Below are 57671 nucleotides of genomic sequence, written 5' to 3'. Positions count from 1 at the left end.
GCTCAAAAACGCCCGTAACGGTCAGGTCGAACTGGTTATTCAGCCGAACGGTTTTACCCACCGGGTTCTGCTGACCAAAATATTTCTCTGCCATTGGCCGGGAGAACATGATCGAAAACGGATTGACCAGAGCCTGATCGGGGTTGCCGCTGACAAGGTCAAAATCAAATACCTTGAACAGATTCGCTTCGGCAAAAAACATATCCTCCTCGTTGAACGAGTGCTCGCCGTATTTTACCAGACCGCCGTTGTCAATCGTTCGTACAACCTGCTCGGCTTCGGGAAAATCCTGCTTGATGAGCGGGCCAAAAGGTGGTGCCGCCTGCGCCAGCCGCAGCGAAGCGGTGCCTTCCGACGAGAGGAACGTGCGCGTCAGGCGATACGTCCGGTCGGCATTCGTATTGTAGCGGTCGTAGCTCAGTTCATCCTGTACATAGAGCGCAATGAGCAGGAAACACGCCAGCCCCACGGCAACGCCCGTAATGTTGATAAAACTGAATGATTTGTGTTTCCGCAAGTTGCGAAAGGCGATAAGAAAATAGTTTCGCAGCATAATCAGGCAGAGTTGAGCAGGGTACGCTGTACCCTGTGCCAAATGCCGTACCAGTTTGTTAAGTGGTTGGTAATTAGTCGAATAGTGATCGTGAGTTAGCGAGAAGTGTCCGCAAACGGACGCTGGGCGTACAGTTGCGGACAATGTCTGACCGCGCGGGCGGCCCCGCCGGGATTTATGTGATTTTTTTGATAGGCTATGATTTTTGCTTTCACAGCAAGCGATCTCATTAAATCATAGTCCGTCAGGAAAATCACATAAATCCCGGTTCAAAGACTATATAATTGAGCATTTTACAGAATTTTGCAGGCACAAATTGCTGTCAATGAAAAGACTCTCTACGCTATTAGTATTAATTCCCTTTTACTCATTTGCCCAGGATGCCACCATTTTCAAACCTGATTCGGTTAGGCGGGTAATTGAAGCGGTGCAGATTACATCGTCCCTGAAGGTTGAAGGGCTATTGAACGACGTCGAATGGAAGAAAACCAAACCGTCGCCCGGCTTTATCCAGATTGAGCCGTATCAGGGAAAAAGTCCCAATCACCAGACGGATGTACGGGTGCTGTACAACAAACAGTTTCTGTATTTCGGCATTTTCCTGCGGGATTCTTTGGGTAAGAAAGCCATCCGGGCCACCGATTTCAAGCGCGATTTTAACTACATGCAACACGATCTGGTCAACCTCTCGTTCGATGGGTTCAACGACCGGCGTAATGCGATGGCCTTTGCCACCAACCCCTATGGCGTGCAGCGCGATTTTCTGTCCTTCGACGATATCTATTATGATTTCGACTGGGACGGCCTGTGGCGGGTGCGTACTACGCGCAGTGATTCGGGCTGGGTGGCCGAAATAGCCATTCCGTGGCAAACACTGCGCTACCCGAAAACAACCGAAGCGGTGCAGAATTGGGGGTTCAATATGTACCGGAACCGGCGGCTCACGAACGAAATTTCGGCGTTTTCGCCGTATCCGCGTTCGTTTTCGTCATTCCGGATGGATTATGCAGGCATGCTGGTCAATTTACAGCCGCCACCACCTAAACCGAATATCCGCATACAACCGTATGTCCTGACGTCTTATGACCGGTATACTGGCTTCGATGCGTCCGTAAAACCCGAAGAAGCAAAAATTAAGTTTGGGGGCGAACTCAAGTGGGCCATTAATCCCAATACTGTGCTCGACCTGACTGCTAACACGGATTTTGCCCAGGCCGACGCTGACCGGCAGGTCAATAACGTAAGTCGGTTTTCGGTGTTTTTCCCCGAACGACGCCAGTTCTTTCTGGAAAATGCCTCGTTGTTTGGTGTGGGTATCAGCCGGAATCTGGATGAATCGGGCGGCAATATGCGCATTCAGCCGTTTTTCAGCCGCCGGATCGGTCTGGACGATACGGGCAATCCCATTCCAATCGACGTAGGTGGTCGGTTTGTGTACCGCTCCCTGAAGCGAAACATTGGTGCCATTCTGATGCGGCAGCGGGGTGTTGGCGATACACCCGCTACGAACTTTTTTGTGGGCCGTTTCTCGGAGAATTTCGGGAAACAGCACCATATCGGGGGCTTGCTGACGGTGAAAGATAGACCCGACGGCTCGAACATCGTTGGTACGATAGACGGCTTTTTCCGGCTCGGCGAATCACACTCGCTTAACACACTGGCGTCTTACTCCACTTCGGCCCGAACGGGAAAACAGGGCTTTTCGGCCTATGCGCAGTATTTCTATGTGAGCAACCAGTTCAAAGTCTGGTGGACCCAGTCTATTGTTACCAAAGATTATGATCCGGAACTGGGGTTTGTCTCGCGCAACGACGTTATCGCCACCACGCCCGGCGTCTTCTGGTGGTATCGGGGCAAGCGCTTGCCGTTCAAAAAGTGGCTGAGGGCCTGGGAGCCGAGCGTTTTTCCGGAGTTTTACCACCAGGCTTCCACCGGCAAACTCATCGAACGCACCTGGACGGTCTACCCGGTCTGGCTGAATCTGCAGAGCGGGGCCTATTTCGGGTATAGCATCACGCCCACCTATCAGCAGCTTACGGAGGTGTTTGAGCCGTTGGGCGTCAAAATTCAAACGGGCCAGTTCAACTACGTGCGTCACCAGATCTACGCCAGCACCGATCCTTCGCGTATCCTGAATGTTCAGACCATCTATAACTGGGGAACCTATTTCGGTGGGAAGCTGAACTCGGGCGACTGGACGGTGCAGTTTGCGCCTATCCCGCATTTCTCGCTGTCGGGGCGTTTTAACCGGAACCGCTTCGTTGAGGTGGGCGAAGAAAAAACCAACGCAACCGTCGACCTGTATTCCATCGAAGGGCGATTTGCGCTCAACCCCCGCCTTCAACTGATCGGGTTTTATCAGCGAAATTCTGAAAACCAGTCGCAGAATTACAACATCCGGCTCTCATGGGAGTACCAGCCGCTGTCGTATGTGTACGTAGTGCTCAACCACCGCGGTTTCCAGAATCTACAGCAACGAACCCAAACCGAAGATCACGCCATCGCCAAGATCAGCTATTTGAAACAGTTTTGATCCTGTAGGAACGTCCGTGTGTAGAGACAAGGCATACATACCTTGTCTCTACACACGGACGCCTGTTTATTCCGACCGTAATGATTTCACGGGGTTCATCAAGGCCGCTTTCACACTTTGAAAACTCACCGTTAGCAGGGCGATACTCACCGCCAGTCCACCCGCCAGCGCGAAGACCCACCAGGCGATATCAGTTTTGTAGGCAAAGTCCTGCAGCCATTTCGTCATGGCCCACCAGGCCAGGGGGGAAGCCAGAACAATCGCGACCAGTACGAGCTTCAGAAAGTCTTTGGAGAGCAGCCCAACAAGGCTGGCGATGGATGCACCCAATACTTTCCGGATGCCGATTTCTTTGGTGCGCTGCCCCACCGTGAACGCAACGAGCCCATACAGTCCAAGTCCGCAAATGACCATCGCCATCAGCGCGAACACGTTGACAAGTTGCGAAATGGTGGTTTCGGTCTCGTAAAACTGCGCGAGTTGATCGTTCAGAAATTCGTGTTCGAAGACATCGGTTGGGTATAGCCGTTGCCAGACGCTTCGGATATGCGCCAGCGTTTGCGTTGACGATGCCCCGGAAATTCGAATGCCGACCTGCTTATACATGTCGGGAAACGACGCGATAAAACAGGGGTCTATGGCTTCATGCAGCGACCGCTGGTGGAAATCTTTAACGACGCCCACAATGGGCAGCGGCACCGACGAGAGATAGTATTGCATCCGTTTGCCGAGAATAGCCTGTGGGTCACGGAAGCCGAGTTTATGAAGTAGGGATTCGTTGATAACGTATTCCCGAATCGAATCCCCTTCGACGATGTTTCGACCCGCCACCAACTGTAAATTGTAGGTTTTCAGGTAATCAGCGTCGGCGAGTCGCTCGCGGACCGGGAAGCTGATCCAGTCCTTTCCGGGGCCAAATTTAAAGGAGCCGCCGTTCATGACGCTGGCAGAAGGCGGCCGGTATTGTAAGGTTACTGCCTTGATGTCGGGGTATTGGCTCAGTTCGCTTTTGAAGGCCTGAAATGATTTTTGCCCGGAAAGAGGGAGGTTGACAATCAGCACGTTGTCCGGCTGGAATCCCAGGTCGGTTTGTCGGATAAACTGCATTTGACGCATCACCACCAACGCGCCAACCAGCAGCGCCTGGCAAACCACAAACTGTAGCACGACCAGCCCTTGCCGTAGTGAGTACCCATCCACCGAGGTTGTGAGTTTACCTTGCAGACTCGCCTTTGGACTAAAACCCGACAAGACAAACGCCGGGTAGCCGCCCGCCAGCAACACGACAATAGCCATCAACAGACCAACAAACAGGAGCATCGGTGCATCGGGCGCAAAGGCGAGTGGAAGGTGAACCCAGTTGCTGAAGAGCGGCAAACTCAGCGATGCCAGCAGGACGGCCAGCCCTGTAGCCATGACCACAATCAGGCTGGTTTCCAGCAGAAACTGCCACGCCAGTTGCGCGCGCGAACTCCCCAGTGTTTTGCGAACGCCCACTTCTTTGCTCCGTCGAAATGCCTGTGCCGTGGCCAGATTGACAAAATTGATACAGGCCGTCAGAATCAAAAATACGCCGATCAATCCCAGCGACCAGATCAACGACCGCCGGATAACACCCCCCACCCGATCTACATCGAAATGCACATCGGCCAGCGGTTGGATGTGAAAGCGAAAGACGTTTGCCACGTCGCCAAAGTGCTTTTTCGACAGCGCCGGGAAGCTGACTTCCAGTTGCCGGGCCGTGGCCGGTGCGTTGTCTTTCAGCGTGCAATACAGCCGGTATGTGCTGCTCAACTGCCCCCATTCATTCACGTTAAACTCGGGGTCGAGCTGGCGGATGGTAGGCATGGAAATAAACAAGCCAATGTGCGTGTCGGTTGGCTGTGCTGGATCGGCGATGAGGCCTGTTACGGTCGCGTTGACTTTATGGTTGAGTTCGATGATCTGACCTATGGGGTTGCTATTGCCAAAGTAGCGTTTGGCCCATGACGCCGTCAACACAAGGGTGTTGGGTGCCAGCAGGGCTGTTTTTGGATTACCGGCCAGCCATTGGTAATCGAAGATCTGAAACAATTCACCTTCGGCGAGGGCCGTGCCGTCGTGCTCCAGAAAGAGACGGGGTGCCGTCTGGCCGGGTTGTTGAATACGAACCGTCAGGGATCGGTTTACCGCCAGAAAAGCCGCCTGCTCCACCTGCGAATAGTCGGTACGCAGGGCTTTCGCCATGGGTAGCGGGGCTTCTGGATAGTGCTCAACAGACCCATCATCGAGGTGAAGGTCCAGCACGATCCGGTACATACGGTCGAACTTGGCGTGGTATCGGTCAACGCTCAGGTGATGCCGGATAAACAGGAAGATGAGCAGGCCACCCGCCATGCCGATGGTCAGGCCAATGACGTTCAGCAGGGTATAGCTGCGTTGCGAACGGAGGTTACGCAGAGCGATTTTGAGGTAAGAACGAAACATCACTTTTCCGTTAGAGTTGTTTACATCTTTTTGGCACTATGTATAATGCAGGCACCTTTGACTTTGCACTCGTGCATGACGACCTGAGCGTTTATGGCCCTAAAGCGCATCAAAGGGTCATTTCTAAACTAAATTCAGGGCCTGGCCCTCTATTCTACCGCGATCATGCTATTCAGCCAGAACCACTGCCCGAAACTATGCTCGATGATGGGCAGGCAAGCCCCGTTCCCGATTTGATCCTATATAATAATGAAGCTCGCTTAACCCACCTTATTATCGAGATCTGTCATTCTGACGGTCTTCGTAAAGACCTCAAGAAAGTGATTACGCTACCCGAATCGGATGATTACGGCATTCGGGAAGGATTTGTGTACGATTATGTGGCTGGCTCTCTGGTTTCGTTACACCAAAGGCGATGGCGGATTAACCCAGTCAACCTCCTTCTCCGACATCCTGCAACTGGATTTGAATCAGTTTTCGTAGCTGCCAACGGACCTACGGAACGCGGCCCGTCCCGTAGGTACGTTGGTCACTCCGTTCGTAAACTCTTCACCGGATTCATACCGGCCGCCCGCAGAGCCTGGGCACTGATCACGGCTCCCGTTAGCAAAGCCAGCACCACGGCGACCAACACAAAAGGGAACCACGACAAATCGGTGCGGTAGGCGAAATGGGTGAGCCAGTCCGATAGCAAATAATAGGCGACGGGCCAGGCGATGACATTGGCAATCAACAGAATCGGCACAAACTCCTTCAGAAACAACCCGATGATGCCCGGCGTCGACGCGCCCAGCACTTTCCGAATGCCGATCTCTTTCGTTCGGCGGGTCACATTCAGCGATACCAGTCCCAGCACGCCCAGTAAGACAATGATCAGGGCCAGTGTTGTGGCCATCCGGGAGGCTTTCTGGAGCTGCTGCTCGGTTTGGTAAAGTTTCTGAAGCGTATCGTCCATAAATGAATACTCAAACGGCGCATCGGGGAAAAGCCGTGCCCATTCCTGACCAATCGACGCCACCGTTTCGGAAAGCCGGTTGCCCGGTTTGAGCTTGAAGGAGAAATAGCGGTAAATGGGATTTGCCCGGGCGTGGAAAAGGATGAGCGGATTGATCGTCTGGTGCAGCGAACCAAAATGAAAATCCCTGAGAACACCACCCACCCGACACGTAAAACTCCCGCCCTGCAACCGGACAAGCTGGCCAATCGCGTTGGCCGGGTTCGACCAGCCCAGCGCTTTGGCCGCCGATTCGTTGATTACTACGCGCGTAGAGTCATATCCACCCCCGTTGGCGTAGAAAAACTGCCCTGCCTGCAACCGGAGCCCATACGTTTGCGCAAAGTGCTCATCGGTGGTCAGCACATCAACGGTTGTTGCCTGCGTACTGTCGCGACCGGGCCGGAACAACTGGCCACTGCCACTGCTTCGACCATCCGGAATTTCGAACGAAAAGCTAGCTTCGCTCACCCCCGGAAGTCGACTCAGCTGCTCCCGAACACCCTCCATCCGTTGTATACCCGCTTTCGACCAGTCGCGGGGAACGGAGGCCACCGTCAGAATCTGGTCTTTCTGATACCCTAAATCCTTGCTGAAAAAATAGGCAACCTGCCGACTGATCACCAGGGCTCCCACAAATACGAAAATGGCCACTGTAAACTGAAACACGATCAGCGCCCGTCGAAAGCCAACCCCCTTCTGTATCGATGCCGTCAGCTTACCCCTGAGGGATTCAATGGAGGGCATACTCGACAGTACAAACGCCGGGTAGCCGCCCGCCAAAAGCGCAACCACGAATACGCCACCCGCCAGGCCCGCAAAAGCAGCTGGCGACCACGTAATCAGGGACGGAATGGGCCGCTCGAACAGATCTGAGAACATGGGCCGAAACAGTTCGTGGCAGCCCAGCGCCAGTACCGTAGCGCCGGTAGTTAACAGCAGCGCTTCGGCCAGAAACTGACCAATCAATTGCCGTTTTAACCCGCCCAGTGCTTTCCTGACGCCAATTTCCCGCAAACGGTTTGCCGAAATACCGATGGTGATATTGACGAAATTAACCACGGCCATTAGCAGGATGAAAATAGCAATGAGGGTCAGTGTCAGCACCATTTTTTCAACCAGACCATTCTGGGCTTTTAAATAAAGCGTCTTTAGCGGACCGAGGGAGACTTGCAGATTTTCCTTGAAACCCGGTGGTGCATGCATAGCCAGCACGGTGGCAATTGGTTGGGTTAGCTGATCGGGCGTGACGCCCGGCTGTAGCTCCAGGTAGTTGGGGATGTACTGGTTCTGCCAGGAGTTTATCCCGTCGGCGGAGGCAAAGTAGCCCACGTTGCGCATGGGAATAAACACCTGATTCGGCAGGGCTAACAGATGCGTAACACTATTCTTTGCCAGGTCCTGCAATACGCCCGTCACCGTAAATACCTGGTTGCCGCCTACGGTTGTCTGCACCGTTAGCTGTTGTTGGAGAACATCGGTTTTGCCGAAAAATTTATTGGCAAGGGTGGCTGTAATCACAATGGAGTTTGGATCGCGGAGAGCTGTTTGCGGGTCGCCGTAAAGCATCGGGAAGCCAAACATGGGCAACATCGTCGAGTCGCTTACCTGGACACTTTCCCGGAAGTGTTTCTGGCCGTTCGATATAAGGCAGGTTATCCCATAGAACCGGTAATAATTGGCTACCAGGTTCGGGTAGAGCTGCCTGAGTGTTGGGCCAATGGGGGATAGCGTCGTAATATCCATACCCATGGTAGCTTCTTTCCAATGGCTCTGTACCAGGTACTGCTGACTGGCATGGCGCAGGCTTTTGTTTACCGCCAGTTCGCCCTGAATGTAGCTGCCAATCAGCAACAGAAATGTAATGCCGACCGTCAGACCGAGCAGCGTGACAAAGGCGTAGAATCGTCGGCGGGCGAGATTACGCAAGGCGATTTTCAGGTAGTTCTGTAGCATAAGACGAGCCGTTTACAGCGCTGAGATGCAGTAAGCAATGGAGAAGAGTTTGCTGCCGTGAAGGTATTCAGGAATGTAGTTTGTTCGTCCTGTGGGCTGATTAGCAGGGCGTTAAAAAATGTTAAGCCTCTCCAATGGCTCAGTGAGATTTTATGGCATAAATGGTCATTTTAGTTTATTTGTATAGTTTGCCTTTTCAGTAAATTGCTCATAATTAGCTACATTTGCTTATAGACTTACTGTGCCAAAGTATCCCGTCCGTAACTGTTGCTTCTTGATTTTTTATGACACTGGCATCAACCCTCGCTCATGCGTTGCCTGACCTTAACCAGGACGCTCTGCCTACCAGCACCGTACTCTATCAGGCAAAGCGTAATGCCGACGGAAACATCAATGATTTTTATGTGACGGCACTCAATGCACCGGCGCTGGAGACGTGGGGCTGGGTTAACAGGGAGGTTGTTGGTCAGTCTGTGCGTCAGTTAGTAACCGAGGAAGAGGCCTCATTCCTGATTTCACAGTTCGCATTGGTTATAGACTTTGGCCGTTCGGTTCAGTTTAACATGAACGCTCACGGGCAGAGTGGCTCATCGGAGCCCCGGCACATGCTCCGGGTATCGAAACAGGACCATGACGTGGTGATCGCCACGAGCGATATGCCGCATGCCCAGATTCAGAAGCAACAGGCCGATCTGATGCAGACCATTATGCAGAACTCCTCCTGCATGATCGATATGCTGGAGGCTGTCCGGGGAGCCGATGGGAAGATCGAGGATTTTGTGTATCGAATGATCAACCAGAACGGGCTGGCTGGTATCGGAAAGACGGAAGAGCAGGTAATAGGTCAGCGGCTGCGAGTGGTTTACCCGGATGTGGTGGAGAAGGGTATATTCGATCTGTTGGTGGCGGTTGTTGAAACGGGGGAAGCTTATCAGCACGAAGTGTACTTCGAGACCGGGTACTGCGAGGCCTGGATCGATGCCCGCTATATCAAACATGACGATGGTGTGGTGACCATCAGCTTTGATCTGACGGCGGCCCGGCTTGCCGAACGGAAACAAAAGCAGCAGACAGAACTGTACCGGACCATTCTGGATACCGCCCTGACCTCCATTTCGGTGCTGGAGGCCGTCCGGGAGGGTGATGAAGAAGGATGCCGATCTGGAAAAGGAAAGATCGTTGACTTTCGGTATACACTCGTTAATCAGGAGCGATTGCGGCTCGCTGGCCAGCCAGAATCATACTTTATTGGCAAAAAACTCACGGAGTTGTTTCCGGGAATGGTCGAAGCTGGGGTACTCGATCACTGGATTCAGGTTGTCGAAACCCGGCAGCCTCACCAGTTCGACCTGCATTATACCTACGACGGCTTCGACGACTGGAGCCTTTGTCTGGGGTCGCCTTTTGGCGATGGGATAGTGGTTTCCTACGCCGATATTACCGAGCAGAAGCAGGCAGAACTACAAGCCCGGCAATATGCCGATCTGCTGGCTAGTGTACAGGATACCTCGCAAATGGGCATATCGGCCTATAGGGCTATCCGTAACGACGCCGGAGCAATTATTGATTTTCAAACCGTATTCCGGAACCGGGCTTCCACCGCCATGTTTCGACAGCCTGACAAAGACATCAGCCAGGCCACGCTGCTGCAGTTATTGCCATCGCTCAGCCAAACGGAGGCATGGCAACGCTATATCCGGGTGACCGAAACGGGGCAGGCCGAGCAGTTTGAACAGTATCATAAGGTCGACACGGTGGAGGGCTGGTTCGATATTGCTGTTCGGCCCTGGGGCGATGGCATTGTCATTCATGTGCTGGAAACCACTGAATTTCGGAAGGCAGTGCGCGATAAACTGCAGCAGAGCCGACTGCTCCAGCAGGTTGTCGACCGCACGGAGGTGGGCCTGGTGCTGGCCCGGCCCGTTCGCGATGAGCAGGATCAAATTACTGACTTCGTGTATGTGCTGACAAACGAGCGTAATGCCCGCGCAATGGGGCGGTCTGTTGCCGAAATGACCGGCAAGCGGATGAGCGACCTGATTCCTGGCTGGCTATCGTCAGATGCGTTTCAGCGCTATGTGGCTGTGGTCCAGACAGGAGAGCCGCAACAGTGTACCTTCCCGTGTGATGCATCGGGAGAAAAAGGCTGGTTCGACGCGTCATTTGTTTGTGTAGACGACTGTGTCTTGTATACGTTTACCGACGTAACATCGCTCAAAGAGTCTGAATTAGTGCAGCAGCAAAATGCCGAACTCCTCGAACAGGTCATGCACATGACGCCAGCCGCGATTGTACTGAATAAAAGCATCCGAAATGAGGCTGGAGATATTGTCGACCTGCGCATGGTCAAGCTCAACCAGATGGCCGCTGATCTCATGCGTAACTCCATCGAAAACATTCAGTATCGACGCGTCTCCAAATACATTCCCGGCTCCATAGAATCGCCTTTATTCGAGCAGTGTAAACAGGTTATTAAGACGGGGCAGGCAACCCGTCTGGAGGTGCCCTGGGATGGGGTATGGTATGATTTCTCGCTGGCTCGTTTTGGCGACGGGATTGTGCTCACGGTTCAGGACATAACACCCATGCGGGAGTACCGCCAGAAACTTGAACAGGCCAACCTCGAACTTCGACGCTCGAACGAAAACCTGCAGTCGTTTGCTTTCGTCTCGTCGCATGACTTGCAGGAGCCGCTGCGAAAAATCAGCTCGTTCACCACCATCCTGCAAACGCAATACGGTAATCTGTTTGGAGAGGAGGTGACCGATATTATCAGCCGCATCAACGTATCTGCCGACCGCATGCGGTTGCTTATTCAGGACTTGCTGGCCTATTCGAAGCTGGAAACACGACAGGATTTATTCAAGCCGGTTGACGTCGCCGGGCTGATTCAGGAGTTGCAGGAACATGAACTATGGGTAGCCCTCAATCAGAGTAAGGCTCATATTCAACTTGGTAAGTTACCGACGGTCATCGCCGACCCGTCGCAGATGCGCCAGTTATTTCAGAATCTGCTCTCCAATGCCATTAAGTTCTGCCCGATTGGCGTTACGCCCCATATTTCTATAAGCAGCCAGGTCATCGACCGATCCGCTGTACACGCCGTTTTACCTTATTTTACCCCTGCTTCGGAGGGTAGATCTATTGGTCAATCGTTTTACGAAATTGCCGTGACAGACAACGGGATTGGTTTCGACGAGAAATATGTTGACCGGATTTTTCAGGTTTTCCAGCGGCTGCATGGCCGTAGCCAGCACCCCGGCTCAGGTATTGGGTTAGCCATCTGCCAAAAGATTGTTGAACGGCACGATGGTGCCATTGTGGCCAACAGTAAACCGGGGGAAGGCAGCACGTTTAAGATTTATTTGCCTGTTCGTTAGGGCACTCTTATACAAGTCCGATTTTCACCAGATCCTGAATAATACGTCCGTCGTGTTCAAAGCGGGCGAGGGTATACACAGAGCCATCGGCACCAATGGCGATGGAGTTTACGTAGGTCGGCCGACTGCCATCGGGGTAGAAAACCGGGCCATGGTCGCGATACTGCTGCGTGGGAATATGAAACGTGACCAGATGCAGATTCTCGATGCCTTTCGCGGCCCCTCGCGCAATCAGATCGTCGCCTTTCAGGCGTTTGCCCGCCACAAAAACGGGGCCGCCGGTCAGGTAATAGATCGTTTGCTGGTCGGGACCCGGTTGAAAACCCAGATAGCCATAACTGAACTGGTCGAACATGCCGCTCTTGCGGGAGGGCTCGGAGGTAAGCCGCTCCACCAGTTCCAGGTTGGATTCCTGCGGATCGAAGCGAAACAGATAGCCCGAATTGCCGTGAATACCATAGGCCACCTGCTCAGGAGCGTGCCAGAAAATCTTTCGCCAGTTGTAGCCCATGCTCCCCGGATGCTTCGGGTCGTACTGACCGAAATAGTCGAGTCGTAAGTCTACGCCGTCCACTTTTTTCAGCGTCTCCTCCGCAGGCCTGTACGCCCAGATGCTTCCCTCTGAAGTGGACAGATAAACAGCCCCATCGCGCGGATCGACGAACATGGATCGGCACAGAACGCGGTAGTCTTCGCCAATTTTCCCCGCTTCGCCATTGGCCGAAACGGCCCCCCGGTTGGTAAGCGTTTTAGTCTTGAAGTCGTAGTCGATAAAATGGCCCAGCGGCCAGGTGATGCCGTACAGATGCCCACGGTCCTTGTCGATGGTCATCGTTAAAATGCCTTCGCCCCGGGGCGCAATCGCCAGGTTTTCAAAGACACCCGTAGCAAGATCATAGGAAAGAAAATGACCGCCGGGGTAAAGGTTTTTGCCTGTTGGTGGGTGCTGCGGTAGCCGCTCCATACCGTCGATGAGTTCATAAACGCCAATGTGGGTGGCGAAATACAGCTTGCCATTGGCTTCATAAAAACGAACGTGGCTTTTTCCCTGCGGAATGGCGTTGGCATCGGCTTCTCCACAGATGTCGGTCAGATCGGCCAGCCACTGCGTCTGGTCGGTATTGGGGTCGTAGACAAACATCTGGCCTCCCTGCTCGTAAGATTCAGAACAGAGAATATAGTAAATCTTGCCATCGCTGGCGGCTGTAATGGCATTGTAAGTGTCGTGCGCCAGCGGAAAGCCCGAGTAGTAGGGCGTTGCGATGAGTGACGGGGAAGCGGGTTTATCGGCAGGTATATTCATAGCACGTTACTTACTCACTTTCGGTATACCCACCTGTTCGGCCAGCCGGTTGATCTCGTCGTAAATCAGGTTGGGTACCGAAGCGGCCCAGGGGCTGGGCAGTCCGTAGACCATTTGGGAGGTTGCGCCTTCGTAACCACCTTCCCGCAGAATGGTGGCCGAGGGAATGTAGCCCATCACATCGTTGGCATAGCCCATCACAAAAATATCCGGCCCGAAGCGTTTTTTGCAGACCAGGGCATACTCGATCACGAGCTCGCCACCGAAGCTCAGAATGGGTTGATCCCCCAGTTGCCAAACCTGCAACGGATAGGGATAACGCGTTAGGAAAGGCTTCCCCTGCTTCATTTCGGCCAGCATCCGGTTGGCCCAGCGCGTAATGTGGGGTGGACCTTCGACAACCAGTTTCGCTAAATCAGCCTCGGTCGGCGGGGCCGTTAGGGGCAGGTCAATTTCCGAATACGCCGTGCGAAGCTGCGCCGGTAAAGTACGCATGGGTTCGTCGAGCACCCGGTCAACGGCGGCCGCCAGTTCACGGCCATACTGACGCGCCAGGGAAATTGTCCGGCGGGGGAGGGGGTTCTGATCGCCCGCGGCTCCCTGGAAAAAAAGGGCCGTCACGCCGGGGTGCTCTGCCTCCAGGGCCAGTTGTGCAAAACCCGCGTAATCGCCCGACCACTGGTACAGATCCAGCACGGTAGGGTGACAGGCATAGCCAAAGACAATCGCTTTCAAGTTTCCCGTTGCGGTCAGCACCTTGATCACCGGCACGGCATAATCGTTAGGGCCTTTTAGTTCGGTCTGTTCCAGCAGGGCACCTTCTTTGTTGTTGCGCCGATTTACCTGAAAACGAGTGACGCCATTTTGAGCAAAAAGCGTCACCGGCTCCATCGTCCGCAAAGCCTCACCCACCAACGCAATGATCTGCGCTTCGAATTGCCGGGAATACTGATCAATGACAGCCAGTTGAGGGGCGTCGAGCGGGTACACATCCTGAAGGCTGCGGTCCAGCACCGGCCCCGAATGCGTGTGGGAACTGTTCAGAATGATCTGCGCTTTTGACAATCTGAACTGGCTGTTCAGCCGGTCGCGTATCCGGTCCGACATCGCTTTGGGGAACCCCAGCATGTCGGTGGTAACGAGTACGGCCTGTTTGCCGCTTTCATCTTCCAGGGCCAGTGCTTTGGCCCATAAGTCGTGAAGTTTACCGTCGGAGGCATGCGTCCGGGAAGCATATCCGGCCAGCCACTGCGAAGTTGTTGGGGTGATGACCACGCGCGCGACACCCGCCTTCCAGCCTTTGGCCCAGGCGGGTGTTAGTGAAAAGACGAGCCAGATGAACCAGAGCCGTTGTTTCATTTCTGGCTCAGGAGTTTATCGGCCTGCGTATAGATTTTCTCGATGGCACTGGCAATTTCATCCATGTCGGCCTGCGTACCCAGCAGCATGTTTTGCGTGAACCAGACGGCCTCTTCGTTGCAAAGCCGGTCGTTTTGCGGGCAGTGGTTCCGTTCGACATATCCCTTAAAATTCAGCATGGTTTTAGGGTACATCTTCTGGTAGTTCTTCGACCGAAAGGCGTCGTCCAGATACGGCATGTTGTTCAGCGTGGCGTATCCTTTCGAGCAGGGAATGCCTTCGGCCGCCAGCGCCTTCAGGAACATCTCGCGCGGGAGTCCCTTGAACGATTCTTTCTGATATCGGAAAGGGAAAAGGTGAAAAGCCGCCCGGGTTACATTGTCGTAGAGTTTGTAAGGAATGACACCCGGAATGGAACTGATCTTCGCTTTCAGGTAAGCCGCGTTGGTGTTTCGGGTGGTGGTTTCGGCATCGAGTCGTTTCAGCTGCGCCAGACCAATCGCGGCCTGGTACTCCGTCAGCCGCATTTTGGTGCCCTGAATGAGTGTGCCCGCACCAATCACCCCCGACACCATGCCGTAGGGGTTTCCGTAGTTCTGGTACGAAAAACAGCGATCCATAAAGGCATCGTCGTTGCTTACCACGGCTCCGCCTTCGCCAATGGCGAGGTTCTTCGAGTTCTGGAAACTGAAGCAGCCCGCATGGCCGAAGGTGCCCACTTTCTGGTGGTCGATCTCAGCCAGATGCGCCTGACAGGCATCTTCGATTACCACCAGGTTGTGTTTTTTGGCAATGGCCAGTATCTGCGGCATGTTGGCCGGTAGGCCCAGAATATGCACCGGAATAATGGCTTTGGTTCGCGACGTGATTTTGGCTTCGATGTTGGCGGGGTTCATCTGGAACGTTTCGGGATCGACATCGACGAACACGGGCATGGCACCCGTTGCCAACACGGGGGCTACCGTACCAATGAATGTGTAGGGTGGTACCAGCACCTCGTCGCCCCCGCGAACATCCAGTTGCGCCAGTGCGGCAATAAGGGCGTTGGTGCCATTGACAACCGCCAGCGACCGTTTAACGCCCAGCGTAGCGGCCCATTGAGCCTCAAATTCACTGACGACCGTTGCCCGCGACCAGATGCCGCTGCGAATTACCTCCAGCAATTGTTTCTCGTCCTGTTCGGGTTTCCAGATTGGCCAGGTCGGCCATTGTCTACTTCGAATGGGCTTGCCGCCCAGCAACGCCAGCGGTTCAGCCAGCGAGGAAGATGTTGGTACCGCCGAGCTTGATGAACGGCTAATCGGTGTACCCTTGAGTACAGCCGGGGCCAATACGGCACTGAGTCCGGTTAATGAATTGCGCCGGATAAACTCCCGTCTGGAAAACTTGTTAGTTGCCATTTGCGTATAGCCGTGCCCGGTAGCCCATCCGGGGAACGCTCACCCCGGCACGTGATGGAGGCAAGCCACGTCAAAAAGCGGAGGTTCTCCAAAAAATACCTGTTGGTAGGTAGTGCTGACGGTCGGTGCTACTCACTTCGTAGACTCTTCACCGGATTCATCAGCGCAGCCCGCACACTCTGGAAACTCACCGTCAGTAGCGCAATGCCTATGGCCAGCACACCCGCCACGGCAAACATCCACCACGCTACGTCAATTTTGTAGGCAAAATCGGCTAACCATTTGTTTATGGCGTACCAGGCCAGGGGCGAGGCAATGACGATCGCAATCACGACCAGTTTCAATATGTCTTTTGATAGCAGCGTCACGATGCTGAGGATACTGGCGCCCAGCACTTTTCGCACCCCGATTTCTTTGGTGCGCTGCTCGGCCGAGTAGGTTGCCAGACCGAACAGGCCCAGACAGGAAACCAGCAGGGTAAGCAGCGAGAACCCGTTGAAGAGGGTAATCATGAGTTTATCTTTTCGGTATTGGGCCTCGAAAGCCTCGTCCAGAAAGGTGTAGTCGAAAGGGTAGTTCGGGTAGTGCTGCTTCCAGGCCGCCTGTACCAGCGGCAAATGTTCGGGTTTCATCTTCAAGGTCAGGTTGGCGGGTGGAGATGTGTTGAACACCAGAACAACCGGCTCAATGGCCGTGTGCAGGGAGTGGTAATTGAAGTTACGGATCACGCCAATGACCTTGCCTTTGTGCATAAATCCTTCCATCGGCTGGCCAATGGCCTGTTTCCAGCCCGCCTGTTTCACAAACGCTTCGTTGACCAGAAAGCCCCCGTTCTTGTCGGCTTCCGAGCCCGCCGACAGGTTCCGGCCGCTGGCCAGTTTCAGGTTAAGCAGCGGCAGAAAACGGTCGTCGATGGACAGATAATTGCCCATGACTTCCCGTTTTTTGCCCGCCGATTGAAAAATAGTCGTTGCCTTGACGAGGATGGCATCGGGCTTGATCCCCGACCCCAGCGATGCGTCCTGGATTTCGGTGCGTTGCCGCAGATCATGGGCAAGGGCATAGCCCTGGGTTCGGGCCAGCGAATCATCTGGGAGGTGAACGGTAAGTACCTGCTCTTTCGTGAACCCCAGGTCGACGCGCTGCAGGAAGTTCATCTGACTATGGGCCACCAGTACCCCAATCATCATGCCCACCGCCAGCACAAACTGAAAAACCGTTATCGTTTGCCGAAGCCCGAAACCGCGCCCCAGCCCACCCGATTGTTTCCGCAACACAGCCACCGGATTGAAGCCGGATAGAACAAACGCAGGATAAAGCCCACCCAGCAAAGCGGTACTTCCCAGGGCAAGGCCCGTCATTAATAAACCATCGGGCCAGGTTATCCCGAGCTGGATTTGTAATAAGTCGTTAAAAAAGGGAATGCTGAAGGCCAACAGGACGATTGCCAGCACGACCGCCAGCCCACTCAGCAGCAGCGACTCCAATAAAAACTGACCGATCAACTGCTGGCGCAACGCCCCGCTGGCTTTTCGGATGCCCACTTCCTTCGCCCGCCCGGTGGCGCGGGCCGTCAGCAGATTGATGTAGTTCAGCAAGGCGATCACCAGCACGAAACCCGCCAGAAACAGGAAGAGATAGCCGTACTGCTTATTTCCCTTCGGCATGTCGGCCATTTTCCCCTGACTAAAGTGCACGTTTTTCAGGAACTCGGTCTGGAATACCACAGCATAGCCCGCAGCCCCCACTTTTTTCAACTCCGGCTGGATATAGGTTTTGCTGAGAAACGCCAGTTTCCTCTCAAAGGCGTTCAGATTGGGCACCTGCCGAAACAGCACGAAGGTATACACCGGAAAATCATCGACCAGCCAGTCGGTATAGGTCGAATAATCCTTGGCCAGCAACGCACTGATCTTCATATCGGCGTTGGACGGCAGATCGGCCATAACGCCTGTAATACGATACAGCTTTTTGTTGCACTGGAACGTCTGGCCCAGCACATTAGTCCGTCCGGCGTATTTACGGGCAAAACTTTCGGTCACGACGGCGGTGTTTGGCTCGGTCAATGCCTGTGCCGCGTTCCCCTCGACGAAAGGATAGGTAAACACCTGGAAAACGGCCGGCTCGGCAAAGTACACATCGGGTTCATTCCGCAAATCGGTCCCATACTTAATGGTGGCCGACACCGGCTCGAACCGGGCGGCTGTTTCCACCTCGGGGTAGTCCCGTTTCAACGCACTGGCCAGCAGGATAGAGGAGGAGGCCACGGGAATAGGGGCCTCGGGGGTGGTCAGGTTCGTCGTCACCCGAACGATGCGGTCGGCTTTGGTATGGAAACGGTCGTAGGTGAATTCGTGCTTCACATACAGCACCATGAGCAGGCAAGCCGTCAGCCCAACGGCCAGGCCCCCGGCATTCAGGCCGGTATAGAGTTTATTCGTCCACAGATGACGACGCGCAATTTTGAGGTAGTTCGCGAGCATACTTCACGTTTCTTACGGAGAGTAGCAAGATGCGTGAAGGGTTGGTTATGAAGGTGTTAAAAGATGTTAAGGGGGTTTTGGTATCAGGAATGAGCCGGATTGCCCCGTACTGCTTTAACTTCGGCTGAAATTTTGTCCATCGTCATATTGTTAAAGTCTTTATTTTTAGATAATTAAATGCTTTTGGCTAATGTTTGACGATTAAGCTCACGGCTTATAATGTCTACAAAGTCGCTAAAAGTAAGCTGTCTGTTTTGATGCCAAACTTGCTGTATTCAAGGTCTAATATTGCGATGTTTAGTGTTCGCATGATTTAAATAATTTACCAAGATGGACATGGGAAATTTTAATAAGAAATCTTTGTTCTCCATAATGACGACATTGCTTGGATTAATGCTGGGGGAGTAAGGATGAATTATCTACACGCATAGAGATTGAAGAAAAAAAATTAAATTTTACTATTAGTCATGTTTTGCAAAATATTTTTATTTAGATTCATCAAGAATTTGGGTCACGTAAGAATTTCTTAATTCTCTTTCTTTTTTGTTATTTACGCCTTCTGTTGAGGCCAACTTAAAGTCACCTGGAATGTTATGTTCAAAATTTTCTAAATTTATTTTTAACTTTTCTAAATTTAGATTATCTATATCATCTCCTAATTTTGTAATTGCAATTATTAATGAAAAGGAGTTTGATTTGTTCAGCCAGATAGACCTCTGCTTTAATTTTAATTTAAGGATAGTATCTGCTGCTTTTTCAAATTTCCTGACAATCTCATCCTTATCATAAAAGTCAATTCCATAGTCATTGAGTAACAGAGTGGTTTTTTCGTTACGATTAAAAAAGTCCGTCAATACTGTAGACATCATATTTAGAATATGCATTAGATGAACCTTTCTTGCAATGTCACGGCTTGTGAAAATCCCTTTTTCAGTCATCAATATATGGAATCTATTGACTTTTTGTTTTTTCGCCCAAATGAAAAATTCTTTTGGAATATTTGGATCTTCTCTTAAGTCATCTTGAGCTGAGTCAAAGTCTAACTCTATTTCATTAGCTAATAGTTTAGCCACTAGCATATATTCAGCTGTAGAATATTCCGAAGCCATTTTTTCTATAATAGACAATGAGTTAGAGGTTCGATTAATTCTTTGGAATATTTCTTGAACCTTTGGGTCGTCATTTTCTAAATCTAATTCGATTACAGCGACTTCATATTTTAGAAAACTGGATTTCTCTTCCTCAGTTAAATCATTATAGTATCTTCCATCAACCTCGTATTGATTGTCAATAAACCGAATTATTGCATTAGTCCTTTGCTGCCCGTCAACTATGCAAGAAATTGTTGACATAGATGCAACGTCTATTTTGCCTTTCGAAATAAAAATTTGAGGGAATGGGTAACCAAGCAAAATGGTTTTGATAAAATCTTTATTATGAAGATCTCTCCAAACTAAATTTCTTTGAAAATATGCGTCCGGAATTAATCTGCCTTTTTTTACGTCATTTACTAAATTTAGTAAAGAAACTGAACGAACTCTGTAGTCTATCATTACAATGGTTTTGTTGAAATATATTCCTTAACAATTGCTGTTTGCTTAAATTCAAAAAACGTTTGAGAAAAATATATTCCAGCGTTTATTGATTTAAACAAGTCTTTGTTTCTGCTTGACAATTGCCCAAAAAATTTTAGCCAGTTTAGGCGTTTTTTGCCTGTTGGCATTAAGTCCGGTCTGAAGATGCCTTTAGAAACACAATTTATATACTGTTGATAGGTCGATCTGCCTTCAAAATTTTGAAAGCCTGTCCTATCATTAAAGCCATTAGTGCTTTTGAATACCCATTCTGTATAGTGTTGAAATAGATTGCAGTCAATAATTGCAACATCAAGATCAGAAGTCAAGCAATTGAATTGAGTTTTTTTATGAAAGCTATAGCCCGTTTTTGACGAACCAACAACTTGAATATTCATTATAGGTACATTGAAATATTCACTTATCTCATTAAGTATGTGAATTGTCTTTCTTCATTACCTACTAAAACAGATGTTGGGTATGTTAAGTAAATTTTCCTCACTATTTCATTGTGAGGTGTGTTTGCTTTTAAGCCTTCGTCAATCGATTCTAGATGTGTCATTCAATAATTGTATTTCTGTATTTTAAATTTACTACTAACATTTAAATATACGAAGCTATAAGAATATTGCTATCTCGCTAAGAGCTTAGAATAGGGACGCTTTGCAAAAGATTCAAATTGGTTTACTACTGCCGAACAATTCCCTCTATAAACTCTCCCCTAGATTCATCAAAAGCCGCTTTCTCACTCTGAAAAATCACGGTTAGTAAAGCAATACCTACCGCCAACATACCCGCCAGCGCGAATACCCACTACTCGATGGCGATTTTGTAGGCGAAGTCAGCGAGCCATTGGTTCAAAACCCATCAGGTGAGAGACTAAAGGTAAATGGATTTTGACTGTTTTGATGCTGTCTTTGCTTTTGCTTTTTTGGGAGCTACCTTACTCTTGTAATTGCGAATAAATTAGCTGACTTCCCGATGAGCCTTATCTGTAAATGGCTCGCTTTCAATGATATAGCCCATGTCGCTTCATTCATTTCCTTTATGCGTTATTAAAGGAGCGTATTGTCACTAACGGATTAACGCCCTTGGTTAGCTTGAACCTTGTTTTGTGATCGAACCACCCGTTCTTTACGTTTGCCATTTTTGTCTTTAATGGCTTGCATGATTTTTCTAAAGTCGGTACGTTCCTGCTCTGTCCAAGGCTCCGACTTTGTTGATAAATCTATATGCTTCGGTTCTTTAATAAGTCCCATCAAAAATGCGAGGCAGTTAGACGCAGTGCCAAATTGGTTTCAATAAACATGCGTAATCTACAAAATAGCGCCGATAGCGCAAGGCTCGAGCAAACATTGCCTAGCCTTGCGCCATCGAATCAAAACCATCCGGTTGTAGAGACAGGGCATGCCCTGTCTCTACATATTCGTGATTATTCCGATCGCAACGATTTGACCGGGTTCATCAGGGCGGCTTTCACACTCTGAAAACTCACCGTCAGCAAAGCAATGCCTACGGCAAGGAAACCCGCCAGGGCGAACATCCACCATTCGATGTCAATCTTGTAGGCGAAGTCGGCGAGCCAGTTGTTCATGGCCCACCAGGCGAGGGGCGAGGCAATGACAATGGCAATCAGCACCAGTTTGAGGAAGTCTTTGGAGAGCAGGCCGATGAGGCTGGGGATACTCGCCCCCAGTACTTTGCGAACGCCGATCTCTTTGGTGCGCTGTTCGGCCATGAAAGCGGCCAGTCCGAACAGGCCCAGGCAGGCAATCAGGATGGCGAGGGCGGCAAAGGTCAGGGCGATGGTGCCGATGCGCTGCTCGGCGCGGTACATCTCGTCGAAACTATCGTCCATAAATTTGTAGGTGAACGGCTGGCCGGGAGCCAGTTGCTTCCATTTCGCTTCGATCTGCTGCATCAGTACCGGCAGGTTCGTGCTGCTCACCCGGAAGGAGGCCGCCCCCGAGTTGGCATCCAGCACCAGCGACAGCGCCCCGATGTTGCGCCGGAGCGACTCGAAGTGGAAGTTTTTGACAACGCCGATCACCGTGTATGTTTTGCGGGTTTTGCCCTCGGCGTCATCGAAGCGCCAGACATGCTTACCAATGGGGTCTTTGAACCCCAGAATTTTAACGGCGGCTTCATTCAGCAGCATGCCCAAGGAATCGGAGCCGAAGCTTTGTGAGAAATTCCGGCCCGCAACCACCTGAATACCCAGCGTCTTCACGTAATCATAATCGACGCCCCAGTTTTGCATGCTAACCCCCTTATTCATGTTTACCTGGCCCTCGGGAAAGAATGCGTTGTCGTTCCGGTCGGAGGGTGTAGGCAGGTACCCGGAGAGGCTGCCGCTTACCACGCCCGGTAGGCGCAGGACTTCCTGCTTGAAGGTTTCGGCCTGCTTGCCTATCGTATACAGGTCGTTGATGGTCAGAACGTGGTCGCGGTTGAAGCCTACGCTGGTCGTTTGAATGTAGGTGAGTTGCCGATACACGATGATGGTTCCTACAATAAGCACGACCGACATCATGAACTGGAACACCACCAGGCCGCTTCGCAGGCTGACCGCCCGGAAATTCATGTTGATGCGGCCTTTGAGCACCGAAATAGGCTGAAAGGAGGACAGGAAAAAAGCCGGGTAACTGCCCGCCAGCAAGCCCACGACAATCGGCAGGGCAATGAGGACGGGTAACAGCGCTGGCGAGATTAACTGAGACAAACTGATTTCCTTAGCCGAAATACTATTAAAGCCCGGCAGCGCAACGGCCACGATGACGATGGCCAGCGCCATTGCCAGCACCGTTGTCAAGACCGATTCGGTCATGAACTGGCCCACCAGTTGTTGCCGTTCGGAGCCCATTACTTTTCGGACGCCAACCTCTTTGGCCCGGTTCGAGGAGCGGGCCGTAGCCAGATTCATGAAGTTGATACAGGCGATAAGCAAAATGAACAGCGCTACCGCCGAGAAAATATAGACGTACTGAATGTCGCCGTTGGGTGCCAGTTCGACTTGCTGTTTAGAATGCAGATGAATGTCGGTGAGGGGGATGAGCCAGAAGTTCATTTTATTGTTGGCTTTCCGGAACTGCTCCAGCGTCGTACCCGCCATTTGCAGCAATTGCGGCCCCACGTATTTCTCGATCACCGTGTCGAAATTTTGGGTGAACACGGTTGGGTCGGTATCCCGCTTCAGCCGAATATAGGTGTGGTGATTATTGCTGAGCCATTGCCCCCAGGGGTAGTTATCGCTGAGCATCGTCACGAAGAAGTCGGTGCGGAAATGGGCGTTCCGGGGCATGTCGCGCATCACGCCCGTCACTTTGTAATTTTCCTTATTGGCGAAGATCAGCGTCTGGCCCAGGGCGTTCTGGGTGCCAAAGTGCCGCTTTGCCGCCGACTCGCTGATCACTACCGTGTTTGGCTCCGTCAGCGCCCGTTTGGGATCGCCCGTCACTAAGGGCAGGGTAAACACATCGAACAGTGTAGAATCCGCAAACGTAATGTCGCTTTCCCGAATATTGGTTGCTTCTCCGGCCCGCTTCACCAGCCAGTTTCCGCGCTGGTGAAGCCGCACAAACTGCTCTACCTGCGGGTAATCTTTTTTCAGGGTAGGCCCCAGTGGGTCGGGGGTGGTGGCGAAATGCATGTCGTTGCCCCCGAACTTAATATCGGATTGTATCCGGTAAATGCGGTCGGCGTTGGCGTTGTAGCGGTCGAAGCTCAGTTCGTCCAGCACATACAGCAGGATGAGCAAGCAGCAAGCCAGCCCGACGGCCAGCCCAAAGATGTTGATAAACGCGAATCCCTGCTGTTTGCGCAGGTTCCGCCAGGCGATTTTGAGGTAGTTGGTTAGCATGATTTTGAAGGGAGGATGGAGGAGAGGGAGGAAGGAGGAAAGGGAATAAGGGAGAGGTATTTTTCTTTGTCCCTTTCCTCCTTCCTCCCTCTCCTCCTTTTATTCCGTTTTTAATGATTTCACCGGATTCATCAAGGCCGCTTTGACACTCTGAAAACTCACCGTCAGCAGGGCAATGCCCACGGCTAGCAAACCTGCAACCACAAAGACCCACCACTCGATGGTAATCTTGTAGGCGAAGTCGTTCAACCACTGGTTCATGGCATACCAGGCAATGGGGGAGGCCACCAGCAGCGCTACCCCAACAAGCTTTAAAAAGTCTTTGGAGAGCAAACCCACAATGCTGAACACCGACGCGCCCAGCACTTTACGAACGCCAATCTCTTTGGTCCGCTGCGCGGTTGTGTAGGCCGATAAGCCAAACAGACCCAGGCAGGCCAGGAAGATGGACAGGAACGCGAATACGCTGAAAATGCTGCCGGTCCGCGTTTCGGCTGTGTAAAGCTTGTTGAACTCTTCATCCATAAACTCATAGGAAAAGGGCCGGTCGGGGATGAGCGTCCGCCATTTGCTTTCCAGAAACCGGAGCGTATTGGGCAACTGACTACCCGATAGTTTGACCAGCAGAACCTCACCGCCATTTTGGGGGAAAAGCACCAGCGGGCCAATCTTCTGCTTCATCGAGGCAAAGTGAAAATCGGCCACAACGCCCTTTATTACGCCTAGCCGACTATTCATATCCAGCCGCTGGCCAATGGCCTGTTGCGGTGTCCAGCCCAGCTCTTTTGCTGCCGACTCATTGAGGATAAACCGACTGCGGGTGAGGCTGTCATTATCCGTACGCGAAATACGGTCCATATCGGCGGCATTCAGATTGCTGCCCGCAATTAGTTGCAGACTCATGGCAGGTACATAATCTTCATCAATAGACAGCCCGGCTACCATCTTCCGCTGGTCGGCAGCCATGTTGGCACTGCGCATCCCATACCCGCCTTCGACAAACACGGGCGACTCCGACGCCAGCGACACATGCTGTACGTCTGCATTTTGCCGAAACTCACTTTTGATGGCCGCTATTTTCTCGTTGACCTGCTTATCGACGGGCAGCAGCAGGACGTGGTCTTTATTGTAACCCAGTTTCTTTTGCTGAACGAAGGCCAGTTGGTTACGAACCAGGAGTGTGCTGATGATGAGGAAGGCCGTAATAGCGAACTGAAAAACAATCAACGCCCGGCGAAACTGACCGGCTCCGGCGGTTTTCAGATGCCCTTTCAGAACGCGCACCGGCTCGAATCGAGCCAGTACCAGGGCGGGGTAGCTGCCCGCAATCAGGCTAACGACCAGCCCAATTCCCAGCAATAACAGGATGTTGCCGGGTTCGAACCAACTGCTAATGGTAAACTGCCGGTCAGACAGTTCGTTGAAAACCGGTAAGGTCAGGGCAGCCAGCACCAGGGCCAGCACCAGTGCCAGGGATGTAACAATGACGGATTCGCCAATGAACTGCCCGAACAGTTGCCCGCGCTGAGCACCCATCACCTTTCGAACGCCCACTTCCTGCGCCCGCTCCACTGCCCGCGAGGTCGCCAGGTTAACGTAGTTGACACACGCAATCAGCAGAATCAACAGGGCTATCGACCCGAAAATGTAGATGTAGGTCAGGTCGCCGTTCGGCTCGAAACTGCCCTCTACCTCGGAATGCAAATGCACCCGGCACAACGGCTCCAGGTTATACGTCAGGTAGCCCCCCGCCGACATCTCCTCCTTGCCGAACTGAGTCTTCATGAACCCCGGAATTTTGGCCTGTAGTGGACCCATGTCATCGGGCTTGCGGAGCAGCAAATAAGTGGCGTAGTTGGATGAAAACCACTCTTCGGTTTGGGCCGCGGGTAGTGTCAGGAACGAGGTCAGCAGGTCGTATTTGATCTGGGAGTTAGCCGGGCTGTCTTTCACCACCCCCGTAACGGCATAATCCCGAAACGACCCGCCCGTATTGATCCGAAGCGTTTTGCCAACCGGGTTCTCGTCATCAAAGTATTTCCGAGCCGTGCTTTCCGACAGCACGACCAAGTTGGGACCGGCCAGTGCGGTTTGCGGATTGCCTTGTACGAGTGGAAACGAAAACAGCGAAAACAAAGCAGAATCGGCGAAGACGATCCGTTTCTCGCTAAACTGACGGTCGCCGATGTTGACCACTCCATCCCGGTTGATGAGCCGGACGCCCGATTCAATTTCCGGAAACTGCCGCCCAAACTCCTTCACGACTTTGGTGCCCGTCTGGGGTATTTTGGCGACTCGGCCTTCCATGCTGTACTCCATCGTGACACGCACGATGCGGTCGGCTTTCTGCTGGAAATCGTCGTAACTTAGTTCATGCGTGATGTACATAAACAACAGCAGGCACGAGGCCAGCCCCACCGCCAGCCCAACAATGTTGATACCGGAGAACACCTTGTTTCTCCACAAGTTTCGAATTGCAATTCGGAGATAGTTGGTTAGCATAAGTAGTTAGAAGTTAGAAGCGAGGAGGTAGGAGTTGCTGACGCAAGTTGTGCGGCCGGATGGCTCCTCACGACTCGCTCCTAACTCCTGATCGTGTCATTCTGACCGCAGCGACCTCACCGGATTCATCAACGCGGCCCGCACACTTTGAAAACTCACCGTCAGCAGGGCAATGCCGACGGCCAGTAAACCCGCTACCACAAACACCCACCATTCGATGTCGATACGATAAGCGAAATCCTGCAACCAGCGGTCCATCACATACCAGGCGATGGGTGTGGCAATAACAATGGCGATCAGAACGAGCTTTAAAAAGTCTTTCGAGAGCAGGGCGACCAGTCCCGGTGTCGATGCGCCCAATACTTTCCGTATCCCGATTTCTTTGGTGCGTAACCGAATCACATACATGGCCAGGCCCAGCAGACCCATACAGGCGATGAAAATGGCCAGCATGGCAAAGACGCCGAAAATCCGCTGTGCCACCTGTTCGGACTGGTACAACGTGCTCCAGTCGGCGTCGAGGTACGAATAATGAAACGGCTGGTCGGGGAGGTACCGCTTCCAGACGCCCTCGATCTGGCTAACAACACTACCCGGCGCATCGGCCTGTATCCGAACGACGAATTCGTTATTCCGTCGGTTGAAAACCCGGTCGTTGATGATGAACAGAGGGCCAATATGCTGATGCAAAGAGCCAAAGTGGAAGTTGCGAACAATACCCACTACCGTGTAGGTAACGGGCGGACCATCACGCTGGGCAAAGTTATCCGGGCTGGTAATTTGCTTGCCGATAGGGTCCGTTAAACTTACCTGCTTCACCGCTTCCTCGTTTAGAATCACCGACAGCGAGTCGTCGAACTGCCGGGTGAATGGTCGCCCGGCCAGCATGTTCATGCGCAGCGTCTGGATATACTGATCATCGACGACACAGCCTTTGCCGGTAACGGTTTCATTCTCGCCGTTTTTCCGAAACGTAATCCCGAAGAAACCTTCTTCACCGGGGGCACTGCTGGTCGCGCCAACATTGCTTACGCCCGCCAGTTTGGCCACTTCCTGTTTGAAGGATTCGGTGTTCTTATCCAGCGCAACGCCCCCCTTGATTTTCAGAACCGACTCTTTCGAGAAACCCAGTTCTTTCTTCTGGATAAAGTCCAGCTGGCTGAACACGATGATCGTGCTGACAATGAGCAGAATGGATATGGCAAACTGAAAAACAACCAGCCCATTGCGTAAGAGATGCCCTTGCCGCGTCGACGAAAACTTGCCTTTCAGCACTTTGATTGGCTCGAAAGCCGACAGTACCCCTGCCGGATAACTACCGGCCAACAGCCCAACCGCCACCGCACCACCCAGCAGCAAGGGCAGCGTTTCCCAGCGAACGAGGGTAAGCAGGGTTAAGGATTTTCCGGCCAGCGTATTGAACGGAGTCAGCAAAATAGCCACCAGGAGGACAGCTATAAGCAAACTAAACAGGCTTAAAAGCACTGATTCTGTCAGAAACTGAGCTGCTAACTGGCCCGTCGTTGACCCCAGCGATTTGCGGATACCCACCTCCCGCGCCCGCTCCGACGAACGTGCCGTGGCCAGATTCATGAAGTTGATGCAGGCAATGAGGAGTACAAATGCGGCAATAATAGAGAAAATCGACACCAGCGACCGGCTGCCGTTGGGTTCGTGTTCGGCCTCAAGATGCGAGTCGAGGTGAATGCTTCGGAGCGGTTGCAGGAAATAGAAATACCCGTTTCCGGCTTTGAGGTAATCCCGGAACGAGACACCGAACGTGCGTTCCACTTCGCCGGCTGCATATTTTTCGACAACAGCGGGAAGCTTTCCCTCCACCGTTTCGGGGCTGGTGTTTGGCTTCAGCAGGAGGTACGTATGCGCCGAGAAACTGATATGATTGGGTTGCTCGGCTTCCTGACCGCGTGCCGATACCAGAAAGTTGAAGGCAAAATGAGCATTCTCAACGGGGTCGGCACAAACGCCCGTTATCTCCAGCTTCGGTCCCTGCACGATCTCCAGGATTTTGCCGATTGGATTGGCCGTGCCATACAGGCGGCTGGCCGTGCGCTGGGTCAGCACAACGGTATTCGGACGGGTCAGGGCCTTATCGGCCTGGCCGCGTACAAAGGGCATTTGAAACACCTGAAAGAACGTTGAATCGACGCCCAGCGCCCCCCGTTCTTCAACCGTCCGTCCATCGATTTTGAGCAGGATAGGCTCGTTATTATTCCCGAAGGTAAACACCCGCGTCGTCTGCTCGATCTCGGGAATCTCCTTCTTCACTGACTGAGCGTACGATTGGGGTATGATCGCGTATTTCGTACTACGACCCGGATACCGTCGTTCCAGCGCCATGCGGTAAATGCGCTCCCCATTGGCCCAATGCCGGTCGTAACTCAGTTCGTCCGTCACGTACAGCACAATGAGCAGGCAGCTCGCCATGCCAATGGCCAACCCCGCCAGATTGATAGCGGTGTTGGCCTTGTGTTTCGCCAGATTGCGAAGAGCGATTTTGAGGTAGTTTCGTAGCATAAGGGAGGAATGGGTAAAGGGAGGATGGAGGAGAGGGAGTAGAGGAGGATGGGGGTGGCTTGGCGTCAGCGATCCCCCTCGTCCCTTTACTCCCTCTCCTCCATCCTCCCTTTACTCCGTCTTTAAACTTTTCACCGGGTTCATCAAAGCTGCTTTTACACTCTGGTAACTGACTGTCAACAGCGCAATGACAATGGCCAGCACACCCGCCAGGGCGAAGACCCACCACTCGATGTCGATTTTGTAGGCGAAGTCGGCGAGCCAGTTGTTCATGGCCCACCACGCCAGGGGCGAGGCAATGACAATAGCCGCCAGCACCAGTTTGAGGAAGTCTTTGGAGAGCAAGGTCACGATACTGGCAACGCTGGCTCCCAACACTTTGCGAACGCCGATCTCTTTGGTGCGCTGTTCAATGGTGAGTAGGGCAATGGAGAATAAACCCATACACGACAGCAGAATGGCAATGCCCGCAGCCGATGAGAAGATGGTCGATAACCGTTGCTCTTTCCGATACCAGCGTTCGGTGTTTTCATCCAGAAACGACCCGATGAATTCCTGCTTGGGCGCAATGGTTTTCCAGGCGCTCTTGATGGTTTCCATGGCACCCGTCAGGTTCTGCGGATTGACCCGGACAAGGATGTACTGAATCGGTGCGCTGGACTCCATTTGCAGGGTAATCGGCTTGGCTTCCTGATGCAGGGAATACAGGTTAAAATCGGACACGACACCCACAATCTGGTATTCCTTTTGATCGGGTTTGATAAACTTGCCGACGGGATTGGCTTCACCCAGCGCTTTGGCCATACTCTCCGTAATCAGCACCGCCGAACTCGAATCGGTGGCGAAGGCCGGACTAAAATCGCGGCCTTTCAGGAGCTTGATTCCCATTGTTTTGAGATAGTCAGTGTCGATGCGGAGCCAGTCGCAGGTGATATCGCGTTTGCCATACAGGAACCCGAACATCATGCGCGATGAGCTGCCGTCCAGCCCCGCGCCGATGTTCACGCCCGACCCCGATACCGCCGTGATGTTGGGCTGGTTGGCCAATCGGTCGCGCATGGCTTTCAGGGCGACGGTACCGTTGAGTTCCCCACCCACCGGAATACTGATGACCTGCTCTTTGTCCATGCCCATGGGTTTCTGCTGCAGGTAACTAATCTGCTGGCGAACGATCATCGTACAGACAATGAGCAGACAGGCGATGGTAAACTGGGTTACGATCAGAGAGTTGCGTACCAATCCCGGCTTGCTCATTTTTACTTTACCCTTCAATACGTCTACCGCGTTAAAGCGTGTGACGAACCAGGATGGATAACCACCTGCCACCAACGTAATCAGTAGAAAACCCAGGGCCGTCACCACCAGAACGGTTGGCGTCAGGAAATTGTCCAGTGTCAGGTAGCTTCGGAACAGTCGGTTGAAGGTAGGCAGCACGGCATAGGCCATCCCCAGACCAATGAGCAGAGCGCCGAAGCACAGCAGCAGGGTTTCGCCCCAGATCTGACTAAACAATTGTCCTCGTTGGGCCCCCAGCGATTTACGAACGCCCACTTCCCGCGCCCGTGAGAGCGATTGCGCAATGGTCAGGTTAATGAAGTTGATGCAGGCAATAGCCAGAATAAACAGGCCGATGAGCAACAATGTGTACACATACGCCCGGCTAATGCCTCCGCCATGCGTGGTAACGGTGTCGAAATGCACATCGCGCAAGGGTTGCAACAGCAGGCTGCGCTGATAGCCCAGTTCGTTTTTCGGATAGCCCTGTTTCTGCCGGTCTCTGATGTCAGAAGCGAAGTATTTATCCATGAATGCCTGTGTCCGGCGTTGCAGCGTTTGGGCATCGGTACCGGCTTTCACCATGACATACACATCGTGGTTGCCGTGATCCCAGCGGGATTTGAACTCCTGATAATCGCCGGCATTGTCGCTGCGGATGAGGGCGTCGAAATCAAAGGATGAGTTTTTCGGCGCATTGCTGATAACGCCCGTAACGGTAAATGCCTGCCAGGCATCGTTCATGCGAAGCTGGAGGGGCTTGCCGATGGGATCTTTCTTCCCGAAAATATCGCTGGCCATGCGTTCGCTGATGACGATATCGCTCAGGCTGTTCATGGCTGTTTTTGTGTTGCCTTTTTGAAGCGGGAAGCTGAACATTTTCAGGAAATCGGCATCCGCCATACGGACATCCTTGGTGTAGGTCTGGCTATTTCGCCGGACACTGGCGCTCCGGTCGAACCAGCGCGTAACCCCTTCAATTTCGGGAAATTCAGCTTTGAGTGCGGGCGAAATTGGGTAGGGCATGGTGCTCCCTTTATCCGTCGTCCCGTCGCGGTTGGTCGACAGGAAGTTCAGCCGAAAAATGCGGCTTGCTTCGGTATGAAAGCTATCGTACGACAACTCAAACGTGGCCGTCAGGAATAAAAGCACGCAGGTCCCGAACGCCACCGACAGGCCGACGATGTTGATGAGCGTGTGCGTGCGGTGTTTCCAGAGCGTTCTAAGGGCGACTTTGAGGTAATTGCGGAACATGAATGTTTTCGTTAAGTTTGTCTAAAACGCTGTCTATTATGTACTTTCCTTCTGTGAGTGGCCCGTCCGTTGTTGGCGAAGATTTGGGTGTTTGGGCTCCTGCCGACCATCAGCGGATTATTTCCAAACTGACCGTCGGCTTTGGTGTTCTTTATTATCGGGAAAAGGCAATTCGCTTGGAACCACTGCCCGAAACGATGCTTGACGATGCCAAAGCCAGTCTTGTGCCTGATTTATCTTTAGTCGACAACAGCGCTGATGAAACGCCAATTATCATTGAAGTTTGCAAGACAAAAGGCCAAAAAGATGATATACAGAAAGTGATTCAACTAGTCGATAATAATCTGTATGGCATCCGCGAGGGCTTCGTCTACAATTACAAAACCCAGCAATGGTTTCGGTATAGGTTTGGCGATGGTGGCCTGACCACCGAATCGTCATTCTCCGAGTTACTGAGCTTGGATTTGAACGATTTTCTGTAACGTACCCACGTACCCATGGGCTTCAGCCCGTGAATATATGGAAGTAAAACACGGGCTGAAGCCCGTGGGTACGTGGGTATATCACTCCGTTCTCAACGATTTTACCGGGTTCATCAGCGCGGCTTTGATGCTTTGATAACTTACCGTCAGGAAGGCAATAAGAACGGCCAGTACACCCGCTATTCCGAAAATCCACCAGGTCAGGTCTTCCCGATAGGCAAAGGTTTCCAGCCATTTGCTCAATGCCCACCACGCCAGGGGAGTGGAAAGCACCAGCGCAATCAGCACCAGCTTCAGAAAATCTTTGGAAAGCAGGCCTACGATGTTCGTTACCGACGCGCCCAATACCTTCCGCACGCCAATTTCTTTGGTGCGCTGCTCAGCCGTGAAAGCCGCTAAGCCGAACAGACCCAGGCAGGAAATCAGAATCGCCAGCATACCGAAATAATTGACAAGGGTATGTACCTGCTGCTCGGCCCGGTATAGACTCTCGAACTCTTCGTCCAGAAAATGATAGGTAAACGGATAGTTCGGGTTGAACTGTTTGGACAGCTTTTCGAGGTCGGCGATGGCGTTGGGCGCTTGCCCGGCGCGGGTTTTCACGAGCAGATAACTCGTGTTCCGGCTGTCGAAGCAAAGAATAAGCGGGGCAATGGCCTGATGAAGTGAGTTGAGGTGAAAGTCTTTCATCAACCCGATGATCTTACCCTTGCCCGGCCAGAACTGCACATTTTTTCCAACCGGATCTTTCATTGCCATCAAACGAGCGGCTGCTTCGTTGATGAGGTAATTGGTCGAATCGGCGGGGCTGTCGGTGCGGAAATCACGCCCGTCGACCAGTTTGATGTTCATGGTTTTGGTAAAGTCGCCCCCCACAAACATGCAGGATACATTGGTTTGGAGGTTGGGGTCTTTGCCGTCCCATTTCAGATCGCCGGACGTGCTTTGTACATTCACCGGGAGCGCCATGGCCGTTGTGGCCGAGGCAATGGCGGGTTGCCGCATCACTTCCTGCCGGAACGCTTCTACTTTTTTGGGTTGCGCAATCTCACCTTCCAGGGGCAGATAAACGACGTTTTCGCGGTCGAGGCCCAGGTTCTTGGTACGGAGGTAGTTCATCTGCCGACCGATGGCCAGTATGCCGACGATCAGAAAAATCGACAGCGAAAACTGAAAGACAACCAACACCCGCCGGAACAGAGCCGGGCTACTCAACGCCGATCCCGAACTCAGTTGAAGTTTCCCTTTCAGGATTTTTATCGGCTGTAAAGATGACAGGAACAGCGCCGGATAACTGCCGGATAAAAAGCCGGTAATCAGCACCAAAACGAGAATAGTCAGCCACAGCGTCGGTTCGGTCAGGTCGAGGGTAAGTTGTTTCTCAAACGTGGTGTTGAATGTTGGTAACACATACCAGACCAAGCCCAGTGCCAGCACAACAGCCAGTAGGCTCATAAGCATCGACTCGCTCAGGAACTGTCCGATCAGCGACGACCGCAGGGCACCCACTACTTTCCGAACGCCCACTTCCTTGGCCCGCATCGCCGACTGGGCCGTGGCCAGGTTCATGAAGTTGATGCAGGCAATGAGCAGCATAAACAGTGCGATGATGGAAAAGATCCGCACATACTCGATGCGCCCACCCACCGATACGCCGTTTTTATAGTCTGAATACAGGTGCAGATCGGTGATGGGTTGCAGAACGGGTCGCCCTGTCTCGAAATTTTTACCGGCAAAACGGGGGTAGATACCCGCCAACGCTTTCTCGGCCTGTGCCATCGTTGTCTTTGGCTTCAACCGGACGAAGGTTTGAAACGAGTTGTTGCCCCAGGTCTTCATCCAGTCCTGCTCGTGTGCTTTCCAGTTCACCAGCCAGTCGAACTGAAGCGTCGAGTTGGTGGGTACGTTTTCCAGTACCGCACCGACAACGTAAAACTTGTTATTGTCGAGTTGCAGCGTTTTGCCAAGGGCTAATCCATTCGGGAAGAATTTCTCCGCCAGTTTTCGGGTAACAACGATCTGGTTGGGTTGTGCCAGGGCGGCTTTCGGATTCCCGTAGACAGCAGGCAGGTCGAAGACACCAAAAAAATCGGCGGTAGCATAGTGCCCTTTTTCCTTGGCGGTTGTTTCGCCCACTTTCACCAGCACTTCGTTACTGAAGTTGATCTTGGTCGTAGCCGCTACTTCCGGAACATCTTTGGCGATGGCTTCCTGTAAGGGACCCGGTGTGACATAATTCGTTACCGTTTCACCATTGTAGGGAAAATTGACCCGCACGTAATAGATGCTCTCCGCATCGTTCAGAAAGCGATCGTAGCTGAGTTCATCTTTCACCCAAAGGCCAATCAGCAAGCTGCACGCCATGCCCAACGCCAATCCAAAAACGTTGATGGATGAGTAGAGTTTGTTCTTCATCAAACTCCGAAACGCGATTTTGACGTAGTTGCGGAACATGGGTTGAGGAGGAGAAAAGGGAAGAGAGGGAGGATGGAGGAAAGGGACGAAGAGGAAAGTTTAAGATGAGGGAAATCCTTTCCTCCATCCTCTCTCTCTTCCCTTTTCTCCTTTACTATTTAGACGTGGAAGTTCTCTGTGACCACTTTTCCATCGAACAAATTCACGATGCGATGCGCGAAACCGGCGTCGTAGGGTGAGTGGGTTACCATGATGATCGTAGTGCCTTCGTCGTTCAATTCACCCAGAAGCTTCATGACTTCCTCGCCGTTTTTGGAGTCGAGGTTACCCGTCGGTTCATCGGCCAGAATCAGCTTGGGTTTGGCAACAACCGCCCGAGCTATGGCCGTCCGTTGTTGCTGACCACCCGATAGTTGCTGCGGGAAGTGATTGCGCCGGTGCATGATGCTCATCCGCTCCAGGGCTTCTTCCACGCGCTTCTTCCGCTCGTCGGGGGGCGTTTTCAGGTACAGCAGGGGCAGCTCGACGTTTTCATACACAGTTAGTTCGTCGATCAGGTTAAAGCTCTGGAACACGAAGCCGATAGAGCCTTTGCGGAGCTGTGCCCGTTGCCGTTCGGTCATTTTGGCGACCTCTGTGCCGTAGAAGTTGTACTCGCCCTCGCTGGGGTTATCCAGCAGTCCCAGAATGTTGAGGAGCGTGGACTTGCCGCAGCCCGACGGCCCCATGATGGCAACGAACTCGCCGTCTTTGACATCCATATTGATGCCATTGAGGGCGGTGGTTTCTACTTCCTCGGTCGAGAAGAGTTTCTGAAGGTTAATTGTCTGGATCATAGTGAAAAGGTTGTCTGAACCGGGATTTAGGTGATTTTTATGATTAACATGATTTGCCTTCAGCGAAAGCCAACTTTTGAAATCAGAGTAATCATAAAAATCACCTAAATCCCGGTTCAGATATTTTAAAATTCCAATACTTCATTATCACCGAAATTCTCGTAGCTGCTCGTGATCACCTGCTCGCCGGGCTGGAGGCCGTCCAGCACTTCGTAGAACTCGGGGTTTTTGCGGCCCAGGGTAATCTGCCGTTTTACCGCCCGCTTACCCGACTTGTCGACTACGTACACCCAGTTGCCGCCCGTGTCGGAGAAGAAGCCGCCGACGGGAATGAGCGTGGCTTTGGCCGCTTTGCCCAACTCCAGCTGAATCGGCGACGACTGCCCGCGCTTGATGCCTTCCGGTGCCCCTTTCGGGAAGATCATGTCGACTTCGAACCGGCCGCTTTTTACTTCGGGATATACCCGGTTTATGGATAGTTCGTGCATTTTTCCGTTGAACTCAAACGATCCTTTCAGTCCGGCGAATACCCGACTGATGTAATGTTCATCGACCCCAACCCGCATTTTGAACCCGTTCAGGTCGTCAATCTGCCCGATGTTCTGTCCCCGGTTGATGTTCGAGCCCACTTCCACGTCGATGCTGGACAGCTGCCCCGACACAGGCGCTTTTACTACCAGGTTATCGAGCGTCTGCTGCCAAAGAGCCACATTTTTCTGCGTCCGTTGTAAGGTGCCTTCCAATTGTTTGATCTGGAACTTCGCATTATCTTCCTGGTATTTCTGCGTTTCGATCTCAATGGTACGCTGGGCGGCCAGTCGTTCGTAGGCCCGTTTGGCTTTCAGATAATCCTCTTCTGACACCACTTTATCTTTATACAGTTTGGCCTGCCGGTCGAAAGAATCTTTCGCCTGATCGATTTGCGCATCCAGATCAGCCAGTGTTTTTCGGAGGGTGAACCGTTCAACCTGTAAGCGTTGACGGGTATTTTGTAAGTCGTTGACCAGTCGGTTGGCTTCGGTTTCAGATTGCAGAAAGCTCAGTTTCAGGCTTTGGTTTTCCAGTTTCAGCAGCACATCGCCCTGCTTTACGGTGCTGCCGCCTTCGACTAGCTTCTGGGTAACGTATCCGCCTTCAATGGCATCGAGCCGAATGGTTTTTAGCGGTTGCACCACGCCCGTTACGGCGATGAAATCTTCAAAGGGGCCTGTAGAAACAGGTGAAATGGTTATTTTGTCTTTCTCGACATTTAGTTTCGACCGGCGATCGGCAAAGAAAAGTGTGTAAGCCAGTAAGCCGATGACCAGCGTTCCGCCCCCAAAAAGAGCCAGGCGCTGGGTTGTCCAAAATCGTTTAGGTAGTACGCGATCCATTACTGTAAAGAGCGAAAGAATGAAAGAGTGGGCTAAAATGCAGGCCCAGGCTCGAAGCTCGTTCGCTGTTATGCCAAGTGCCAATAGTCATGCCAACCAAACGCCATCTCTGATAATCAATCGCTTAAGCAAGTGGTCCGTTTGTGTCGTGTCCGCTTTCGGACGGAAATTGTCCGCTTTTACGGGCCTCATGAGCCTTCTAATGTCAGGCCGGGACGCCATGCCGGTCTTTCACTCCTTCACGCTTTCACTCTTTGGCCCTACTTCAGCCAGCACATAGGGCTCCAGTGTTTGCGAGCGGGTGGCGGGATTTAGAAAATCGTAGGATAACTGACTGACGTGGTAATACGGAAACACGGCCAGATGTTTGACCTGAAACCCGCGCGCTTCCAGCGAGTCGGCATCCGCACCGCTGGTGAATACCTGCCGGGAACCTGACTGTAGCTGAACCTTGAGGGCCGAATCGGAGCGGGCGTAAAGGGTAGGGGAGCGTGCATAAAATTCGTACGACCAGAAACTGCCGCCACCCACGCCGGTGCCGGGTTCATACAGGATCGTTTGGCTTTTAGAAAGTTTCGGGTCACCATTGACGTATTGTGCCGTTGCCATACCCGCCTGATAGCGCAGAAACGTTGGGTACAAAAACAGGTTCAGCGTTCCGGCCAGCACCAGCATAGCGCCAGTCATACGTCCCGCCAGGGATAGAAGTGTGTTTTGCCGGAAGAGTGTAAAAGTCGCCAGGGTTATGACGATGACCAGAACCACCGCGCCAACCACATTTTCGGGCTGAACGAATACCAACAGGGCAATGGACAGGCCCGCAATCAGTAACCCGATAATCGTCTGCCCAATAGTCCACCGATGGAGATTAGCGGGTGTGAGGTCAACCAGAAACTGTGCGGTCAATACGGCGAAGAACGGGAACACGATGTTCATGTAGTGGGGCAGCTGAAAGCCCGAAAACGAGAACAGCAGGAAGGTCAACACGCCCGAACCCAGCGAAACGTACTCGATGGAGCCGTTCGATTTGCTACCATCTCGACCCTTGATCAAATCCCGGATCATCTTCCCAATACCGATATAGAGCGGCAGTGACCACGGTAGAAACGCCCACAGCAACGTATGGACAAAGAAAAACTTATCCCCTTCGCCTTTGATAGGGCCGGTATTGAAGAACCGCCCAAACTGACTGTCCCAGAAAAAGAAGCGAACGCCGGAGACTCCCGTTCGTCCAAAAATAACTTTTTCGGGATGCAGATCGAACTGCTGGTAAAGGCAGTATATTTCGGGCAGGGTGAACGCAAAAGAGAGAATTACGGCCACATACCAGCGAAGTTTGAGCAACTCCCGCCATTGGCCCGTTAACAACCAGTGAACGACCAGGCCACCCCCAATGGGAATGAGCACAAAAACACCCTTGGTCATCAGGGCGCAACCCGTCAGAAAAGAGCCGATAACGAGGTGAAGCCAGTCCTCTCCATCATTCCTGTCTTTCAGAAATACCCGGTAAAAATGGTAGACCGGGCCAATGATCAGTGGCATCAGGTACGGCTCAGCCCGTACATCGCTATTGGAGAGTACGCCGTGGAAAGCCGTCAGGAGAACCAGTGCGGCTACCTGGGCAACAACTTTAGAATATGATAGCCGGGTAAATTTATAAGTGTATATCACACTGCCCAGAAAAAACAGCAGGGCCGGAAGTTTGTAGCCAACTGTATTGACGCCAAAGATTTTATAACTCAGCGCAATGACCCAGAATGGGAAGTGGGGTTTGTCGAGCCAGTCGCTGCCGACGGCATACAGGTTCACAAAATCGTTGGTCTGAGCCATCTGCTTCGCGATGCAGGCATAAAGCGCCCCATCGAGTTCCATAATAGGTGGAAACAAACCGGTAGCGTTCAGCAGAACACCCAGGGCGACAAGGGCGTAAAACCAGCGGTCGTCAAGAGAAGAGGAATTCGTAGTCATTCGTAATACGTGGTAGTCGATGGGACGGGCAGGGGTGCTTTTTGATGGCCATTCCGGCTTCGACAACAACCCATATTACTGAATCACCATCCGATGATACATAATGACCATCAATGCGAATTAATGACCGCTCAACGACTTTTAAGAGGTCAAAGTACGTAAGAAAACCGTAATTCGTTGTTGAATCGATACCAGCGTGCAACAATTCGATTCGACTTTTATCTTTGGTCTATGCAAGATGCTAAACTCTTACTCGTCGACGATGATCCCGACGTATTACTGGCGGCCCGGCTGTTGCTGAAACGGCATGTGGGCGCAGTAGACATCGAGAAAAATCCTGAAAAACTACCTTTTCTCCTCAACAATAACCGCTACGATGCCATTGTGCTCGACATGAACTTCCAGCGTGATGTGAGCAGTGGCCGGGAGGGGTTTGCGTGGCTCGACCGTATTCTGGACATCGACCCCAAAGCGCGGGTGGTGCTGTTTACGGCTTATGGCGATGTGGAAATGGCGGTTCGGGCTATCAAAGCCGGTGCCGTTGATTTTGTGCTGAAACCCTGGCAAAACGATAAGTTTCTGGACACGATTCGTGGTGCTGTTAACGGGAAAAAAGAAGAAATGGACGAGCTGGAAGATGCTCAGAAAACTACGCGTAAAAAAGGGACCTCGGGCAGCACGAACATCATTGGAAGCGCGATGCGCCCAATTTTAGATACCGTCGAACAGGTTGCCCCAACCGATGCTAACGTGCTCATTCTGGGCGAGAATGGAACTGGTAAAGATTTGATTGCGCGGGCTATTCACGACAACTCCCACCGGAAGGAGAAGCCCTTTGTCAGCGTCGATGTAGGTGCCCTGACCGAAAGCTTATTCGAAAGTGAGTTGTTCGGTCACGTAAAAGGAGCCTTCACCGATGCCCGCGACGACCGCGCCGGGCGATTCGAAGAAGCTAACGGCGGCACTATTTTCCTGGATGAAATTGGTAATCTCACCCCGTCGCAGCAAGCCCGTTTATTAACAGTGTTGCAACAGCGACAGGTAACCCGCGTGGGCTCAAACAAAGCCCGTGCCGTCGACGTACGGCTCATCTGCGCCACCAATGCCGATCTGAATGAACGGGTGGCCGAGCGGGCTTTTAGGCAGGATCTGCTCTATCGGATCAATACCATCGAACTCAACCTGCCGCCCCTGCGCGAGCGCCCTTCCGACATTGGACCGCTGGCCGAATTTTTCCTGAAGAAGTACGCGAAACAGTATAATCGGTCGGTAACGGGGCTAAGTCCGGCGTTGCTGGCGGAAATGAAGCAGTACCGCTGGCCTGGTAATGTGCGGGAGCTACAGCATGCGGTGGAGCGGGCGGTTATTCTTGCCCGGCCGGAACTGACATCAGGTACGCTGCTGGAGCCGGGAAATTTTGTCTTTCGGAAAGATGGTAATGTGGCATCGCCTGTCAACGAAACCCTGCAACTGGAGGATATGGAACGACAACTGATTCAGCAGGCCATGCAAAAGCACCGGGGCAGCATCACCGACGTGGCCCGGGAATTGGGCGTATCGCGGCAGGCGTTATATCGTCGACTGGAGAAGTTTGGGTTATAAGGGATACTGCCTATTTCAGACGGTCAAGTAGGAGTCTTAAAATTTGTTCTTGCGTTTGTGTGAACTGTGTAAATTTTAGATTTACTTCTTGAAACCCATTTCTCATTTCCTGCCGTAGCTCAGCTTGGTCGCTGGTTAGTTGGTCCAACCGGCTGTCTACTTGCTCAAATCGGTTGTCAACGCTATTAAACCGGCTGTCTACTTGGCCAAATCGGTCGTTCATCCCCGTTTTTAACTGATCGATTTGTGTTTGTTGCTGACCAAATTGCTGACGCATTTCGATGGTTAAATCGATAATGCCTTTGGCCGCGATTTTAGCGTTAATGTCAGCACGAGTCGCTACTTCAAGAATCTGTCCGTTCGATTCAATGAGACGGTCAGTTTTTTGAGCTACATCAGCCAGGATAGGTTCAACCTGATCGAGTCGTTTGTCGGGTGTCATAGAAGCAGAAATATTCCTGTAAATATATTTATTTTTCATTATCAGTTACAATCTGCTTTTGAATTAAGATAGAAAGAGTCTTCACATAGCTTGACGAAGATTGACCTCAATCGCTTCCTGTGCCTGCTTTACTACCTCGTCGGCGGTGCGGCCAGTGGGCTCGATACCGGGCAATGCAGTCCACGACATTTTTGAAAATGACCGTAATGGAAACAGACCTTTCGGGTTAAAGTGCCCCGTTCCGCGAATGACAATAGGAACCACCAGCGCCGACGGGGCCCGCTTGATCAACGTCGCCACGCCACCCGTTACAAAGGGGCGCATCTGACCCGATGCTGACCGGGTGCCTTCCGGAAAGATCACTGCGGAGAGGTTTTGTTGTTGGATAAGCTTTCCCAGGCGGGCAATTTCCACAATAGCCTGTTTGGGGTCTTTCCGGTCGATAAGGGCAGCGCCACTTTTACGCAGGTTGTACGAAACGCCCGGAATGCCGTGCGCTATCTCAATTTTAGAGACAAACGTGGGAGTATGTCGACGCAGAAACCAGATAATGGGCGAAATATCGAACATGCTCTGGTGATTGGCTACGAAAATAATGGGCCGGTCGGTGGGGAGGTCGGCAATTTGTTTAAAGCGGATCGTGCTGCCCGTTAAGTACCAGCCATACGCAATGAAGGCGTTCATCCAGTCGACCGTTTTTTTGTGCGCCGGGCGACCGAACAGGTTGAAGGCAGTTGCCTGCATGACATGGAAGATACACAACACCAATCCGAAATAAAGGAGGTAAACGCAACTCAGTACGTAATCTAAAACTTTTTTCATAAGGCCTACAGGCGTCAGCAAAGCAACTAGTATAGCCCAAAATTAACAACGAGTCGTTTATAGTCGGGAAGAAAAACGAAAGCGATTCAAAAACATCGGTTCTTTTCCCCGAACTTTGTCGGACACTGGGATAATTTGACCCGTTTCTTTGTTATTGATACATGATACTATCTGGCACACGTTTGGACGTAATGCGATTCGTCGGTGAGAAAATCGATGCATCGGTAGATGAATTTCTCAAACCTATCGAGACCAATTGGCAACCCGCTGATCTGCTGCCCGATTCCACGAAAGAGTCATTTTTAGACGAAGTCAAATTACTCCGCGAAAGCACCCGCGAATTGTCATACGATTATGTAGCCGTGCTGGTTGGCGATACCATTACGGAAGAAGCCCTGCCAACGTATGAGTCGTGGCTGATGGATATGGAAGGCATCGAGCAAGGCAGCACAACCGGCTGGACGCGCTGGATTCGCAGTTGGACGGCCGAAGAAAACCGCCATGGCGACCTGCTGAACAAGTTTCTGTACCTATCGGGCCGGGTCAATATGCGGGCTATGGAAGTGTCGACCCAATACCTCATTTCTGATGGTTTCGATATTGGTACGGGTAAAGATCCCTATCGCAACTTCGTCTACACTTCGTTTCAGGAACTGGCCACCAACGTATCGCACCGCCGGACGGCCACGCTGGCGAAACAGGCGGGCTGTAACCAACTGTCGAAAATATGTGGAGTGATCGCGTCCGACGAGATGCGCCATGCCAAAGCTTATAAAGATTTTGTCCGTCAGATTTTCGAAGTCGACCCGTCCGAAATGATGCTGGCGTTTGAGGATATGATGCGCAAGAAGATCGTCATGCCCGCTCATTTCCTGCGCGAAAGTGGCGTGAAAATTGGCCAGACGTTCAGCCATTTCTCCGATGCTGCCCAGCGTTTGGGGGTTTATACTACCTACGATTACATCGAAATCGCCGAAGCCCTGCTGGTCGACTGGCAAATAGATACCATCACCGACCTCAACGATGCCGGTCAGCGTGCCCGTGATTATGTGATGGCCTTACCCGCCCGTCTGCGTCGCATTGCCGAACGGACCAAGGTACCTACGCTTGAGTACCCATTTAGCTGGATTGCTGGCTAATATGAATCGATTCGCCCTTGGTATAGGCTGGCGTATCGTCGGCATCGTTGGCCTTACCGGGGTGATCACGTATTTTTATCTGCAGCAGGCAGCCGGGATATTGCTCTTTCCGCTGGTGATTGGGCATATCGTCCTATCGCTCAACCTATACCGATACGTGACGAGCCTGAACCGCAAACTGACACGGTTTCTGGAGTCGGTGCGCTACTCCGATTTTGCCGTTGCCTTTCGCGCTGACAGCAACCTTGGCCCTTCGTTTCATGAACTGAACGACCAGTTCAACGAGGTGCTGGACGCCTTTCGGCAGGCGCGGGCCGAGAAAGAAGCCAATCTCCATTACGTCAATACTATCGTACAGCACGTGAGCGTCGGCCTGCTGACCTTCGATGCCACCGGTCAGGTCGAACTTGTCAACCAAACGGCCCTTCGTCTGCTGGGTATTTATCGGCTTCGCACCCTCAGCGACCTCCAGGCGACCCACCCCGACCTCGCCGATATGCTCCGCTCATCAACTACCTCATCGACGCCCGTGTCGTACCAGACCGGCACCGATGGCGAGCTGTCGGTTCGTTGTACGGCAGTTCGGTTGCGGGGGCGGCTGGTTACGGTAGCGTCCATGCAGAACATCCGTTCGGAGTTGCAGCAACGCGAACTCGACGCCTGGCAAAACCTGACGAAGGTGCTGCGGCACGAGATCATGAACTCCATCACGCCGATTGTATCGCTGGCGGGCACCATGCGCGATATTGTTGAAACGGACCTGGTACCGCTTTCGTTGCCGGCGTATACGGGTCAGCAATCCCCGGCTGAATCGGCCTATGTAGCCGAGTCGGTCAACGACCTGCGCGATGCCTTGACGACGATTGAACAGCGGGGCGCGGGGATTATGCAGTTTGTGGATGCTTATCGTCATTTCACGACCATTCCGCAACCGGTTTTCGCCGATGTGTCGGTGGATCAATTGGTGCGGAACGTAGCCCACCTGGTTCAGGCCGACGCGCAAAAGCACCAGGTGGCGATCTCGGTATCCTCGCCCAATCTGGCCATCCGGGCCGATGCTGCCCAGATTGAAATGGTACTGCTGAACCTCATAAAAAATGCCGTCGAGAGCTTGGGTAAAACAGTCAATCCAACTATTCGCGTAGAAGCGGAAGCCGTGGGCCCGCATGTTGTTATCCGTGTGACCGACAACGGTGCCGGTATTGAACCCGAAGCGCTGGAGCAGATTTTCATTCCCTTCTACACAACCAAGAAAACTGGCTCGGGCATCGGGCTAAGTTTGTCGCGCCAGATCATGCAGCTCCACAACGGCCAGCTCACCGCCGAATCCGTGCCGGGCGAAGGCAGCACGTTTAGTCTGGTGTTTTGAGGGAATACTGACGTGTATCAGCCCTACTCAACCGAAACAGCTAGGGGAGAAGTGAGTAAAGCAACGGTTACCAACCAGCTCGTAGCAAGCTTTGCCTATCAGGTGTATCTTTACGTTACGCTACTACTGGCGCCCCTGTTTCTAACCTTCCCGACCAAGCACATGAAAAAACGGCTATTAGTTAAAATAAGCCTGTTGCTTATGGCCCTTACCAACGCTGTAAACGTGGTTGTGGCCCAATCGACTCCACCAGCGTCGCTCTCGGTAGGGGCAGCCAGGGTGGACATAACCCCTGCCCTGAACGAACTCAAAAAGCCGTATTTCGGTATCAACGACAACATATACTCCCGGGCGGTTGTCGTCAACAATGGCACGACAACCGTAGCCCTCGTTTCGGTCGATATTGGGGGCATCAACGACGAAATGGCGGATCGTATCCTCGCTAAAATTACGGCCACGGCGGGCATCCCTACCCGAAACATCCTACTGACTGCCACCCATACGCATAGTGTGCCGTTTGGTATCAGTGGCGACGCCTTTGAGTCTAAAATTGCGAGTGCCGTTAAGCAGGCGAAAGACAAGCTACAGCCCGCTCGGGTCGGCTACGGTGAAGGGGTATCGTACATCAATGTGAACCGCAATATCATCGACCCCGAAACCCGCCGGTGGTGGGAAGGCCCGAACTACGATGGCCCATCCGACAAAACGGTAGCCGTAGTCACGTTCGAAGCGCTGGACGGCAAACCCATTGCCGTCTATTACAACTATGCTATGCATGGAGTTATTTCCGGTATGTTCGATCAGATTAGCGGGGATGTTCCCGGAGCCACTTCCCGGTATCTGGAAAACAACTTCGACCATGAAGCCGTGGTGCTCTGGTCGACCGGCGCTTGTGGCGATCAGAACCCCATCTACTACCAGCAAACCTACGATTTGCGCGAGATTCGCGTTAAGGAGTATGCCAAACGGGGCATCGACATCAGTAATAAAATGCCTCCCGGTGGCGAAGGGCTGGACCGGAAAGACCCGAAAGTGATCAAGTTAATGGAGCAGCAAAAGCAGATGCTGCTGTCGATGGGACAACTGCTGGGTGAGGAGGTGTTACACGTGATGCGGGGCACCAAACGGAAGGTGAGCAACCCAATTATTCAGGCCGATCAACGCATCATCACTTGCCCCGGACGCAAGCGGCTCGACGAGGGCCGGGCGGGTTACGCCGGCACGTATGCCGATGCCGACTCGATTCCCCTCCGGCTTGGATTCATCCGCTTGGGCGATATTGCCCTGACGGCTGTCAACGGCGAAGTGTTCAACCCCATTTCGACCCGGCTGAAAAAAGAATCGCCCTTTGCTAACACCCTGATGACTACCCTGACCAACGGCTACGCCCGCTCGGGGTACATTCCCCACGATGCTGCGTTTGGCACCTACACCTTCGAAGTCGTTTCGTCGAGGCTCAAACCGGGTTTTGCCGAAAATGCGATCGTCAACGGCCTGCTCGACATGATGTATGCCAGCCTTCAGCTAAAGCCGTGATGAGGTAGTGGGTAGCGAGAGACACACTATGTGGACTTACTGCCGCCTATTTCGTAAATTTGACTAACTAAGCGAATGACCCGTTATGATCGCAACGCCAGTAATACCAGCCTTACCAACTCACCTGCAAACTGTAAGTGAGTTTGAGCAGTGGGAACGTTACTATCCGCACGAAGGTAGTTATGAGTTTGTGCGTGGGCGTATCATTCCTAAACCCGCCATGAAACAAGACGAATTATTTATTGCCAGCTTTCTCATTCGCTTATTTGTTCAAACAGAATCATTCCGCCAAGGCAATGAACTGCTGCCTGAAATGGACTCCTATGTAGACCAAAACCGGAAGCGAATACCTGATCTTACCTATATCACCACTGAACAAAAAGAGGCTATTCGCCGGGGAGAACGGGTTAATACACGTTTCGCAATCGAGCTATTATCTGACTCGGAATCGTACGATGATGTTCTGGATAAGCTACAGGACTATTTCGACGGTGGAGCGCAGTTGGTCTGGTATATTGCGCCCAAACGGCAAAAGATCTTCGCTTACACCTCCCCCGACGAGTCAAAGGCCTACAAAGGGCAAGACATCATTTCGGCGGCTCCCGTCGTGCCCGAGTTGCAGTTTGTGGTGGCGGATATGTTTGTGTGAGGTTAAATATCTACCGCAAGGCTTCAGCCGTTTTCTGAGAATAGTCGTCTAGCTTCTCTTCCTCAACGATGTTCACGCGGGGCTGATTGGCCAATAAATGAATGGCCTGTTCGTAAGGCTTGTACAGTTTTCGGTCTTTCGGACGGGCGGATAATATTTCATATCTACAAGATAAATAATCTAGGGCATTTTAATGCCACCTATACTAGCTAACCTTAAAAATCGTCTTTTTTAAGGTTAGCCACCACCCACAAAAAAAGCGGACGCCCTAACGCCCGCTAACTCTTTTTACACAATCCTCTTCTCTCTACGCCACCGCCTTGGCAAACATGCCCAGCCGTTCCCGCAGCAGGTACCCGCTGATGTCGGTGCGGAGGGTGCCTTGCGAGTTGTAGGCTTTTAGTTCGGAGGGGAGGGTGGCGTATTTGGCCAGGGCGTTGTACCAGGCGGTGCGGTCCATGTAGGGGGCCAGCAGGATACGCGCCTGGCTCAAGGCCCGGTGCTGCCGGGGCGACCAAATTGGCCGGTTCCGGTAAACGGCACCGTGACCCGTCAGCAGGTCGGGGAGGACCTGGGGTGGAGCCATCGGCACCAGCTCGGCTAGTAAATAAAGTCCCAGCTCCACATTGAGCAGTCGGTTGGCTACCATGCCGGGTAGCGCATGCCGAAAGCGCAGCCGGGTTGCCAGCGGCTCCTGCCAGTGAAGAAGACTGGCAAGGGCCGGGCGGGTAACACGGGGGGTGGAGAGAAGAGTGTTCATTGTCGTAGTAGTTGTTTACTGTTCCTGTTGTTGAATCAAATTTACTACTACAAGAACGTAACCTTTTTACGTTGTTCTCTTTTTCTCAAAAAAAGTTTAAATTATTTCCGGGCTTCACTTTAGCCCCTACTTTCACACAAAACAAAAACAGATGCAGGCAGGTACGAATGGTGCGCCTGCCTGCATCTGCCAGAAAAAGGACGATAAAGAGTTTCATCACTGCATCGAAAAGGCGGCTCTTGGAAAATGAAAGATGCGGGCCTTGCCGCTGTCGTCGATGGTCCAGTTCTCCCACAGGCTGATGACGAACAGCCACTGGGATACGTCGGCCTGGCGGGCTTCGTAGCCACGTCGGCGGAGGGCATTCTTCACGGCCAGGGTCGTCGTACTGCCTTCGGCCAGAATAAGCGAGGTGGCGGTGAACCGCACAACCAGCGGGTCTAATTTTTTGCGTTGTAATTCCATCTTACGCCTTGATTTTGACAATGTACCGAACCGTACACTGCGCCGGGTTGTACACAATGAATTCGTTTGGCTGCGAGTCTGCGCTCTGTCGCACAAACACGGAGTCGTAGGCTCTGCCTTTGTATTTGAGCACATCGGCCGTCAGTTGTACATCCTTGATCTCGTGATGAGATAGCTCAAGCTGCTGACCAACGTGTACTTCATAAATGGCAAGATAGTCTTCGCCGGGCAGCCCGCTGCTCCAGTCAGAACCCTGGCGTGATGCGTCATCTGGCGATTGGCTGAACTGATCGACAAAGTGAATGCCATACCCATCCGACTTACCCGTACCAACGGCATTGACCGGGCTCAGCGTTGGGCTTGTCTTCAGCATAGACAGCCAGTTTGCATTGCGGTTGCTGTGCCAGAGCGCAACGGTTTTGCGGTTTGTCTGCTGCCGGACATGGGTATCGAAAATGGCATCATTGATGGCATGACGAACTGTGAAGGCACTGTCGAATTTGTCGGCGTTGCTGCCCATCATGCGTTTGATGAGCGTCAGCACGTGACGATCCAGAACGGGCTCAATCGTCAGTTTCATGCTTTCTGATGGGGTCGCCGGGCCAGGATCGGTGAGCAGGTGGGTTTGCTCAGTATACCCTTGTGCCTTCTTCTCCCGGAGTTTGCGGTCCCACTGCGCGATCGGATGGGTGGCCTTGCTCCGGAATCCGCCCACCCGTCCATAATACACATCGAACGTAGCGTTGGCGTTCTCACGCATTTCGTAGTATTTGTTGTTTGCCGTTGCCATAAGGAGTGTTGTCATTGAAAAGGTGAGGAAATAGTCAGGTTCTGACAATACATCAGGCCAGCATTTTGCGTAATACACCGAGCCGATTGCGGGAAAAACCAACGGTTTTCTCGGAGAAATGGCTGTAATCGCGGCTGAGGTCGAAGGCCAGGCGGTGCGTTGGGGCGGCAGCGTAGGCATCTAATAGGGCTTCCCAGTGGAGGTTATTGGCGAAGTGAGCCAGCAACAACCGTCCTCTGTTCAGGTATTTCTTCTGTTTGGGCGACAGGCTGGGCCAGCGGGCATCGTCGGGCCGAAGCAGGGCCGGTAAGTCCGTGGGCGGAGCCGAAGGCTGTACCTGCTGAAGCAGGAACAAACCCAGTTCGAGGTCAACTAATTGCCGGGTCGAGAGCGACGGGCGGGGCGTGTAAGCCGGGGTGTTTGAGTCGGGACGCTGTGTATGAGTCATGATATAGTCTATGTAATGTCCGACTCAAAAGTATATCCCTAAAAACGTAATCTATTTACGGTCTTCTTTTTTCTTTAAAAATATTTTCGTCTACTTTGCCCATCCAAACACGGAGCACACGGAGATGTACACAGAGGGCACAAAGGTGTTTTTCTCCGTGTACTTCTGTGAACCTCCGTTTCCACTGTGTTGAAAAAATATTCCCATGCCTATAACCCGCTCCGCTTTTCAACGCTACCGGCTCATTGACGAGATCATCAGCCGGTATCCGCGCCGGTATTCCAAACAGAAGCTGTTCGAACTGTGCCAGGACAAGTGCGGCATCCGGTCCATTTCGTCGCTCGAAAAAGACATTCAGCGGATGCGCGAAGATCATGACGCGCCCATTGAATACGACAAACGGGCCAATGGGTATTACTACAGCAACCCGCAGTTTCGACTACTGAACCTGATGCTGGCTCCTGAAGACATGGAAGCCCTCGACTATGCCCGTGAGGTGCTGGCCGCTACGCAGGGGGCTACCGTGGCCGACGAACTGACCAATGCCTTACAGAAGGTGCGGCAAAGTCTGGATATTATCCATGAGGTCCGCAGCGACGACCCGGGAGGGCCCGCTGCATCGCGTCGGATTGTGTATGTCGAAGAGAAGATCCTCGGCGGCAATCGGCAGTTTGTACCAATCCTGATTCGGGCGGTGAACCAGAGTCGACAGGTGGCGTTTCGGTATTTGAAGTACGAGGAGATCGTGCAGCCAACGAACCGAAAGGTACCTCGTAAAAGTAAACCTGCCAGTGCACCGGCTGTGCCTGCCGAGCGGCCTAAGCTGCGTATCCTTCACCCGATCCTGCTGCGCGAAGTGGCCGATAGCTGGTACGTCATTGGCTATGATGCCGTGAGTGGCCGTGAAAAAACCTTCGCCCTCGACCGCATGAGCGAACTCGAACTCCTTGACGACCCCTGCGATGTCCCCCCGGCTATTCTGACCAATGTGAGTGACCTGTTCGAGCACATTTACGGTATCACCGACAGCCATGGGCCGGTCGAAGATATTGTCCTTTCGTTTTCGCCTTTGTTCGGGCAATACGTGAAAGCCAAGCCCATTCACCAGACGCAGGAAGTGCTGAGTGATACCGAAACGGAGTGTGTTGTGCGTTTGCGTTTGGCCCCTAACCGCGATCTGCTCATGCACCTGCGTAGCTACGGCGAACACTTAACAGTGCTGGAACCCGCCAGTCTGGTACAGGAAATCAAGGCATCGCTGGAAGCCACGCTAAGCCGCTATTAATTAGAACAGGTTGTTAACCACAGAGGCACAAAGGTCGCAGAGGTTTTTGTCTCGAACTCCTCTGTGACCTTTGTGCCTCTGTGGTTAGCAACCCTTTATTTGACAAATGCTTTACTCCTAAATCTATGCCTTCTTTTACGACTACCCTCCAGAAATTTGACGAAAAAGGCGAGAAAACCGGCTGGACCTACATCGATATTCCGCTCGATGTAACAGAATCGCTCAGGCCCGGCCAGAAAACATCCTTTCGCGTGAAGGGTAGCCTGGACGACTATGCCCTTGCACAGGTTGCGCTGCTGCCCATGGGAAAATCCGGCGACCGTGAGGGGGGCTTCATCATGCCTATCAACGCCACCATGCGCCGGGGTATTCGCAAAGAAGCCGGGGCCACCGTTCAAGTCACTCTGGCGGTCGATGATTCGCCTATGCCCCTCTCCGCCGATCTGCTGGCCTGCCTGGACGACGACCCGCCTGCAAAGGCTTTCTTTCAGACATTAGCCAGGGGCCATCAGGTGTATTTTAGTAACTGGATCGAGGAAGCGAAAACCATCGAAACCAAAACCAGGCGCCTAACCCAGGCCGTCATGGGGCTAAGTATGGGCCTGGGCTTCGGGCCGATGATCCGGCATTTTAAAAACAAGCCCTAAGCTTATATTCTGCTCCACAACCGCAACGTTCGGTTCGAACTGATTGACGCTGTGGTAAGTGATCCGAGCATAGCCGCAGGATATGGATTCGGGTATAAAGGTCGGCTTCTTGACAAACTTTGTGCGAAGCTTTACGACCTTTGTCAAGGTTCGCCAATGCGAATTGAAAAAATACATGAACGTAGAAAATAAAACCATCATCATTTCGGGGGCGTCGCGCGGTATTGGTCGGGCAACGGCCCTGTTACTGGCTCAGCATGGTGCCAATGTGATCGTTACTGCCCGCAGTGCCGATGACCTGAAACAACTCGAAAAAGAAGCTACCGAAGGCCACGTTCGAGGTAAAGTCGTAGCCGTTGCCGGTGACGTCGCCAGTGAATCGGACATGGCGGCTGTTGTACAAACGGCCCTCGACCAGTTCGGCCGTATCGACGTGGTGATCAACAACGCGGGTTACGGTGTTTTCAAAAACGTCGATGAAATCACGGTTGAGGAGTGGGATGCACTGATGGCTACCAACGTGAAAGGCACCTTCGTACTCACCAAAGCCGCCCTGCCCACGCTGAAAGCACAGGGTTCGGGTCATGTTATTGTGGTGGCTTCGGATGTGGCCAAGCGCACCTTTGCCGGCGGCTCGCTGTATACCGCCAGCAAATACGCGCAGGAAGCCTTTATGGGTGCGCTTCGCAAAGAAGTACGCTCCTTCGGCATTAAAGTAACGGGCGTTTACTCAGGACTGGTCGACTCCCATTTCCACGAGAAAGGGCACGGGCACGAAACCTCCAAAGGCTGGCTGCAAAGCGAAGATATGGCCGAGTCGATGCTGTTCATCGTAAGCCGCCCTGCCCATGTGGTGATCGACGAATTTATGGTGCACCCACTGGTTCAGGAGTACTAGGATTTAATCTGGCGCGGGCTGGCGCCCGTGCCTTTTGTTTGGCAAGCCGGTCCGGCGTTCCGGTTCGCTAGCGTCAGTGAATACTGACTTCATAAAAGGCACGGGTGAATGCCCGCGCCAGTATCAGTAATCTTTTCCGGCATTCTTCTTCCTGTTATAGAACAAACGAACAGGAAATGAAGGTTGCCGTACTTGTATCATTCTTTGCGCTCTTTAGTGGTCAGCTGGTCGCTCAATCGGGAAAACTGGGGCCAGCCACAAAACGGTATTTTGGTCTTCATTTCGACTTTCACGCCAATCGTGACGACTCGTCAATTGGCCAAAACCTATCGGAAAGTGGACTCGACTCCCTGCTGACGGCCGTTAAGCCCGATTTTATTCAGATTGATTGCAAAGGCCATCCGGGCGTGTCGAGCTACTCTTCCAAAGTGGCCAATGCCACTGTGGCGCCAAACATCGTTAAAGACCCGCTGGCATTTTATCGGGCCGTTACCCGCAAACATGGCGTTGGTTTATACCTTCATTATTCGGGCGTGTATGACGATGCTGCGCTGGCTAAACACCCCAACTGGGCCGCCGTGAATGCCGATGGTACCATGAACACATCGAAAGCGTCCGTCCATGGATCGTATGCCGACTCGCTCCTGATTCCCCAACTCAGCGAACTGGCCGATTATGGTGCCGATGGTGTATGGGTGGATGGTGAGTGCTGGGCTACGGTGCCGGATTATTCGCCCACCGCGCTGGCGAAGTTCAGAGCCGAAACGGGCAGTCAAACAGTGCCGCGTTCGAGTAAAGATGCCAACTACGGTGCGTTTACCGAATTTGCCCGGCAGTCTTTCATAAACTACATCGGGCATTATGTCGATGCGGTTCATCGCCACCAACCCACATTTCGGATCGCGTCGAACTGGGCCTATTCGTCCATGATGCCCGAACCCATCACCACAAATGTCGATTTCCTGTCGGGTGATCTGACGCCGGGCAACAGCGTGAATTCGGCTGCGATGGAAGGGCGGGTGATGGCCGCGCAGGGTCAGTTATACAGAAAACCCTGGGATTTGATGTCGTGGAGTTTCTGGTATGAGTTTGGTTCGGTGTCGCGGCAGGGCGATCAGAAAACGGCGGTGCATCTGATGCAGGAGGCCGCAGAAATTATTGCCCTCGGGGGTGGGTTTCAAGCCTATTACCAGCAAAGCCGGGATGCGTCACTACCCCGGCGCGAGCTGCCGGTTATGGCTGAAATAAGCCGTTTCGTGCGGGCCCGACAACCTTTTTGTGAGGGAAGTACCCCCGTGCCACAGATCGCTCTCCTGTATGCCAACGCCACGGTTCGGGGGTTCAATCAGTCCTTGTTCGGAAATGGGCAAACGCAGCGGGTTAGTGGCGTATTGACAGCCCTTTTGGACGCCCAGCTACCGGTCGAAGTGCTGTCTGAACACCACCTGCGTGGGCGGCTGAATCAATATCCGGTCATTATCGTCTCTCAACAGGATTCACTCGACCCCGCATTCCGACGTGAACTCCTCGACTATGCCCGGCAAGGGGGGAATCTGTTGCTAATGGGTGCCCAAACCACCCGGTCATTTGCTGCTGAGTTGGGCATTGCACCCAAAGACATGGTGAAGGCGAGCCCCAAATGGGTGCTGCACAACGGTATGTCCGTCGTGCTGACGGGGCCATTCCTGCCCGTACGCATTACCGCTGCTGAGACGAAACCGATCGGGCAGTTCTTGTCGTCCGAAGCGGGTAGCCCAACACCCGGAATCATTGCCACCGAAACGCCTTTTGGCAAGGGTAAGCTAACGGCTGTTTATGCTGACCTGAGCCGGGATTATGAGAAACATCAGTCCGCCAAATTACGGGATTTTATCGCATCGCTGGCCCGGCCGTTACTGGCGAATCCCGTGGCTGAGGTAAGCGGTTCACATCTGGTACACGTTGTTCTGAACCGGCAGCGCGAACGGCTCGCCGTAAACCTGATCAACACCGGGGGCCGCCACGCCGACCCGCAGGTATTTACTTACGATGAAGTGCCACCCCTGAGCAATCTCACCGTTCGGTTGCGGCTGGACAAGAAACCCAAACGGGTCACTCAACAACCCGAAAACAGGGCATTACCCATTCGATACGACAACGGAGTGGCCACCGTGACCGTACCCGAACTGGCATTGCATTCGGTATTAGTAGTGGAGTGAGGTTAATGTTACTGGCGCGGGCATTTGCCCGTGCCTTTTTATATGGTCAGTTTTCACTGACGCAAGCGAATGCTTGCCATATGTAAAGGCACGGGTAAATGCCCGCGCCAGCGTAAGCCAGCGTAAAAACTACAACGTGAATTTCAATGCCAGATTCACAATTCGCCCTTCCAGCGGTGCCCAGATGGGACGGAACGTAGGCTGCGTGACAGGGCCGCTAACAACGGTTTCGTAGTTGGCCTGTTTGACGTTGAAGAGATTTTCGGCATTTAGCACGAGCCGCCAGTGATCGTTGTAATGGTATTCGGCGGCTCCGGCAAAGAACCAGTAATTCGCTACTTTCTGGTTGTTGTAGAGGTATTGCGACCCTACATAAGCCGCTTCTATACCGAAACGAAAATGCTCCGGCTCCCAGGCAACCGTGGTCGAAAATTTGTCCTGTGGAGCCAGGGGGAGGTAGGTATTATCGGAGGGGCCCGGACTGGATTGTCCATCGCGTCGGGCCAGGGTGTGGTTGTAGCCCAGGTAGAGTTCATAATCCTTGTACTCCAGCCGAACATACGTATCCGTTCCAACGCTGAGCAGATTGTACGGTGCGTTGATCAATTGGGTGTAAGCGCCCAGGTTACCCGACGTGCTGGCGAAGGCCGAAACGACCGGCGAATTCACATAGGTATAATAAAAAGCCTGGTCGACCTGCACCGATAACCCGCTCTCGAAAGTTTTCGAATAGGCAATGTCCATGTTGGCCCCCACCGACCGCTCGGCTTTCACGCTGCTTACGTCGATGGGCAGCAGACGCGGAAAAATCAGGCTAACGTTCAGTGCACCTGGCGTCTGGTTGACGAACAGATTAGGGGTCTTGTAACCCGTTCCTACGCTCAGGCGCACCGTCCACGGATCGGAGGGTTTCAACTTGACGGAAAGGCGGGGCAGCAGAAAATTGCCGAACGTATTGTGGTGATCCAGCCGAAGACCTGCTTGGATCGCCACCTTTTCGCCCAGTTGCCAGTCGTCCTGAACGAACCCGCCAATGGTCTGGTAGGTGTAATCGACCAGTCGGGTACTGTCCGGGTTCTTTCGGAAAGCTTCAACCGTCAGGTTCGCTCCCACAATGAGCTGGTGTTTGCCAAACCGCTTCAAGTTATTGCCTTCCAGATAAAGGGATGACTGACGTCCGTCGGAGAGCTTCTGGTAATCGGTATTTTGCCGATGGAACGTGCTCAGGGCGCCTTTCAGGGTGATGGCGTTGGTTTCGGAGGTGTTGTGGCTGGCGTCGAAATCGACGGTGTGCCGTTGCAGGTCCGTGATGTTTCGATAAGCATTGGGCTCCGTGCCTTCCAGAGCCGGTAAATACCCTCCTTCGCGGTGTTCGTTGGTGAACGAGTACCCGAGGTTCATCCGGGTATGATCGGTAGGGTTGTAGAAAAACTTCGGGTGGAAATTGACCTGCTTAATTTCCGGGCTGTCGGTGTAGCCATCGCCGGTTACGTCAACGGCTTGCTGGTTGGTATAACCGGCAAACAGCGTCAGGCCGGTTTTGCCGTACCGCTGCGAATAATAGGCGTTGCTGTTGCTTTCTTTCAGACCCGACCGATTGATCAGGGCCGTAAACGTGGGTTTATCGGAGGTAGGTGATTTCGAGACAATGTTGATCATGCCCCCAATAGCCCCACCGCCATAGAGTGTCGACACCGAGCCTTTCACCACTTCCACCTGTTTTAAATCCAGGGGCGGAATCTGCAGGACGCCAAGGTTACCCGAAAACCCTTCGTAAAGCGGCAGGCCATCGCGCAGAATCTGGGTGTATTTCGGGTCGAGGCCCTGCATCCGAATGGCCTGATTGCCGTTGACCGCCGATGTTCGCTGGATGTGGATGATGGAAATGTCGCCCAGAATACTGCTCACGTTACCGGGCACAACGGCACTCTCTTCGTCCATATCCTCCTGTCCCAGCACTTCTACTTTGATGGGCAAATCTTCGATCCGGGAGTTGGTACGCGTCGCTGTTACGGTCACTTCATCGAGCGAGGCATCCTGGCTGTGAAGCCGAAAAACCAACGTATCGGTCATCGGGGTTACGGCAAATGATTCGGTTTCATAGCCGACCGCGCTCACCGTCAGGGCTTTTGTTCCGGCGGGTAAATTACTGAGCCGGGTCATGCCACCGGCATCGGTGACGTTACCGATTAGGGGTTTCGTAGTGGTGCGAACGGTGGCGGCAATGACGGGCTGGTGAGTCAGGCTATCTTCAACCCGAATCAGGAGATTGGTCTGGCCGAATGTACAAAGCGCGCTAAACAGAAGCAGTCCAATTGAGAAGAGATGTTTCATCACTTATAATTTGACTGCAAGTTTCGGAAAGAATGAGCAAGAGAAGCTGAAGGAGAGATTATAAATGGATTAACAGTGCCTGACATCTATGAATGAACAGGCCCGTACAGGCTGGGTCTGTACGGGCCTGTTTACTATTGGCTCCACTCGGTGGGTGTGCGATCCCAGCGGTGGCCTTTTAATTCCTGCAGCAATTCAGGCGCTAAGGCCCCTTTGTCGCTCACGGCGGTGTTGGCTTCTACATTACGGATCTGGCGCATCCCCGGAATGGTCGTGTGTACGTCGGGATTACTCAGGATGAACCGAAGGGCCATTTCGGGCATGGTCATACCGTCTGACAGGAGCGGCTTCAGGGCATCGGCATGGTCGACGCTGCTGTTCAGGTTTTCGGGAACGAAATACGTAGACCGCCAATCGTCGGCCGGGAACGTTGTCTCTTTGGTGAAGGTGCCGGTCAGCGTACCCTCATCGAAGGGGACACGGGCAATAACGCCGACGTTCATTTCGCGACAGAGCGGAAACAGGTTGTCTTCGGGATTTTGGTCGAAGATGTTGTAAATAACCTGTACCGCGTCGATCAATCCCGTACGAATGGTGTTCAGGCTGTTGTCCGGCTCCCAGCGGTTTACCGATAGGCCCCAGGCGCGTACTTTACCTTGTTCACTTAGTTTGGTAATGGCTTCTTTCCATTCGTCCTGATCGGCCCAGCTGTCTTCCCATACGTGAAACTGCTGGAGGTCGATGGTGTCGACGCCGAGGTTCTTCAGGCTTTTTTCGGTGTATTCAACGATGTAGTCGGCCGGAAAGACGTCTTCCAGTTTGGAGCCTGCTTTCGAGGGCCATTGCCGGTTTTTGGGTGGTATTTTGGTGGCACCGTATAATCGCTTGTCGGGGTTGTTTTTGAGTAACTGGTTCAGGATTTCTTCACTGACGCCATCGGCATAGGCCCAGGCGGTATCGAAGAAGTTGCAGCCCAGTTCAACAGAGCGCTGGAGGGCGCGTAGTACTTCTTCTTTATCGGACCCGGTCCAGCCCGCCAGGCCCCACATGCCGTAACCAATTTCGGAGACGTTCCAGCCCGTACGGCCAAATGTGCGATACTTCATAATAAGGATTTTGTTTAAACACAGGGCTTACGCCGTATTAACACGAAGAACAAGACATTTTGCCCGCTATTTTACCGTTATAGTCAACTCATTCTATTCATTTAAGTTGCCGATAAGTTTGCGGTGTATGCCGTTGCGCAAGAGTTCAACATTGAAATTAATGAGCAGGCCCAATTTCATTTGTGCCATTCTGAGGTATGTCATTAGTTGTACATGATTGAGCGGAATCAATTCCTGTACGGCTTTTAGCTCCAGCACGATCACTTCATCCACAACGATGTCCATGACAAAAGTTTTGTCTAACAGCTGGCCCTTGTAAATGATGGGTAGCTCAAGCTGCCGTTCGACATAAAGGCCTATGTTTTCTAATTCAAACGCGAGACATTCTTCATAGACAATTTCAAGTAGCCCTGGTCCAAGTTCGCGGTGCACTTCTATACAGGCACCTATTATTTTTCGGCTAAGGTCATTATAGGCTTTCTCATTCATACTTGTTTCTCTTTGTTAAACAAATATGAATAGTTTGAGTATAGTATACAATTAAATGAAAAAAGTTTACTTGTGGGTTGGGTGCATAAAGCGAACATAATTCCTTAACGAGCATTTCTCGGTGTTCTCTGTTCCTCTGTAGTTAGTATTCTTTTAAGTTGTATGAACCACAGAGGCACAGAGAACACAGAG

General features: G+C 52.5%; 40 protein-coding genes and 1 pseudogene (1 of these 41 cut by a window edge). 13 read left to right on the top strand and 28 right to left on the bottom strand.

Annotated elements, in window-relative coordinates; genetic code table 11:
- Positions 1-553 carry the 5' portion of an ABC transporter permease gene (locus tag ACYVK4_RS02620; RefSeq protein WP_461125931.1) on the bottom strand. It extends 1853 nt beyond the left edge of the window, so only the first 553 of its 2406 coding nucleotides appear in the window; its start codon is at positions 551-553; its stop codon lies beyond the left edge, outside the window.
- 325 nt (positions 554-878) lie between these two features.
- Here ACYVK4_RS02620 and ACYVK4_RS02615 point away from each other — a divergent pair, with 325 nt between their 5' ends.
- Positions 879-3086, top strand: coding sequence for a carbohydrate binding family 9 domain-containing protein (locus ACYVK4_RS02615; protein ID WP_461125930.1), 2208 nt, complete (start codon positions 879-881; stop codon positions 3084-3086).
- 66 nt (positions 3087-3152) lie between these two features.
- On the opposite strand, the gene ACYVK4_RS02610 is transcribed toward ACYVK4_RS02615, so the two are convergent.
- Positions 3153-5552 (bottom strand): ABC transporter permease, encoded by a 2400-nt coding sequence (locus ACYVK4_RS02610; protein WP_461125929.1) that lies wholly within the window; start codon positions 5550-5552, stop codon positions 3153-3155.
- A gap of 342 nt (positions 5553-5894) precedes the next feature.
- Here ACYVK4_RS02610 and ACYVK4_RS02605 point away from each other — a divergent pair, with 342 nt between their 5' ends.
- Positions 5895-6035 carry a hypothetical protein gene (locus tag ACYVK4_RS02605; protein WP_461125928.1) on the top strand — a complete coding sequence of 47 codons (141 nt, stop codon included), beginning with the start codon at positions 5895-5897 and terminating at the stop codon, positions 6033-6035.
- A 46-nt stretch (positions 6036-6081) separates the two neighbouring features.
- On the opposite strand, the gene ACYVK4_RS02600 is transcribed toward ACYVK4_RS02605, so the two are convergent.
- Positions 6082-8502 carry an ABC transporter permease gene (locus ACYVK4_RS02600; RefSeq protein ID WP_461125927.1) on the bottom strand — a complete coding sequence of 807 codons (2421 nt, stop codon included), beginning with the start codon at positions 8500-8502 and terminating at the stop codon, positions 6082-6084.
- Between the two features lie 284 nt (positions 8503-8786).
- On the opposite strand from ACYVK4_RS02600, the gene ACYVK4_RS02595 reads away from it, so the two are divergent.
- Positions 8787-11882 (top strand): PAS domain-containing protein, encoded by a 3096-nt coding sequence (locus ACYVK4_RS02595; RefSeq protein WP_461125926.1) that lies wholly within the window; start codon positions 8787-8789, stop codon positions 11880-11882.
- Between the two features lie 7 nt (positions 11883-11889).
- Here the strand turns inward: ACYVK4_RS02595 and ACYVK4_RS02590 are convergent, their stop codons facing one another.
- From ACYVK4_RS02590 to ACYVK4_RS02535, 12 genes and pseudogenes are all read right to left on the bottom strand, one after another.
- Complete coding sequence (locus ACYVK4_RS02590) at positions 11890-13185, bottom strand: hypothetical protein (protein WP_461125925.1); 1296 nt, start codon at positions 13183-13185, stop codon at positions 11890-11892.
- 6 nt (positions 13186-13191) lie between these two features.
- Entirely contained in the window at positions 13192-14544 is a 1353-nt protein-coding gene (locus ACYVK4_RS02585; protein WP_461125924.1) for a neutral/alkaline non-lysosomal ceramidase N-terminal domain-containing protein, read from the bottom strand.
- Positions 14541-15944, bottom strand: coding sequence for a DegT/DnrJ/EryC1/StrS family aminotransferase (locus ACYVK4_RS02580; protein WP_461125923.1), 1404 nt, complete (start codon positions 15942-15944; stop codon positions 14541-14543). Before ACYVK4_RS02580 ends, ACYVK4_RS02585 begins: the two co-directional genes overlap by 4 nt.
- Before the next feature lie 128 nt (positions 15945-16072).
- A complete protein-coding gene (locus tag ACYVK4_RS02575) occupies positions 16073-18427 on the bottom strand; it encodes an ABC transporter permease (protein ID WP_461125922.1) in 2355 nt (784 codons plus the stop codon).
- A gap of 485 nt (positions 18428-18912) precedes the next feature.
- Positions 18913-19980, bottom strand: a complete 1068-nt coding sequence (locus ACYVK4_RS02570; protein WP_461125921.1) for a DUF262 domain-containing protein — start codon at positions 19978-19980, stop codon at positions 18913-18915.
- The gene (locus ACYVK4_RS02565) at positions 19980-20399 is read right to left on the bottom strand and encodes a hypothetical protein (protein ID WP_461125920.1); all 420 of its coding nucleotides are present in this window, start codon (positions 20397-20399) and stop codon (positions 19980-19982) included. Before ACYVK4_RS02565 ends, ACYVK4_RS02570 begins: the two co-directional genes overlap by 1 nt.
- Positions 20400-20688: 289 nt before the next feature.
- Positions 20689-20868, bottom strand: a pseudogene (locus tag ACYVK4_RS02560) (hypothetical protein); the annotation flags it as partial.
- A 215-nt stretch (positions 20869-21083) separates the two neighbouring features.
- Positions 21084-21263, bottom strand: coding sequence for a hypothetical protein (locus ACYVK4_RS02555; protein WP_461125919.1), 180 nt, complete (start codon positions 21261-21263; stop codon positions 21084-21086).
- A 170-nt stretch (positions 21264-21433) separates the two neighbouring features.
- A complete protein-coding gene (locus tag ACYVK4_RS02550; RefSeq protein WP_461125918.1) occupies positions 21434-23860 on the bottom strand; it encodes an ABC transporter permease in 2427 nt (808 codons plus the stop codon).
- Positions 23861-23959: 99 nt separating this feature from the next.
- Positions 23960-26362 carry an ABC transporter permease gene (locus tag ACYVK4_RS02545; protein WP_461125917.1) on the bottom strand — a complete coding sequence of 801 codons (2403 nt, stop codon included), beginning with the start codon at positions 26360-26362 and terminating at the stop codon, positions 23960-23962.
- A 96-nt stretch (positions 26363-26458) separates the two neighbouring features.
- Complete coding sequence (locus tag ACYVK4_RS02540) at positions 26459-28897, bottom strand: ABC transporter permease (protein ID WP_461125916.1); 2439 nt, start codon at positions 28895-28897, stop codon at positions 26459-26461.
- A 111-nt stretch (positions 28898-29008) separates the two neighbouring features.
- Positions 29009-31426: an ABC transporter permease gene (locus ACYVK4_RS02535; RefSeq protein WP_461125915.1), complete on the bottom strand. Its 2418-nt coding sequence runs from the start codon at positions 31424-31426 to the stop codon at positions 29009-29011.
- Positions 31427-31464: 38 nt separating this feature from the next.
- On the opposite strand from ACYVK4_RS02535, the gene ACYVK4_RS02530 reads away from it, so the two are divergent.
- On the top strand, positions 31465-31908 hold the full coding sequence (locus ACYVK4_RS02530) for a PDDEXK family nuclease (protein ID WP_461125914.1): 444 nt from the start codon (positions 31465-31467) through the stop codon (positions 31906-31908).
- Between the two features lie 81 nt (positions 31909-31989).
- Here ACYVK4_RS02530 and ACYVK4_RS02525 read toward each other — a convergent pair whose 3' ends face one another.
- From ACYVK4_RS02525 to ACYVK4_RS02510, 4 genes are all read right to left on the bottom strand, one after another.
- A complete protein-coding gene (locus ACYVK4_RS02525; RefSeq protein WP_461125913.1) occupies positions 31990-34362 on the bottom strand; it encodes an ABC transporter permease in 2373 nt (790 codons plus the stop codon).
- Between the two features lie 119 nt (positions 34363-34481).
- A complete protein-coding gene (locus ACYVK4_RS02520; protein ID WP_012929072.1) occupies positions 34482-35159 on the bottom strand; it encodes an ABC transporter ATP-binding protein in 678 nt (225 codons plus the stop codon).
- A gap of 125 nt (positions 35160-35284) precedes the next feature.
- A complete protein-coding gene (locus ACYVK4_RS02515; RefSeq protein WP_461125912.1) occupies positions 35285-36532 on the bottom strand; it encodes an efflux RND transporter periplasmic adaptor subunit in 1248 nt (415 codons plus the stop codon).
- 231 nt (positions 36533-36763) lie between these two features.
- Positions 36764-38500, bottom strand: coding sequence for an ArnT family glycosyltransferase (locus tag ACYVK4_RS02510; RefSeq protein ID WP_461125911.1), 1737 nt, complete (start codon positions 38498-38500; stop codon positions 36764-36766).
- 231 nt (positions 38501-38731) lie between these two features.
- Here ACYVK4_RS02510 and ACYVK4_RS02505 point away from each other — a divergent pair, with 231 nt between their 5' ends.
- Positions 38732-40102 (top strand): sigma-54-dependent transcriptional regulator, encoded by a 1371-nt coding sequence (locus tag ACYVK4_RS02505; protein ID WP_461125910.1) that lies wholly within the window; start codon positions 38732-38734, stop codon positions 40100-40102.
- 10 nt (positions 40103-40112) lie between these two features.
- On the opposite strand, the gene ACYVK4_RS02500 is transcribed toward ACYVK4_RS02505, so the two are convergent.
- Positions 40113-40583 (bottom strand): hypothetical protein, encoded by a 471-nt coding sequence (locus tag ACYVK4_RS02500; protein WP_461125909.1) that lies wholly within the window; start codon positions 40581-40583, stop codon positions 40113-40115.
- Between the two features lie 42 nt (positions 40584-40625).
- Complete coding sequence (locus ACYVK4_RS02495; protein ID WP_461125908.1) at positions 40626-41366, bottom strand: lysophospholipid acyltransferase family protein; 741 nt, start codon at positions 41364-41366, stop codon at positions 40626-40628.
- 191 nt (positions 41367-41557) lie between these two features.
- Here ACYVK4_RS02495 and ACYVK4_RS02490 point away from each other — a divergent pair, with 191 nt between their 5' ends.
- From ACYVK4_RS02490 to ACYVK4_RS02475, 4 genes are all read left to right on the top strand, one after another.
- Positions 41558-42505, top strand: coding sequence for an acyl-ACP desaturase (locus tag ACYVK4_RS02490; protein WP_461125907.1), 948 nt, complete (start codon positions 41558-41560; stop codon positions 42503-42505).
- Position 42506: 1 nt separating this feature from the next.
- The gene (locus tag ACYVK4_RS02485) at positions 42507-43874 is read left to right on the top strand and encodes a sensor histidine kinase (RefSeq protein WP_461125906.1); all 1368 of its coding nucleotides are present in this window, start codon (positions 42507-42509) and stop codon (positions 43872-43874) included.
- Between the two features lie 12 nt (positions 43875-43886).
- Positions 43887-45410, top strand: coding sequence for a neutral/alkaline non-lysosomal ceramidase N-terminal domain-containing protein (locus tag ACYVK4_RS02480; protein ID WP_461125905.1), 1524 nt, complete (start codon positions 43887-43889; stop codon positions 45408-45410).
- 85 nt (positions 45411-45495) lie between these two features.
- Positions 45496-46059 carry a Uma2 family endonuclease gene (locus ACYVK4_RS02475; RefSeq protein ID WP_461125904.1) on the top strand — a complete coding sequence of 188 codons (564 nt, stop codon included), beginning with the start codon at positions 45496-45498 and terminating at the stop codon, positions 46057-46059.
- Between the two features lie 307 nt (positions 46060-46366).
- Here ACYVK4_RS02475 and ACYVK4_RS02470 read toward each other — a convergent pair whose 3' ends face one another.
- The 4 genes from ACYVK4_RS02470 to ACYVK4_RS02455 form a co-directional block, all read right to left on the bottom strand.
- The gene (locus tag ACYVK4_RS02470; RefSeq protein ID WP_461125903.1) at positions 46367-46819 is read right to left on the bottom strand and encodes a pPIWI_RE_Z domain-containing protein; all 453 of its coding nucleotides are present in this window, start codon (positions 46817-46819) and stop codon (positions 46367-46369) included.
- A 216-nt stretch (positions 46820-47035) separates the two neighbouring features.
- A complete protein-coding gene (locus ACYVK4_RS02465) occupies positions 47036-47284 on the bottom strand; it encodes a hypothetical protein (RefSeq protein WP_461125902.1) in 249 nt (82 codons plus the stop codon).
- Between the two features lies 1 nt (position 47285).
- Positions 47286-48089, bottom strand: a complete 804-nt coding sequence (locus ACYVK4_RS02460) for a hypothetical protein (RefSeq protein ID WP_461125901.1) — start codon at positions 48087-48089, stop codon at positions 47286-47288.
- 37 nt (positions 48090-48126) lie between these two features.
- The gene (locus ACYVK4_RS02455) at positions 48127-48522 is read right to left on the bottom strand and encodes a pPIWI_RE_Z domain-containing protein (RefSeq protein WP_461125900.1); all 396 of its coding nucleotides are present in this window, start codon (positions 48520-48522) and stop codon (positions 48127-48129) included.
- A 205-nt stretch (positions 48523-48727) separates the two neighbouring features.
- Here ACYVK4_RS02455 and ACYVK4_RS02450 point away from each other — a divergent pair, with 205 nt between their 5' ends.
- The 4 genes from ACYVK4_RS02450 to ACYVK4_RS02435 all read left to right on the top strand — a co-directional run bounded on the left by ACYVK4_RS02450 (position 48728) and on the right by ACYVK4_RS02435 (position 53550).
- Positions 48728-49807: a helix-turn-helix transcriptional regulator gene (locus ACYVK4_RS02450; protein ID WP_461125899.1), complete on the top strand. Its 1080-nt coding sequence runs from the start codon at positions 48728-48730 to the stop codon at positions 49805-49807.
- Between the two features lie 125 nt (positions 49808-49932).
- Positions 49933-50454: a DUF1905 domain-containing protein gene (locus ACYVK4_RS02445; RefSeq protein WP_461125898.1), complete on the top strand. Its 522-nt coding sequence runs from the start codon at positions 49933-49935 to the stop codon at positions 50452-50454.
- Positions 50455-50629: 175 nt separating this feature from the next.
- Entirely contained in the window at positions 50630-51352 is a 723-nt protein-coding gene (locus tag ACYVK4_RS02440) for an SDR family oxidoreductase (RefSeq protein WP_461125897.1), read from the top strand.
- Positions 51353-51528: 176 nt separating this feature from the next.
- Positions 51529-53550, top strand: a complete 2022-nt coding sequence (locus ACYVK4_RS02435) for a hypothetical protein (protein ID WP_461125896.1) — start codon at positions 51529-51531, stop codon at positions 53548-53550.
- 129 nt (positions 53551-53679) lie between these two features.
- Here the strand turns inward: ACYVK4_RS02435 and ACYVK4_RS02430 are convergent, their stop codons facing one another.
- The 3 genes from ACYVK4_RS02430 to ACYVK4_RS02420 form a co-directional block, all read right to left on the bottom strand.
- Positions 53680-55884 carry a TonB-dependent receptor gene (locus tag ACYVK4_RS02430; protein ID WP_461125895.1) on the bottom strand — a complete coding sequence of 735 codons (2205 nt, stop codon included), beginning with the start codon at positions 55882-55884 and terminating at the stop codon, positions 53680-53682.
- A 134-nt stretch (positions 55885-56018) separates the two neighbouring features.
- A complete protein-coding gene (locus ACYVK4_RS02425) occupies positions 56019-56990 on the bottom strand; it encodes an aldo/keto reductase (protein ID WP_461125894.1) in 972 nt (323 codons plus the stop codon).
- A 93-nt stretch (positions 56991-57083) separates the two neighbouring features.
- Positions 57084-57479, bottom strand: a complete 396-nt coding sequence (locus ACYVK4_RS02420; protein ID WP_461125893.1) for a GxxExxY protein — start codon at positions 57477-57479, stop codon at positions 57084-57086.
- Positions 57480-57671 lie beyond the last annotated feature (192 nt).

It is taken from the genome of Spirosoma aerophilum, from assembly GCF_054782495.1.
This window is presented reverse-complemented; position numbering and strand designations above follow the sequence as displayed.

Bases quoted from the DNA above. Each gene is read 5' to 3' on its own strand.
- ACYVK4_RS02590 (WP_461125925.1), bottom strand. From the start codon at position 13,185: ATGAATATACCTGCCGATAAACCCGCTTCCCCGTCACTCATCGCAACG.
- ACYVK4_RS02615 (WP_461125930.1), top strand. From the start codon at position 879: ATGAAAAGACTCTCTACGCTATTAGTATTAATTCCCTTTTACTCATTT.
- ACYVK4_RS02440 (WP_461125897.1), top strand. From the start codon at position 50,630: ATGAACGTAGAAAATAAAACCATCATCATTTCGGGGGCGTCGCGCGGT.
- ACYVK4_RS02470 (WP_461125903.1), bottom strand. From the start codon at position 46,819: ATGAACACTCTTCTCTCCACCCCCCGTGTTACCCGCCCGGCCCTTGCC.
- ACYVK4_RS02565 (WP_461125920.1), bottom strand. From the start codon at position 20,399: ATGAATATTCAAGTTGTTGGTTCGTCAAAAACGGGCTATAGCTTTCAT.
- ACYVK4_RS02525 (WP_461125913.1), bottom strand. From the start codon at position 34,362: ATGTTCCGCAACTACGTCAAAATCGCGTTTCGGAGTTTGATGAAGAAC.
- ACYVK4_RS02580 (WP_461125923.1), bottom strand. From the start codon at position 15,944: ATGGCAACTAACAAGTTTTCCAGACGGGAGTTTATCCGGCGCAATTCA.
- ACYVK4_RS02500 (WP_461125909.1), bottom strand. From the start codon at position 40,583: ATGAAAAATAAATATATTTACAGGAATATTTCTGCTTCTATGACACCC.
- ACYVK4_RS02435 (WP_461125896.1), top strand. From the start codon at position 51,529: ATGAAGGTTGCCGTACTTGTATCATTCTTTGCGCTCTTTAGTGGTCAG.
- ACYVK4_RS02425 (WP_461125894.1), bottom strand. From the start codon at position 56,990: ATGAAGTATCGCACATTTGGCCGTACGGGCTGGAACGTCTCCGAAATT.
- ACYVK4_RS02455 (WP_461125900.1), bottom strand. From the start codon at position 48,522: ATGACTCATACACAGCGTCCCGACTCAAACACCCCGGCTTACACGCCC.
- ACYVK4_RS02575 (WP_461125922.1), bottom strand. From the start codon at position 18,427: ATGCTCGCGAACTACCTCAAAATTGCGCGTCGTCATCTGTGGACGAAT.
- ACYVK4_RS02450 (WP_461125899.1), top strand. From the start codon at position 48,728: ATGCCTATAACCCGCTCCGCTTTTCAACGCTACCGGCTCATTGACGAG.
- ACYVK4_RS02485 (WP_461125906.1), top strand. From the start codon at position 42,507: ATGAATCGATTCGCCCTTGGTATAGGCTGGCGTATCGTCGGCATCGTT.
- ACYVK4_RS02520 (WP_012929072.1), bottom strand. From the start codon at position 35,159: ATGATCCAGACAATTAACCTTCAGAAACTCTTCTCGACCGAGGAAGTA.
- ACYVK4_RS02510 (WP_461125911.1), bottom strand. From the start codon at position 38,500: ATGACTACGAATTCCTCTTCTCTTGACGACCGCTGGTTTTACGCCCTT.
- ACYVK4_RS02460 (WP_461125901.1), bottom strand. From the start codon at position 48,089: ATGACAACACTCCTTATGGCAACGGCAAACAACAAATACTACGAAATG.
- ACYVK4_RS02545 (WP_461125917.1), bottom strand. From the start codon at position 26,362: ATGCTAACCAACTATCTCCGAATTGCAATTCGAAACTTGTGGAGAAAC.
- ACYVK4_RS02430 (WP_461125895.1), bottom strand. From the start codon at position 55,884: ATGAAACATCTCTTCTCAATTGGACTGCTTCTGTTTAGCGCGCTTTGT.
- ACYVK4_RS02600 (WP_461125927.1), bottom strand. From the start codon at position 8,502: ATGCTACAGAACTACCTGAAAATCGCCTTGCGTAATCTCGCCCGCCGA.
- ACYVK4_RS02605 (WP_461125928.1), top strand. From the start codon at position 5,895: ATGATTACGGCATTCGGGAAGGATTTGTGTACGATTATGTGGCTGGCT.
- ACYVK4_RS02595 (WP_461125926.1), top strand. From the start codon at position 8,787: ATGACACTGGCATCAACCCTCGCTCATGCGTTGCCTGACCTTAACCAG.
- ACYVK4_RS02475 (WP_461125904.1), top strand. From the start codon at position 45,496: ATGATCGCAACGCCAGTAATACCAGCCTTACCAACTCACCTGCAAACT.
- ACYVK4_RS02540 (WP_461125916.1), bottom strand. From the start codon at position 28,897: ATGCTACGAAACTACCTCAAAATCGCTCTTCGCAATCTGGCGAAACAC.
- ACYVK4_RS02505 (WP_461125910.1), top strand. From the start codon at position 38,732: ATGCAAGATGCTAAACTCTTACTCGTCGACGATGATCCCGACGTATTA.
- ACYVK4_RS02515 (WP_461125912.1), bottom strand. From the start codon at position 36,532: ATGGATCGCGTACTACCTAAACGATTTTGGACAACCCAGCGCCTGGCT.
- ACYVK4_RS02495 (WP_461125908.1), bottom strand. From the start codon at position 41,366: ATGAAAAAAGTTTTAGATTACGTACTGAGTTGCGTTTACCTCCTTTAT.
- ACYVK4_RS02530 (WP_461125914.1), top strand. From the start codon at position 31,465: ATGTACTTTCCTTCTGTGAGTGGCCCGTCCGTTGTTGGCGAAGATTTG.
- ACYVK4_RS02465 (WP_461125902.1), bottom strand. From the start codon at position 47,284: ATGGAATTACAACGCAAAAAATTAGACCCGCTGGTTGTGCGGTTCACC.
- ACYVK4_RS02420 (WP_461125893.1), bottom strand. From the start codon at position 57,479: ATGAATGAGAAAGCCTATAATGACCTTAGCCGAAAAATAATAGGTGCC.
- ACYVK4_RS02490 (WP_461125907.1), top strand. From the start codon at position 41,558: ATGCGATTCGTCGGTGAGAAAATCGATGCATCGGTAGATGAATTTCTC.
- ACYVK4_RS02535 (WP_461125915.1), bottom strand. From the start codon at position 31,426: ATGTTCCGCAATTACCTCAAAGTCGCCCTTAGAACGCTCTGGAAACAC.
- ACYVK4_RS02445 (WP_461125898.1), top strand. From the start codon at position 49,933: ATGCCTTCTTTTACGACTACCCTCCAGAAATTTGACGAAAAAGGCGAG.
- ACYVK4_RS02570 (WP_461125921.1), bottom strand. From the start codon at position 19,980: ATGATAGACTACAGAGTTCGTTCAGTTTCTTTACTAAATTTAGTAAAT.
- ACYVK4_RS02610 (WP_461125929.1), bottom strand. From the start codon at position 5,552: ATGTTTCGTTCTTACCTCAAAATCGCTCTGCGTAACCTCCGTTCGCAA.
- ACYVK4_RS02550 (WP_461125918.1), bottom strand. From the start codon at position 23,860: ATGCTAACCAACTACCTCAAAATCGCCTGGCGGAACCTGCGCAAACAG.
- ACYVK4_RS02585 (WP_461125924.1), bottom strand. From the start codon at position 14,544: ATGAAACAACGGCTCTGGTTCATCTGGCTCGTCTTTTCACTAACACCC.